General features: G+C 68.8%; 50 protein-coding genes and 1 tRNA gene (1 of these 51 cut by a window edge). 30 read left to right on the plus strand and 21 right to left on the minus strand.

Going from position 1 to position 57,025, the window contains the following annotated elements:
• Nucleotides 1-762 precede the first annotated feature (762 nt).
• The 3 genes from ACGFJ7_RS27745 (at nt 763) to ACGFJ7_RS27755 (ending at nt 4,785) form a co-directional block, all read left to right on the plus strand.
• Nucleotides 763-1,389: an RHS repeat-associated core domain-containing protein gene (locus tag ACGFJ7_RS27745; protein ID WP_392644573.1), complete on the plus strand. Its 627-nt coding sequence runs from the start codon at nt 763-765 to the stop codon at nt 1,387-1,389.
• A 511-nt stretch (nt 1,390-1,900) separates the two neighbouring features.
• The gene (locus tag ACGFJ7_RS27750; protein ID WP_392644575.1) at nt 1,901-2,332 is read left to right on the plus strand and encodes a hypothetical protein; all 432 of its coding nucleotides are present in this window, start codon (nt 1,901-1,903) and stop codon (nt 2,330-2,332) included.
• Between the two features lie 704 nt (nt 2,333-3,036).
• The gene (locus tag ACGFJ7_RS27755; protein ID WP_392644577.1) at nt 3,037-4,785 is read left to right on the plus strand and encodes a hypothetical protein; all 1,749 of its coding nucleotides are present in this window, start codon (nt 3,037-3,039) and stop codon (nt 4,783-4,785) included.
• A 384-nt stretch (nt 4,786-5,169) separates the two neighbouring features.
• Here ACGFJ7_RS27755 and ACGFJ7_RS27760 read toward each other — a convergent pair whose 3' ends face one another.
• On the minus strand, nt 5,170-6,786 hold the full coding sequence (locus tag ACGFJ7_RS27760) for a hypothetical protein (RefSeq protein ID WP_392644579.1): 1,617 nt from the start codon (nt 6,784-6,786) through the stop codon (nt 5,170-5,172).
• 356 nt (nt 6,787-7,142) lie between these two features.
• Here ACGFJ7_RS27760 and ACGFJ7_RS27765 point away from each other — a divergent pair, with 356 nt between their 5' ends.
• Together ACGFJ7_RS27765 and ACGFJ7_RS27770 are read left to right on the plus strand one after the other, a co-directional pair.
• On the plus strand, nt 7,143-7,457 hold the full coding sequence (locus ACGFJ7_RS27765; RefSeq protein ID WP_392644581.1) for a hypothetical protein: 315 nt from the start codon (nt 7,143-7,145) through the stop codon (nt 7,455-7,457).
• Nucleotides 7,450-8,376 carry a hypothetical protein gene (locus tag ACGFJ7_RS27770; RefSeq protein WP_392644583.1) on the plus strand — a complete coding sequence of 309 codons (927 nt, stop codon included), beginning with the start codon at nt 7,450-7,452 and terminating at the stop codon, nt 8,374-8,376. The genes ACGFJ7_RS27765 and ACGFJ7_RS27770 overlap by 8 nt, the downstream gene beginning before the upstream one ends.
• On the opposite strand, the gene ACGFJ7_RS27775 is transcribed toward ACGFJ7_RS27770, so the two are convergent.
• A complete protein-coding gene (locus tag ACGFJ7_RS27775) occupies nt 8,330-9,067 on the minus strand; it encodes a hypothetical protein (RefSeq protein WP_392644585.1) in 738 nt (245 codons plus the stop codon). The genes ACGFJ7_RS27770 and ACGFJ7_RS27775 overlap by 47 nt on opposite strands.
• Before the next feature lie 974 nt (nt 9,068-10,041).
• On the opposite strand from ACGFJ7_RS27775, the gene ACGFJ7_RS27780 reads away from it, so the two are divergent.
• Nucleotides 10,042-11,148 (plus strand): tyrosine-type recombinase/integrase, encoded by a 1,107-nt coding sequence (locus ACGFJ7_RS27780; RefSeq protein ID WP_392644587.1) that lies wholly within the window; start codon nt 10,042-10,044, stop codon nt 11,146-11,148.
• Between the two features lie 188 nt (nt 11,149-11,336).
• Here the strand turns inward: ACGFJ7_RS27780 and ACGFJ7_RS27785 are convergent.
• Nucleotides 11,337-11,421 (minus strand) — tRNA-Leu (locus tag ACGFJ7_RS27785).
• Nucleotides 11,422-11,702: 281 nt separating this feature from the next.
• Here ACGFJ7_RS27785 and ACGFJ7_RS27790 point away from each other — a divergent pair.
• The 7 genes from ACGFJ7_RS27790 to ACGFJ7_RS27820 all read left to right on the plus strand — a co-directional run bounded on the left by ACGFJ7_RS27790 (nt 11,703) and on the right by ACGFJ7_RS27820 (nt 23,304).
• On the plus strand, nt 11,703-12,878 hold the full coding sequence (locus tag ACGFJ7_RS27790; RefSeq protein ID WP_392644588.1) for a hypothetical protein: 1,176 nt from the start codon (nt 11,703-11,705) through the stop codon (nt 12,876-12,878).
• 109 nt (nt 12,879-12,987) lie between these two features.
• A complete protein-coding gene (locus ACGFJ7_RS27795; protein WP_392644847.1) occupies nt 12,988-15,630 on the plus strand; it encodes a fibronectin type III domain-containing protein in 2,643 nt (880 codons plus the stop codon).
• A gap of 10 nt (nt 15,631-15,640) precedes the next feature.
• Nucleotides 15,641-16,630 (plus strand): AAA family ATPase, encoded by a 990-nt coding sequence (locus ACGFJ7_RS27800; RefSeq protein WP_392644590.1) that lies wholly within the window; start codon nt 15,641-15,643, stop codon nt 16,628-16,630.
• A gap of 416 nt (nt 16,631-17,046) precedes the next feature.
• Nucleotides 17,047-18,201 carry a DUF58 domain-containing protein gene (locus ACGFJ7_RS27805; protein WP_392644592.1) on the plus strand — a complete coding sequence of 385 codons (1,155 nt, stop codon included), beginning with the start codon at nt 17,047-17,049 and terminating at the stop codon, nt 18,199-18,201.
• Between the two features lie 324 nt (nt 18,202-18,525).
• Nucleotides 18,526-20,703 carry a DUF3488 and transglutaminase-like domain-containing protein gene (locus ACGFJ7_RS27810; RefSeq protein ID WP_392644594.1) on the plus strand — a complete coding sequence of 726 codons (2,178 nt, stop codon included), beginning with the start codon at nt 18,526-18,528 and terminating at the stop codon, nt 20,701-20,703.
• A gap of 89 nt (nt 20,704-20,792) precedes the next feature.
• Nucleotides 20,793-22,058: a DUF1800 domain-containing protein gene (locus ACGFJ7_RS27815; RefSeq protein WP_360255470.1), complete on the plus strand. Its 1,266-nt coding sequence runs from the start codon at nt 20,793-20,795 to the stop codon at nt 22,056-22,058.
• Nucleotides 22,059-22,077: 19 nt separating this feature from the next.
• Nucleotides 22,078-23,304 (plus strand): DUF1501 domain-containing protein, encoded by a 1,227-nt coding sequence (locus ACGFJ7_RS27820; RefSeq protein WP_360255468.1) that lies wholly within the window; start codon nt 22,078-22,080, stop codon nt 23,302-23,304.
• Between the two features lie 6 nt (nt 23,305-23,310).
• Here the strand turns inward: ACGFJ7_RS27820 and ACGFJ7_RS27825 are convergent, their stop codons facing one another.
• Nucleotides 23,311-23,865 (minus strand): DM13 domain-containing protein, encoded by a 555-nt coding sequence (locus ACGFJ7_RS27825; RefSeq protein WP_392644596.1) that lies wholly within the window; start codon nt 23,863-23,865, stop codon nt 23,311-23,313.
• Between the two features lie 425 nt (nt 23,866-24,290).
• Between ACGFJ7_RS27825 and ACGFJ7_RS27830 the strand changes: the two genes are divergently transcribed.
• From ACGFJ7_RS27830 to ACGFJ7_RS27845, 4 genes are read left to right on the plus strand one after another with little or no spacing between them, the layout of a single operon-like run.
• Nucleotides 24,291-25,472, plus strand: coding sequence for a HesA/MoeB/ThiF family protein (locus ACGFJ7_RS27830; RefSeq protein ID WP_392644598.1), 1,182 nt, complete (start codon nt 24,291-24,293; stop codon nt 25,470-25,472).
• Between the two features lie 44 nt (nt 25,473-25,516).
• Nucleotides 25,517-27,310 carry an alpha/beta hydrolase family protein gene (locus ACGFJ7_RS27835; RefSeq protein ID WP_392644600.1) on the plus strand — a complete coding sequence of 598 codons (1,794 nt, stop codon included), beginning with the start codon at nt 25,517-25,519 and terminating at the stop codon, nt 27,308-27,310.
• Between the two features lie 28 nt (nt 27,311-27,338).
• Nucleotides 27,339-28,283 (plus strand): ABC transporter ATP-binding protein, encoded by a 945-nt coding sequence (locus ACGFJ7_RS27840; RefSeq protein ID WP_392644601.1) that lies wholly within the window; start codon nt 27,339-27,341, stop codon nt 28,281-28,283.
• Nucleotides 28,267-29,001 (plus strand): ABC transporter permease, encoded by a 735-nt coding sequence (locus ACGFJ7_RS27845; RefSeq protein ID WP_360255461.1) that lies wholly within the window; start codon nt 28,267-28,269, stop codon nt 28,999-29,001. Before ACGFJ7_RS27840 ends, ACGFJ7_RS27845 begins: the two co-directional genes overlap by 17 nt.
• On the opposite strand, the gene ACGFJ7_RS27850 is transcribed toward ACGFJ7_RS27845, so the two are convergent.
• Nucleotides 28,982-29,650, minus strand: a complete 669-nt coding sequence (locus ACGFJ7_RS27850) for an alpha/beta hydrolase (protein ID WP_360255523.1) — start codon at nt 29,648-29,650, stop codon at nt 28,982-28,984. The two genes, ACGFJ7_RS27845 and ACGFJ7_RS27850, sit on opposite strands and share 20 nt — an antisense overlap.
• Nucleotides 29,651-29,831: 181 nt before the next feature.
• Between ACGFJ7_RS27850 and ACGFJ7_RS27855 the strand changes: the two genes are divergently transcribed.
• Nucleotides 29,832-32,909 carry a BTAD domain-containing putative transcriptional regulator gene (locus ACGFJ7_RS27855; protein WP_360255459.1) on the plus strand — a complete coding sequence of 1,026 codons (3,078 nt, stop codon included), beginning with the start codon at nt 29,832-29,834 and terminating at the stop codon, nt 32,907-32,909.
• Here ACGFJ7_RS27855 and ACGFJ7_RS27860 read toward each other — a convergent pair.
• Together ACGFJ7_RS27860 and ACGFJ7_RS27865 are read right to left on the minus strand one after the other, a co-directional pair.
• Nucleotides 32,849-33,766, minus strand: a complete 918-nt coding sequence (locus ACGFJ7_RS27860; RefSeq protein WP_392644604.1) for a hypothetical protein — start codon at nt 33,764-33,766, stop codon at nt 32,849-32,851. The genes ACGFJ7_RS27855 and ACGFJ7_RS27860 overlap by 61 nt on opposite strands.
• Entirely contained in the window at nt 33,756-34,337 is a 582-nt protein-coding gene (locus ACGFJ7_RS27865) for a hypothetical protein (protein ID WP_392644849.1), read from the minus strand. Before ACGFJ7_RS27865 ends, ACGFJ7_RS27860 begins: the two co-directional genes overlap by 11 nt.
• 801 nt (nt 34,338-35,138) lie before the next feature.
• Here ACGFJ7_RS27865 and ACGFJ7_RS27870 point away from each other — a divergent pair.
• Complete coding sequence (locus ACGFJ7_RS27870; protein WP_392644605.1) at nt 35,139-35,879, plus strand: hypothetical protein; 741 nt, start codon at nt 35,139-35,141, stop codon at nt 35,877-35,879.
• Nucleotide 35,880: 1 nt separating this feature from the next.
• On the opposite strand, the gene ACGFJ7_RS27875 is transcribed toward ACGFJ7_RS27870, so the two are convergent.
• The 3 genes from ACGFJ7_RS27875 to ACGFJ7_RS27885 all read right to left on the minus strand — a co-directional run bounded on the left by ACGFJ7_RS27875 (nt 35,881) and on the right by ACGFJ7_RS27885 (nt 39,046).
• The gene (locus tag ACGFJ7_RS27875; RefSeq protein WP_392644607.1) at nt 35,881-36,999 is read right to left on the minus strand and encodes a hypothetical protein; all 1,119 of its coding nucleotides are present in this window, start codon (nt 36,997-36,999) and stop codon (nt 35,881-35,883) included.
• A 253-nt stretch (nt 37,000-37,252) separates the two neighbouring features.
• Nucleotides 37,253-37,939: an alpha/beta hydrolase gene (locus ACGFJ7_RS27880; RefSeq protein ID WP_392644609.1), complete on the minus strand. Its 687-nt coding sequence runs from the start codon at nt 37,937-37,939 to the stop codon at nt 37,253-37,255.
• Nucleotides 37,940-38,065: 126 nt separating this feature from the next.
• Nucleotides 38,066-39,046, minus strand: coding sequence for a YafY family protein (locus ACGFJ7_RS27885; protein ID WP_360255447.1), 981 nt, complete (start codon nt 39,044-39,046; stop codon nt 38,066-38,068).
• 61 nt (nt 39,047-39,107) lie between these two features.
• Between ACGFJ7_RS27885 and ACGFJ7_RS27890 the strand changes: the two genes are divergently transcribed.
• The 3 genes from ACGFJ7_RS27890 to ACGFJ7_RS27900 are packed head-to-tail and all read left to right on the plus strand — an operon-like array spanning nt 39,108 to nt 42,725.
• A complete protein-coding gene (locus tag ACGFJ7_RS27890; RefSeq protein WP_360255445.1) occupies nt 39,108-39,503 on the plus strand; it encodes a VOC family protein in 396 nt (131 codons plus the stop codon).
• A complete protein-coding gene (locus ACGFJ7_RS27895) occupies nt 39,500-40,684 on the plus strand; it encodes an SMI1/KNR4 family protein (RefSeq protein WP_392644612.1) in 1,185 nt (394 codons plus the stop codon). Before ACGFJ7_RS27890 ends, ACGFJ7_RS27895 begins: the two co-directional genes overlap by 4 nt.
• Before the next feature lie 52 nt (nt 40,685-40,736).
• Nucleotides 40,737-42,725 (plus strand): SpoIIE family protein phosphatase, encoded by a 1,989-nt coding sequence (locus ACGFJ7_RS27900; protein WP_392644614.1) that lies wholly within the window; start codon nt 40,737-40,739, stop codon nt 42,723-42,725.
• Between the two features lie 148 nt (nt 42,726-42,873).
• On the opposite strand, the gene ACGFJ7_RS27905 is transcribed toward ACGFJ7_RS27900, so the two are convergent.
• The 3 genes from ACGFJ7_RS27905 to ACGFJ7_RS27915 form a co-directional block, all read right to left on the minus strand.
• Entirely contained in the window at nt 42,874-43,386 is a 513-nt protein-coding gene (locus tag ACGFJ7_RS27905; RefSeq protein WP_360255439.1) for a GAF domain-containing protein, read from the minus strand.
• Nucleotides 43,376-43,675, minus strand: coding sequence for a hypothetical protein (locus tag ACGFJ7_RS27910; protein WP_360255437.1), 300 nt, complete (start codon nt 43,673-43,675; stop codon nt 43,376-43,378). The genes ACGFJ7_RS27905 and ACGFJ7_RS27910 overlap by 11 nt, the downstream gene beginning before the upstream one ends.
• 90 nt (nt 43,676-43,765) lie before the next feature.
• Entirely contained in the window at nt 43,766-44,644 is an 879-nt protein-coding gene (locus tag ACGFJ7_RS27915; RefSeq protein WP_392644616.1) for an oxidoreductase, read from the minus strand.
• 90 nt (nt 44,645-44,734) lie between these two features.
• Here ACGFJ7_RS27915 and ACGFJ7_RS27920 point away from each other — a divergent pair, with 90 nt between their 5' ends.
• The gene (locus ACGFJ7_RS27920; protein ID WP_360255431.1) at nt 44,735-45,307 is read left to right on the plus strand and encodes a helix-turn-helix domain-containing protein; all 573 of its coding nucleotides are present in this window, start codon (nt 44,735-44,737) and stop codon (nt 45,305-45,307) included.
• On the opposite strand, the gene ACGFJ7_RS27925 is transcribed toward ACGFJ7_RS27920, so the two are convergent.
• The 7 genes from ACGFJ7_RS27925 to ACGFJ7_RS27955 all read right to left on the minus strand — a co-directional run bounded on the left by ACGFJ7_RS27925 (nt 45,304) and on the right by ACGFJ7_RS27955 (nt 50,569).
• The gene (locus ACGFJ7_RS27925) at nt 45,304-46,329 is read right to left on the minus strand and encodes a methyltransferase (RefSeq protein WP_392644618.1); all 1,026 of its coding nucleotides are present in this window, start codon (nt 46,327-46,329) and stop codon (nt 45,304-45,306) included. The genes ACGFJ7_RS27920 and ACGFJ7_RS27925 overlap by 4 nt on opposite strands.
• Nucleotides 46,326-46,772, minus strand: coding sequence for an SRPBCC family protein (locus ACGFJ7_RS27930; RefSeq protein ID WP_360255427.1), 447 nt, complete (start codon nt 46,770-46,772; stop codon nt 46,326-46,328). The genes ACGFJ7_RS27925 and ACGFJ7_RS27930 overlap by 4 nt, the downstream gene beginning before the upstream one ends.
• A gap of 1 nt (nt 46,773) precedes the next feature.
• Nucleotides 46,774-47,028, minus strand: coding sequence for an acyl carrier protein (locus ACGFJ7_RS27935; protein WP_360255424.1), 255 nt, complete (start codon nt 47,026-47,028; stop codon nt 46,774-46,776).
• The gene (locus tag ACGFJ7_RS27940; protein WP_360255519.1) at nt 47,028-48,221 is read right to left on the minus strand and encodes a ketosynthase chain-length factor; all 1,194 of its coding nucleotides are present in this window, start codon (nt 48,219-48,221) and stop codon (nt 47,028-47,030) included. Before ACGFJ7_RS27940 ends, ACGFJ7_RS27935 begins: the two co-directional genes overlap by 1 nt.
• A gap of 29 nt (nt 48,222-48,250) precedes the next feature.
• Nucleotides 48,251-49,510 (minus strand): beta-ketoacyl-[acyl-carrier-protein] synthase family protein, encoded by a 1,260-nt coding sequence (locus tag ACGFJ7_RS27945; protein ID WP_360255422.1) that lies wholly within the window; start codon nt 49,508-49,510, stop codon nt 48,251-48,253.
• Nucleotides 49,507-49,935, minus strand: a complete 429-nt coding sequence (locus ACGFJ7_RS27950) for a cupin domain-containing protein (RefSeq protein ID WP_392644620.1) — start codon at nt 49,933-49,935, stop codon at nt 49,507-49,509. Before ACGFJ7_RS27950 ends, ACGFJ7_RS27945 begins: the two co-directional genes overlap by 4 nt.
• 103 nt (nt 49,936-50,038) lie before the next feature.
• On the minus strand, nt 50,039-50,569 hold the full coding sequence (locus ACGFJ7_RS27955; protein WP_360255418.1) for a PadR family transcriptional regulator: 531 nt from the start codon (nt 50,567-50,569) through the stop codon (nt 50,039-50,041).
• An 89-nt stretch (nt 50,570-50,658) separates the two neighbouring features.
• Here ACGFJ7_RS27955 and ACGFJ7_RS27960 point away from each other — a divergent pair, with 89 nt between their 5' ends.
• From ACGFJ7_RS27960 to ACGFJ7_RS27990, 7 genes are read left to right on the plus strand one after another with little or no spacing between them, the layout of a single operon-like run.
• Entirely contained in the window at nt 50,659-50,982 is a 324-nt protein-coding gene (locus tag ACGFJ7_RS27960) for a TcmI family type II polyketide cyclase (protein ID WP_360255416.1), read from the plus strand.
• Nucleotides 50,979-51,308 carry an antibiotic biosynthesis monooxygenase family protein gene (locus tag ACGFJ7_RS27965; RefSeq protein ID WP_392644622.1) on the plus strand — a complete coding sequence of 110 codons (330 nt, stop codon included), beginning with the start codon at nt 50,979-50,981 and terminating at the stop codon, nt 51,306-51,308. The genes ACGFJ7_RS27960 and ACGFJ7_RS27965 overlap by 4 nt, the downstream gene beginning before the upstream one ends.
• Nucleotides 51,305-52,216, plus strand: a complete 912-nt coding sequence (locus ACGFJ7_RS27970; RefSeq protein ID WP_360255411.1) for a thiamine pyrophosphate-dependent dehydrogenase E1 component subunit alpha — start codon at nt 51,305-51,307, stop codon at nt 52,214-52,216. The genes ACGFJ7_RS27965 and ACGFJ7_RS27970 overlap by 4 nt, the downstream gene beginning before the upstream one ends.
• The gene (locus tag ACGFJ7_RS27975; RefSeq protein WP_360255408.1) at nt 52,198-53,208 is read left to right on the plus strand and encodes a transketolase C-terminal domain-containing protein; all 1,011 of its coding nucleotides are present in this window, start codon (nt 52,198-52,200) and stop codon (nt 53,206-53,208) included. The genes ACGFJ7_RS27970 and ACGFJ7_RS27975 overlap by 19 nt, the downstream gene beginning before the upstream one ends.
• On the plus strand, nt 53,205-54,329 hold the full coding sequence (locus tag ACGFJ7_RS27980; protein WP_392644624.1) for a 2-oxo acid dehydrogenase subunit E2: 1,125 nt from the start codon (nt 53,205-53,207) through the stop codon (nt 54,327-54,329). The genes ACGFJ7_RS27975 and ACGFJ7_RS27980 overlap by 4 nt, the downstream gene beginning before the upstream one ends.
• On the plus strand, nt 54,322-54,723 hold the full coding sequence (locus ACGFJ7_RS27985; RefSeq protein ID WP_360255404.1) for a VOC family protein: 402 nt from the start codon (nt 54,322-54,324) through the stop codon (nt 54,721-54,723). Before ACGFJ7_RS27980 ends, ACGFJ7_RS27985 begins: the two co-directional genes overlap by 8 nt.
• 54 nt (nt 54,724-54,777) lie before the next feature.
• Entirely contained in the window at nt 54,778-56,559 is a 1,782-nt protein-coding gene (locus ACGFJ7_RS27990; RefSeq protein ID WP_360255402.1) for a multicopper oxidase family protein, read from the plus strand.
• 1 nt (nt 56,560) lies between these two features.
• Here the strand turns inward: ACGFJ7_RS27990 and ACGFJ7_RS27995 are convergent, their stop codons facing one another.
• Nucleotides 56,561-57,025 carry the 3' portion of an NmrA/HSCARG family protein gene (locus ACGFJ7_RS27995; RefSeq protein WP_360255399.1) on the minus strand. Its footprint extends 420 nt past the window's final position, so only the last 465 of its 885 coding nucleotides appear in the window; its start codon lies beyond the right edge, outside the window; the stop codon is at nt 56,561-56,563.

Here is a 57,025-nt window from a genome sequence, read left to right on the forward strand (position 1 = left end):
CCGGTTGACCCCTATCGACTACGAGACCATCATGACCCCACCGGCCAGTCAGGCCGCGTGACTTGATCTGTCACCTGCCGGTGCAGCAGACCCCACAGCTGACTGCACGCTCTATTCAGAATGGACAGGATCCGATCTGGGCGGCAATCTGCGCTACAGCGCCAGCAGCCTATCCACCACCGGATACGTCTATGACAGCGCGGGCCGGCTGACCTATGCCGCTCTGACCACCGCAACCGGCTGCACACTGCACAAGTACGCCTTCGATGACAACTCCAACCGCACCGCGATGACCACATACGGCCCGGTCGCTGGAGACTGTGCAGACGACAACGCCACCGCTACGCGTACGTGGACCTACGACACCGCCAACCGGTCGACGAACAGCGGATACACCTACGACGCGCTCGGCCGCGCCCTCACAGTCCCAAGCGCGGACACCACCAGCAACGCGGGCGACGCAAAAGTCACGTATGACGCAACGGACCTGGTTGACACCATCACTCAAGGCGGTAAAACCACCGACTACAACCTCGACGTCGCCGGAGATCGCATCCGGTCCTGGACTGAGACCGCAACTGGAGCTACTCCCCACATGACCCACTACAATTCCGATAGCGACAGCCCCAGCTGGACGCAAGAAAACAGCACCGACTACACGCGAACGGTGCTCGGAATTGGCGGCATTGCGGCCTCCTGCAGCAGTAAGACTGATTCAATCAGCTACCAATCACGAACCTCCATGGAGACGTCGTCGCCTCTATGCAGGACCCGGCATCAGGTTTCACTGGCACTTACATTTCGGACGAGTATGGGAACCCGGCAAGCGGGGCCAGTGCTTCAGCGCGTTACGGCTGGCTGGGCGATAAGCAGCGTGCAACTGACGCCCTCTCCGGTCTAGTGCTGATGGGTGCCCGACTGTACAACTCGGCTACGGGATCCTTCCTGCAGGCTGATCCGATAGCCGGGGCCTCCGCGAGCGGCTATGCCTACTGCGACGGGGATCCCGTCAATTGCACCGACCTCGACGGGCGCAAACCACGGAAATGCGGATTTTTCTGCAGCGTGGCGATCAGTACTGCCAAAACTGTTTTCGGGTTTGCTTGCAGAGGGATCGGACTTGCATATGCCGTATGTGGGGGCCTCGTCGCGGGAATCATTGACCTTGCCAAGTACACGTACCAGTACGCGGGAAGGGGATGGAACGTAAATGATGCCGCAACGGTATTCGTAAGAGCGTTTGCCATCCAATTCATCCAAAACCTCGGGCTTGCTGTGCTGGGCACCATTGGTGCCAAAGTCGCAAATGCGGTCGGGAAGCCACAGTTGGCAGCTACAATCAATACCAAGCTGAAAGGCATATGGAGTCTCGGAAAGCATCGCAAATGAAAACGGTAGTCATTCTCATCCTTGTCCGAGTAGCCTATATCTTTGCGTTCACCTACCTGGTGAGCCGGTTCATCACTCGCCTGAGCAATAGTCGGGCGCTGTGGACCGCTGCGGTATGCGCGGCTGCAGTTGCGCTGTATACCGGCTGGAAAGAATGGCGAATTAGGAAAAGGCGGAAATAGCTGCGCTTGACGTGTGCCTCCGGGTCGCCGACGCGGAGGCACACGTGCTGCTGACCTCGATTTGGTCATCGGCCATCCGTCGCGGGACCACGCCGCTCCGTCTGCGGATAGTTATCGCTGATTAAGGGTTACGGCACGCAGCGCATCTGCGTGTCGGTCAGGTAGAGGCCGACACGCGGAGGTTTCTTCAACCGTGTCATCAGCGTGACCAGCCAGCACGGCGGGTTTTACCTCCACGACCATCACCGGAAAATTACGGGAACCAGGCGAGCGGCGCCGCCGGCGGTGGAGGCAGAACGCACCTTCCCCTGCGGTACGCGGAGAGATGAATGAACACAAAGATGCAGGCGAAGCCAATACTGACCCGTGCGTTGGTCGTCGCGGTACTTGCCATTCTTGGATACATCCTTTCTTCTTCGTTCTGGGCCGTCCTCCTATGGGGGATAGCGATCATCGTCGCGGCCAATCCGATTGTTAACGCAGTGCTGCGGCGCACAAGCTCTAAGACGCGCGATGCGGATGAGCCACTGGTCGGTCCAAATGCCGTTCAAGGAGCGTCCAACGTAATTGTGACCGGGCGGGCTCGAGGATCGGCCGCCATCGTGCTATCGCAGGCGCTTGGAATCGAACGTAGCGAAGCGTTCATGCGACTCAAGGAAATGCCAGCAATCGCGGCGACAAGACTAACCGAAGATCAAGCGCAGGAACTAGTACGCCGACTTCAGCAGGCAAAGGTCGCGCCTCGCTACGAGTCAACCTAATGTCTGCGGCGATCCCGTCAACGGACGCGACCTTTCCGGAAAATGCTTCTGGGACCTCTGCATCGGCGAAAACATCGCTGCATACGCCATCGGAGCCGCCATCGTCGGCGGCATCGGCTACTATTCCTACAAAGCTGGGCCATCTGTCAAGCGCGCCGCTTCAGGTGGTGGTCACTGGATTGCTGACAAAGCGCGGCACATCTGGCACGCCCATAAAAAGAGGAAGCAGCCGCTAAACCAGCAAACCGGAAGCCCCACCGATCGGGTGCAAGTGAGTCAGATAGGAACCCTCATGAGGAGGCGGGTAGGCACGGTGGGCGGCGATACATTCCAGATAATTCAAACAAGAATCAGAACAGAGAGCGTGGCCAGAGTCGTGATAAATAGTAGTTGGCGGATAAAGGACGATTGTGCGGGACGGCGACGGTAGCCCGTAAGGGGCGGCACGGTCGTCTACGTCGGCGAGCCCTAAGAGATGTCGTCGTTACCTCGCCCGTACCCGCGTCCAAAGTCACCTTCTCCGGTCCCGAAGGGCTGGTCGTCGCCGGATGGATGGCGCATCCCGAGGCGCTCCTGATCGCTGTCCCGCCGGTGGCGTGACTCGCGTGCCGCAGTTCGGCTCGCTGTTTCTGAAAGAAACGGTGTTGCTGACGTTTGCAGTCATGCCTGATGACTGCAGTAATCCATGAGGAGAAGGTGTGTCGATGACACGTGCCGGCGTGCCCGTGCTGGACGGGGTGCGCATCGGACGGTGGACCGCCGCAGGGGTGCCGTGGTGGGTGCCGCGCGTGGTGTTGGTCGTCGGGTGGGTGGCGTCGTTCGTTGTGGCGGCGGTGGGGGATACGTCTTCCTGCACCGCGGCGGATCCGGGGGTGTGCGGGCCGGATACGACGTTCGCGGTGGCGCTCGTCGTTCTGTTCGCCACGCCGGTCCTGTTGTGGTGGATGCCCCTGGCGGGGTGCGGGGCCGGGGTGCTGTTCGCCGTGCTGGATCTGGTCTACGACGACGTGCCGGCGGCGAGGGTGGCCTTCGCTGTTCACGGGCTGCTCTGCCTAGGTGTGGCGGTCTGGCTGGTGGTAGCGCGGCGCCGGCAGGCGGCGGTCGTCGCGGAGGTGGCCGGGACGATCCGGCTCGACGCGGCGCTAACCGCGCGGCTGCGGGACGAACTTTCGGGGTGGGGCCTGGCCACGGTGGCCGCCGCCCTGCTGATTGCGGGCGGCGTCGGCGGACTCGCCTGGTACGGCCACCGGGACGCGCAGGTCGCGGCGCACGAGGCGGCGGCGCGCCGAGTGGCTGCGGTCGTGCGCAGCGCCGACGACGCGTCGGGTGTCGTCGTTGTGGACGTTCCCCAGCCGATGCGGGTCGACGTCATCGGCTCATATGAGGTGGGGCAGGTCGTTCCGGTCCTCATCGACGGCTCCTGGGTTCGCTTGGTCGCCGAGCCCGAGGACGTGACGGCCTGGCTCAGTGCCGGGCTCGGGGCGTTCGCCCTGGCCGGGCTGCTGTTGTTTCGCGAGCAGCGGGTACGGTCGGCGCGCCGGCGGCTGCTCGGCGGCCCGCTGAGCGCGGTAAAGATGACCGCCGAGCCGGACGACGGCGGCCGTGTCGTGCTGTACGACGGCATGGCGGTGGTCTCGGTGGTGGCCTCACCGATCGAGACGGACCGGCCGCACCTGACCGGTGAGGACGGGGAGTGGGACGAGGGGTGGTGGGCCGAGGAACCCGAGGACTTCGGCCGGCACTGGCGCGGCGACGGCCCACCGGATCGCAAGGCCGAACCGTGGACGGTGACGGTAGGCGGGGACCTGCGCGACGGCGGCTGGGTGCTACTGGTCACGGATACGGCGGTCCTGCTGCCCGAGGCACCGGTGCGTACGCCGCGGCGCCGCCGCCGTGCCGAAGTCGAAGCACCATTCGGGGAACCCATGCCGGCGGCGGACCCGGGTGAACTGCCCGCACTGCCGGTCGTCCTGCGGCCGCGCCCGCGCACCCGGGCGCTGGGCGCGTTGTTGCTCCTGGGATTCGCCGCCGGGCCGGCCGTGGTGCTGGCCGGCCTACCCGAAAACTGGTGGCAGACCGTCGTCTTCCTTTGGCTGGGCGGCACGCTGACCTACGACGGGTGGAGCCGGTTGACCGCGCGGATCGAGCTCACCCGCGGCGGGCTGGTAGTGCACGACCGAGCGCGCGTGCACTCCGTACCGTGGGAACGCTTTCACGGTGTTCGCCGTGACGACAAGGGACTCTGGCTGGCCTGGGATCCCGACATCACCCTTCAGGCCCGCGACGTGACCAATCACTGGGGTGCGGTGATGATGCGGCTGCACGAACGCGCCCTGGCCGCCGGCGACCCGGGCGGGCAGGTCACCGGCCGGATGAACGCCGGCCTAGCGGTCTGTCTCGCCTACACCGTTGTTGCCGTCGCGTCGGTCTGGTGGCAGTACTGGGCGTCGTGATTGGGCAACAAGCGAAGGCCGACCACGCGATGGGGGCAAGAACCCGTGCGGGAGACTGGCGAAGTATCTGGCCGAGCACGTCGCCGGATTCGGGGCGCCGACGATGCCGCGCAGGACCCCATTTCGGTGCCAACGGCGTGCATCGGATCGTTGCAAGCGTGGATGATCGAGACCTAGTCAGTGTCGACCGCGGTGGACGAGTACAGGTTTATGCGTTCAACGGAGATCAGCCACGGCGAGAGAGAGCTCAACGGCCGTCGAGCGATACAGAGCTGCGGCTTGAGAATCGAGCTCGCATGCGGCGATTGAACCGGGCCTTCGGAAGCGCCAAGCCGACGAAGGCCCGGAGACGACGTCCGTCTCCATAGACGTGATTTGGTGGTATCAATCGCCGGGTTCTTGGATCAGTTCCGGCCCGTCGATCCCCGGCAGCCCCCAGGGCGTCGGGATGAGCGGCTCGTCGTCCCTTCCTGGGCGGGCCGTCGGCAATATCGCGCGGAAGCGCTCGCGGTTCTCAGGCACGAACCGCACTTCCTGGCCTTCGCCTCGCCCGGCTTCGAGAGCGGCGAGGACCTCGTCCCGGTTCTCGATGTTGACACGAGTGTGGAAGAACATGAGCCGGCCGAGCGACAGCCGATTCTTGCCGATGACCATGTCGATGTCCGAGTCCACACGCAACGGCACGTCGCTCTTAGCCAGGATCTCTTTGAGAGAAGGGTCGTACCGCCCGTTCAGGGTCATCGTGAAGGCGCGCATGCCGCGGTAGACCACGCAGTGACCTTCGATCAGGAGACGGGCGGTGCGGATATCGATGCGATCGGCGGCCGATATGTTGGCCGGGATGGGGAAGAACGTGCGGCAATGCCGTTGCACCACATCAAGGTCTTCGGCCAAGAGCTCGATATCCGAAAGCGCCTCTGTCAGTTCGCCGTCGTGAGTCAGCGCGCCGGCGCGTTGCACGGTCATCAGATGTTCACCGACCTCCAGCTCGCAACCACGCAACTCGACGAGGTTGCGGTGAAACGCGATGGTTTGCAGAGCTTGTGTAGGCGTCCACCTGTGCGGTGAGAAGTCAGCTCGCAGGTCGATGCCGGTCTCGCCGACCAGCAGGCTGAGCATCGTGTCGTCCTGAAGGCGCAAATCTAACGAGTAGCCGCGTGAGCCGACACCGGCATGCACGATGCTCGCCCGATACGACGAGCGTCGGTTCCCCTCGTCGTCCAGCAAGTGAAACGTGGCCTCAGCGCCGATCCGGTCGGTGAGATCCACTGATCGCACGATCAGCTCGTACGGGGCCGGGGGAGGTGCCAACCAGTCCGGATTCGTAAAGGTGAGCCGGCGAGTGATCTCCGGCGGCAAGACCACCTCCTCGCTGGCGCCGAAACCCACGACCCGATCGAACATCTTCTTCACGCCAGCGTCCGCGGCGCCGAACGCCTGATCAAACGAGAAGCTGATCGGCGACTTCCGAACTGCCCGTTCATGCTTCGGCCGGACTGTATGAACGACCACGCCGTCACGCATCGCGGTGTCGACTCCCCAATCGAGATCGAGCGTGTCGGCAACCCCGGCCAGGGCGCGAGTTCGCTCGATGAGGTCGGACAAGCCGCCCAGCAGCAGCGCCTTCTCCTGCCCGAAGGCCTTCGCGTGATGCAGAAGCGAATCGCGCACGAAGTACTCGGTGAGGTCCAGAAAGCGGGAGAGGTGGCTGTCGAGCTGTTGCCGACCCATGATCCGAAGCTCCAGCTCCGGCCGGTCTTGGCCCATGTCCAGGACGAACTTCTCTTCTCCGAGAGTCGGGTTGGTAGGGATGACCAAGATCCATTCGGCTGGATCGTGCTGCATCGCGGCCGTGAATGAGTTTTTGATCTGCCGGCGGCGCTTGCTGTGGTCACTGCCGAACCCGTCACGGAAGTACTTGAGCTGAAAGATCCGAAGCCGGGTGCCCTGCCGGACCAGAACATCGACGCCGCCGTCACCGCAGCGGCCGTCGTAGGCCAAGACCTCAATGTCGAAGCCGCCGTATAGCCGGTCTATCAGCGCCTTGACGATGCGATCGAACTCAGGCTGGGTGAGGTGGTCCCAATCGACAGCGATGTTAGCCCCCGAAAATTTCTGATCAACGTGACGGCCGCGGTGCTGCCGACGCGCGCTTGCGAGGCTACAGCCAGCCACATTCGAGGCGCCCGGCCATCCCAGGGGGCGCCTCGACACTCGCTCCAGCGTTCGGAGTCGACCATGATCCGTCGCAATGGCACGCACACTTGGGAGAACTGGCTATCTGGCTGAGACGGTTATCGATTTACCCTCGATATGCTCCGCTTATGGGCCGGGGACCGCGCGACGGAGTTCGCCTCGTGAGGATCATCCTTGCGCTCGTGGGCCTCCAACTGTTCGAGAGCGACCGATTCCTGCCAGGCCATCGAGTTTCTCGGCCGCAACTCGTCTATTGCGCCAACGACGACTGGTGGGACTTCCTCTACACCATGCGGGACGACTTCTGCGGTTCGCATGGCGCGTCGGCGAGTTTGAGGGCAAGGCCAGGCACGGATGTCAGCGGCCCTTGTCGACGGTGTGGTCAGCCGATGACGCTGACCGCCTACAACCCGGATTTGCACGGGCGGGACCACCTGATCTGCCTCGAATGCAGAACGGAGCAGCCGCATGGCTGACCTGGTCGCTGTCGAAGACTTCACCTATCGCCAAAAGATCGTCAATCTGATACCTGCCATGCTGGCGATCGGGATCGTCGGGCTGCTGATCATCGCTGGAGCTCCGGACCAAGCGCCTGACCTGGACCGACTAACCCGCCGGATCGGGGACTATGGGTGGAACGGCGTGGCGGTGCTAACCCTCGGATCCGTGTTTCTGGCCCTACTGCTGGAACCGTTTGAGCTGGGAACCGTGCGCTTTCTGGAAGGCTATTGGAGCTCGACGGGATGGCTACACCGGGCTGCCGTTCTAGGCGTATGGCTTCAGGAGCGCAAGCGATCTCGGCTGCAATGGATCTTCCGAACCGCGACAGACGACGCCCGGCGCCAGGAAGTATCCGCAAAGCTGAGCGCTCTGCCGATGCAGCAGCCTTTGATGCCTACTCAACTCGGCAACACCCTGCGAGGCATGGAGGAACGCGCTGGCGCGCCTTACGAACTCGACGCCATCTATGCGTGGCCTAGACTCTACGAGGCGCTGCCAGAACAGACCCTGAAGAAGGTGGGGGAAGCCCGCAATCAGCTGGATGTGGCGGCCCGCCTGTGTCTTAGCCTAGCGACGTCGGCGGTGATCGCGACCGTGATCCTAGCTCCACACGGCTGGTGGTTACTCGCCCCGCTCGGACTCCTGCTGCTCGCTATAGCGGCCTATCGGGCCGCTATAGCGGCCGCGATGATCTATGGCGACACGATCTGCTCGGTTATCGACGTACACCGTTTGAAGCTCCTCCAAATGATGCGGTTGGAGATGCCACTCACCCTAGACAAGGAGAGAGAGATCAACAAGATCCTCGCGGAGTTGTGGGCACGGGAGTTTTCGGCGGCCGGCGACCTCAAATACTCGCGGACCGATTCTGACGTGGGACTGCACCACCGCTGATCGGTTGAGATCCGACACTGTGCAGCGTCACGCCAGATCCAATGATCAGGCTTTCGACGCGTAATACCGGCTTCGCCAAGTCAGTGTCCTCCCCGACCAGATTGCGGCTTCGGCCCAGCAAGCGCTGACTGTCCACATCAACACGCCAGCCATCGGGAACGAGCACATCAACCGCGCTGCCGAACGCGGTGATCTCCAGCCGCGCCCCCTTGAACCCATCTGGGGCAGGTAACTCGACGACACATCCACTGCCAACGGCGATTAGATGGGTAAGGGCGTTCTCATGCCTCGGCCACGCTATGCGGCGTGGCGAGGCGACGGAGATGATTCGTCGTACTGCTGGAAGAGTCTCCACCCGCTGCGGATTCTTGATGGCGTAAACGAGGATTCCTACCCCCGCTATCGCGGCGACCGCTGGCCAAACGTACTTGTCCACCGTCGCTGGAATCACGCCTGTTGTCCGGAAGACCAGGACAACGCCCAGGACAGTGGTGACGAGCGGGATGAGCAGCGCCGGCCGTGTACCGGCCAGGCGGATCAGGCCCGCGAGCCCAAGAGCGACCAGGGCGAGCGGCCACCACTTCGATGTCTGCTGCAGAACGTTTGCGGAGGGGAAAGCCCGTTCCGCTAGCAGCAATAAGCCCAGCGTCGCGAGCCCAGCCCCGATCCACAGTCTCAGATGCCCGTACACGAGTAAGAGTCAACCATCGATACAACGCAAACGTGAGGCGCGGCGCGCCGTTCCCAAATGTCCACCATGTGAGTCTGCGCGATTGCGTGCCATCCTGCCACGTCTAACAGTCGAGTTGGAGCACCAACTGGGAAGAGACAACGGCACCTGCCTCCGCCAGCGCCCCGGGCGACGCACGATGTCGGCATCGAGACAGCACGTTGATTCCGATGCATTGCCGGACGCCAGGGAGTTGACGGCGCTTGCCCGGCCGGCCCGTCGCGCTCGTTCCAAGGCCTCCCGGCGCTGAGTCGTATATGACTGCGCGAATCGTCTTCCACCTTGGATGTCATTGGTGGCTCCTCGGGACAACCCCAGACAACCAGAGACAACCTCGCAGGTGCTGGCGTCGAGCAGTTGCGTCAGGTTCGCTTGGGGTAGAGGCGCAGAGGGCTGGTTCGGTTAGGTCGGGCTCCTGGAATGCGCGTCCCGTCATCCAGCGAAGAGGTCGGCACCATGTCATACGCAGAGCCATACGTCGGCACGGCTATCCGGCGAACGGGTTCCGGGAATGCGCGGGGGAGTTCGCCGCTCCAAGTGCCGATGCCGGCCCTGCCCGAATCGCGCTACGTGGTTCCGGCTCACTACGCGGTGGCGGTCATCGACGGCCACGGCCGGATAGCCGCCAGCTCCTCACTGCGGACTCTAGGCTGGGTGCCCGGCACCGCCATCGCGTTCACCGTCGGCCCTGACCGGATGATCGCTGCATCCCGCGCCGCCCAAGCAAGAAAGCTGGAGAGCACCGCGCCCTGCCGGAACGCGACCCGACGAGGACACCTGAACCTGCCGTTGGCTACCCGCCGCCAGGCAGGCGTCGTCGGCGGCGATCACCTGCTACTGGCAGCCGACCCACGCGCCGGCGTACTCCACCTCTATCCACCCGGGGTACTGGCACGGCGCCTGAGCCCTTGCGCCATCTGCTCAGGTGACCAGTCATGACCTCGCCGACCGGCGGCGACGTCGACCCGGCGGCAGGCAACGTCGCCCTGGTCGCCGCGCTCATGGCGCAGCTCAACATCACCGCTGACCAGCTCCCGCACCACCCCGCACCGCGACCGGCCGGCAAATCTCTACCGACCTTCGACGACTACATCTCCCAGGTCGCGGCGGGAGTCAGCGCCGGAACCCGCCGCGTCTACGACACCTACTGGCGCCGTATCCGCGAGCACTGGGGACAACGCCGCCTCGACGAACCCACCGCCCTGGAGATCAGACAGTTCGCCGAACAGATCCGGGAAACCGCCCTTGTCCGCCGTAACCACCGCGGCGGGGCCGGCGCCGCCGAACACCTGATCTCCGCCTTCCGGTGCCTCTACCGCTACGCCGTCGCCGACCGGCTCATCGCGCCCGCCGACAACCCCGCCACCCGCGTCGACAAACCCCACCGCCAGCCCAGCCTGCGCCACGCTCTGCCCGACGCCGCCCTCGCCGCGATCGTCACCGTCGCCGGGCAAACCGGCAACGACCCCGACCTCGACCTGCTCATCCTGCGCCTGCACATCGAAACCGCCTGCCGCCGCGGCGGCGCCCTCGCCCTCCGGCGCCGCGACCTCGACACCGAACAATGCCTCATCCTGCTCCGCGAAAAAGGCCAGACCCAGCGCTGGCAACCGATCTCACCCACCCTCATGACCGCCCTCGTCACCCACCACCAGCAACGCGGCAACGGCCACCCCGACGAGCCACTGCTGCGCTACCGCAACGGGCGCCGCGTCGGCCGCCGCCGCTACGACCACCTCTGGCAGCGCATCGGCACCCACCTGCCCTGGGTCGCCGTCCAGCAGATCAGCGTCCACTGGCTACGCCACACCACCCTCACCTGGGTCGAACGCCACTTCTCCTACGCCATCGCCCGCGCCTACGCCGGCCACGCCGGCAGCAGCGACGCCGGCACCACCGCCACCTACGTCAAAGCCACCCTGCCCGAGCTCGCCCAAGCCCTCGCCGCCCTGACCGGCGAACCACATCCCCTCGCCCCAGCGGGCACCGAAGCGGCGATCATGACCGTCAAACCTTTGACCCCGGTGGTGGCGACCGACTAAGACGACTTGCTGTGGCGACGATCACGTGCCCGCCGTTGTGCCTGCCCAGCGACGAGAACCGCTGAAACAAGTAACGGCCGACCCGATGGGTCGGCCGTTACTCGTGTGGCTTTCAATATTTCCTGCATGGGCGACTGGCTATCATGTGCCCATGAACACCCATGCTGAGCATGGATGCTACGGATTTGTGTCCGGAGGGGGACTTGAACCCCCACGCCCGATAAAGGGCACTAGCACCTCAAGCTAGCGCGTCTGCCATTCCGCCACCCGGACTTGCATGTTTAGCTTACCGGTTGCCTGTGCCGACTTTGCAGTCGGTATCGGCGGCCCGGCGAGCCGCACAGGAGAGAACTGTACACGGTCCGTTGGGGAGGGGTTGGCAGGGGTGGGTGGGGGGACATTGCGGGGCATATGACCTGGTTGAACGGGGTGGCCTGGCGGTAAGGGGTCAGAACGGGCAGCATGGCTGCGTGTCTCAGGCCTCTCCTCTCGGTCCCGCTCGGCAGCGTGCGCAGCAGCTGGCGGGGGTGGGGGATCTTGCGGGGGCTCGGGCTGTGCTCGAGAAGGCTGTGGAGCTGGGGAGAGTCAACCTGGCCGAGGACGATCCGGATGTTCTGCTCACCGCGTATGAATTGGGGACGATTCTTCAGCGGGTCGATGATCCGATGGCGGCTCGGCGGGTGCTGGAGGAGACGTACGCGGCTGGGCTGTGGCGGCTTGGGGACTCTGACGCGCTGATGTTGCGGATCTCGCATGACATCGGGGTGGTTGCCGAGGAGCTGGGGAACCGGCATGAGGCTCGTAAAGCCTTCACCCGGGTCGCGGAGCTGGGGCCGGGGGTGCTCGGGGACGGGGATCCGGCGGTGGCTCGGGCGCGGAGCTATCTGGGTCCGGGGGCCGGCGAGCTGGCGGCGGGGGCTGATTTCGTATGGACGGAAGAGCCGGTCCCGGAGCAGCGGGTCTGGGGTGGGTCAGAGGTTGCTGATGTACGGGCCGCGCCCGCCGGGCCTCAGGCTCGGCCGCATGTGCCTGGTCAGGGGCGGGGGCCGCTGGATGAGCCGACGATCGTGCAGCCGATCGTCTCCTCGCCGGTCGCGGAGCCGCCGGCCGCGTATCGACAGGCCACTTATCCACAGGTTGCGCATCCTCCGGTCACAAGTCCCCTGCCCGCGTATCCACCAGGTGCAAGTGCGGCGCCGGGTGGTGCGTCCGAGGGGTATGCGGGTGAGTTCGGTGGTCCGTGGGTGCCTGCTCAGCGGCAGGGTGGCGGTGCTGTTGATGTTGCTTCTGGGGGCGGCTCACCGGCGTACGGGAAGAAAGGTCTTGGGATCTTCGCGGCCATCGCGGCGGTGCTGGCGGCGGTGATCGCGGTGGCGGCATTGGTGTTCGTGCTTGCCAATCGGACGGGTGATCCTGGTCGGGATCCGGATGTGCCAACTCTCGGGGGGCCGGCTCCGACCGATGTTCGGCTGCGGGACGGCGGGGCTTCGATCATCGTCTCGTGGACTGATCCGTCCGCCGGCTCGGTGTCCTTTATGGTCACCATGGGGCGTCCGGGGCAGGAGTTGAAGCCGGTTTCGACGCTGGGACCTGGGCAGACGTCCTTCGAGATGTCGGGGTTGAACGGGGAGCTGAATTACTGCTTCGCTGTTGTGGCGGTGTATCGGGACAACCAGTTCGCCACCTCGCCGCAGGCGTGTACGTCGCGGGCTACGGCTACTCCGCGATAGACACCGACCACTCTCCGAGAGCTTGATCACTGAGTGCTGCGGGACTTATCCACAATGGGTTACAGCCGCTCCGCGGATCCCCCTATGATGGCCAGCGTTCTTGACCGCCATGAATGCGCCGGCCGACGGGGAGGTAGCGGCAGTGACCAGCGAACAGCGACCCAGGCGACGGTGGCGACGCCGTGGCTACCTGGTCACGATGGGCACCGTGCTGGCCCTGGCCGGTGGTCTGGGGCTCACCGTGCTCGGGCTCGGGTCGGCCGATCAAGCCGTGGCCAGCTTCGACGCCGCGTCGTGGGTGTGGAGCCGGGCCAAGGGTGAGGTGGCGCGGGTCAACGGCGTGACGGCCAAGGTGGACACGCGGGTCGACGTGCCGCAGGCGCGCGGTCATCAGGTGCAGATCGTGCAGAACGATCGCTTCGTGATCCTGCGCGACGTCAACACCGGCGCTGTCGGGTCGATGGATCTGACCACGCTGGAGAAGTTCTGGGACGACTCGACCAGTTCGGGCATCGGGGTGCGCATCGCGCTGCACGAGGACTCGGTCTTCGTGATCGACACCGTGCAGGGGCGGGTGCAGCAGCTCGAGCCGAAGAACCTGGCGCCGATCGGTCCCGCGCTCCAGTTCCCGCCGGGCATCGCGGGCGGGGTGTTCGACGGCAAGGGCAAGCTGTGGATCGCCTCCCCGAGCGAGGGGACGGTCACGTCCATCGTGCCGGCGGCGAAGTCGTCGCAGGGCCCGGATCAGAGTGGGCCGCGGAAGGAACGGACCGAAGCGGTCGCGCCGGCGAGCCATGATCTTGTGCTGTCCACGCTCGACGACGGTGTCGCGGTGCTCAACCGGACGACGAACGGGCTGAGCACCATCCGCGACGGGAAGCCGCTGCCCAAGCCGGTGACGTTGCCGCTGGCCGGGCCGGGCGTGCTGGCGCCGCACACCGAGGGCAAGCAGGTGCCGGTGACCGTGCCGGGCGACCGGCATGTGTACGTAGTGGGCGACGACAAGCTGCGCGGCGACTTCGCGGTGCCGGGCGACGGCGAGGAGCTTCAGCCGGCGGTGGCCTGGGAGGGCTACTTCTACGTGGCGGACGCCGACGGGTCGGTGCACGTGTTCGACTCGGCCGGAGCGCGGCAGAAGGACATCAGGTTCGCCGACCCTGGTGGGCCGCTGGAGCTGGAGGTCCGCGAGGGCTACCTGTTCATCAACGCGCCGGGCTCGCAGGCGGCGCGGGTCGTCGACAACCAGCACACGGTTCGTACCGTCGACAAGTACGCCGACGACGTGCTCGGTGGGGATCCGCCGGAGACGCCGCCGCAGGCTCCGCCTCCGCCGCCGAAGCCGAAGAAGCCGGTGGTGACCAAGCCGGGCGCGCCGCGCAACGTGCGGGCGTCGGCGGGCAACGCCGAGGCGCGGGTGACCTGGCAGGCGGCGCGGGACAACGGGGCTTCGATCTTCAAGTACGTCGTGGTGGGCTCCGGGCGCACCTTCGAGGTCGGCGCCGATCAGCGGGCGCTGACCATTCCCGGACTGGTGAACGGGCAGACGTACACGTTCACGGTGAGCGCCGTCAACAAGAAGGGCGCCGGGCCGGCCCGTACGAGCAATGCCGTGAAACCGACCTCCGAGGTGCCGGACCCGCCGGCCGCGGTCACCGCCGAGGCCAAGCCGGACGGCTCGGTCGTGGTGAACTGGCCGGCGGCCAACGGGCAAGGTCTGGAGATCAAGCGCTACACGGTCACGGCGATCTCCGAGGGCGGCAGCGCGCCGATCGGCGACACCACCGAGCCGACGCTGACGATCAAGAGCGGACAGCTTGAGTACGGCAAGCAGTACGCGTTCTCGGTGGTGTCGGTGAACGAGCGCGGCGCCGGGTCGAAGGCGTCGCCGGTCAGTGGGAGCGTGGTGCCGTTCACCGCGCCCGGCAAGCCGGAAGGCGTCGACGCGGCGACCGTGGGGGACCAGGCCGGGTCGATCTCGGTGGCCTGGCAGCCCTCGGTGGACAACGGACGGACGATCACCAAGTACGTGGTCACGGCCGGCGGCAAGAGCACCGACGTCACGGCCGGCACGGCCACGACGCTGACCGGGTTCGAGTCGGGCGTCAACGTGGCGGTCGAGGTGCGGGCGGTGAACGAGGCGGGGGAGAGCGAACCGGGCACGGCCACCGCGCGGACGGTGGCGTCGCCCAAGGTCACGGTTACCGGGGTGAACGCGACCTTCAACGCGGCCACTGTGGCGTTCACCGTGGATCAGGGCGGCGGCACGGCGAGCTGCTCGGTCGCGGCCACCGGCGGGGCGACGGCCAAGGGCAGCTGCTCCAGCCTCAAGCTGACGGGTCTGAAGCCGAGTACCAGCTATACGTTCACGGTCACGGCGACGAACGCGGCGGGCACGGTTCAGGCGAAATCGGCCAAGAGCACGGCCAACCTGTTCGGAAAAGCGACCTGCAACAACGGTGAGAACGGCGACACCGCCACGTACTGCAACGAGGATCGCGCCGGGCGCAACGGCAACGAGATCTTCAGCGTGACGAAGCAGGACAACGACAAGCAGGTCGGGTGGGCCAAGCCGGGCACCAGGTTGCAGGCGTACTGCAAGAAGGCCGGCGAGGACGTGGACTCGTACATCTACAACAGCCATAAGAAGAGCACCTGGTGGATCCGGGTCAACTACGAAGGCAAGAACTACATCCCGTGGGCGTGGCTCAACCTCGACGGTGGGGACGACCTGAACGACCTGCCCAACTGCTGAGGTAGACACAGTGAGCGAACCCCTTCCGCCGCAGCACGTCCAGGGCTTCGCCCAGGTGGCGGCCGCGCTGGCCGAACGGATCGGCGCGGTCGTGCTGGGCAAACCCGACGTGGTCGAGCTGGCCCTGACCGCGCTGTTCGCCCAAGGACACGTCCTGCTCGAGGACGTGCCCGGGGTCGGCAAGACCACGCTGGCCCGGGCGCTGGCGGCGTCGGTGCAGGGGCAGTGGCGGCGCATCCAGTTCACGCCCGACCTGCTGCCGTCCGACGTGTCCGGGGTGACGATCTTCAACCAGGCCAGCCGGGGGTTCGAGTTCCATCCGGGGCCGGTGTTCGCCAACATCGTGATCGCGGACGAGATCAACCGGGCGTCGCCGAAGACGCAGTCGTCGCTGCTCGAGGTGATGGAGGAGCGGCGGGTCACGGTGGACGGCGTGCCGCATCCGGTGCCGCAGCCGTTCCTGGTGGTGGCTACGCAGAACCCGGTGGAGATGGACGGGACGTACCGGCTGCCGGAAGCGCAGCTCGACCGGTTCCTGGTGAAGCTGTCAGTGGGCTATCCGAGCGAAGAGGTCGAGGTGGAAGTGCTGCGCGGGGCGGCGTTGCGATCGCCCGACACGCTCGAGCCGGTCACCGACATGGCCACCATCGGCGAGATGGTGCGCATGGCGACGCATGTGCACATCGCGGAGCCGCTTTACACGTACGCGGTGAGACTGGCCGCCGCAACGCGCAACCACCCTCAAGTTCGCGTCGGGGTCAGCCCGCGTGGGGTGATCGCGCTGACCCGGGCGGCGTGCGCGTACGCGCTGATCCACGGGCGGGGATACGTACTGCCGGAAGATCTCAAGACGCTGCTCGGGCCGGTCTTCGCGCATCGCGTGCTGCTGTCGGCCGACGCGCAGCTGCGCGGGGTGACCGCGGCCGAGGTGCTCGACGACGCGGTCCGGTCGGTGCCGGTGCCGCTGCCGGACAGCAACCGCGTCGCGGCCGGGGCGTGACCAGCGCCCCCGCCGCCGGTGAGCCGCCGCTGCCGGTCGGCAGCGCTCCGCCGACCGGCGGCGGCCCCGCCGATCCCCCGGCTCAACGGGATGCCGTGCGAGAGGACGCCGCGCGAAAGGATGCCGCTCCTACCGCGGCCGACAGGTCAAACGAAGCCAGTCGCAGCGGCGGCCGCGGTACGGGCGGCGGCAGGGGCGGGCACGGCGCCGATGGCGGCGGCATTCTTGCGAGCGGCGGGAGTGGTGTCGGCGGCCGTGCGAGCGGCGGCAATGGCGCCGGTGGCCGTGCGAGCGGTGGCAGTGGCGGGAGTGGCGCCGGCGATAGTGCGAGCGGTGGCAGTGGTGGGAGCGGCGTCGGCGGTAGTGGGGGCAGCGGCCGTGTGAGCGGCGGTAGCGGGAGCGGTGCCGGTGATGCGGTGCTGCGGAGATGGCGCCGGACGGGGGTCACCGGGCGGGGTGCCGGGCTGGTGGTGGCGGGGGCGGGGCTGATCGCGGTCGGGTTCCGCTACGGGTATCCGGATCTGGCTCTTCTTGGGGCGGCGGCTGTGGTGGCGCTGGTCTGTGCCGTGGGGTTCGCGTTGTGGCGGCCTCGGCTCGGGGTGGAGCGGGTGGCCGATCCGGATCGGGTGGCTCGGGGTGAGCCGGCGCGGATGACGTTGACCGTGCGCAACACGAGCCGGATGCGGGCGGCGAACCTGGTCGCCAGCGACCGTTGTGGTGGTGGGGCTGTGCCGGTGCCGCTTCTGCGGCTGCGGCCGGGGCGGGACACCACCGTCGACTATGCGGTGCCTACCAGTCGGCGGGGGGTGGTGCCGGTCGGGCCGTTGCGGGTCACCCGGGGGGATCCGCTTGCGCTGGTGACACTTTCCCGGACGTACGGGGAAATCGCTCATGTCTGGGTCCATCCCCGGATTCATCTGCTGCGGGCGGTGCCGGCGGGGATGGCGCGCAGTTTGGACGGGCGCATCGACAAGGTGCCGCAGGGGACGATCACGTTCGACACGTTGCGTGAGTACGTCATCGGGGACGAGATGCGGCGGGTGCACTGGCGCAGCAGCGCCAAAGTGGGCCAGCTGATGGTGCGCGAGCAGCTGGACACGTCCGAGCCGACGATCGTGGTGTTGCTCGACGATCGGGCGGTGGCGCATCCGGAGGTGCGCGACGGGGTGGCCGAGTCGTTCGAGGCGGCGTGCGAGGCGGCGGCGTCGATCGTGGCGGCCGCGGTCCGGGAGGATCTGCCGGCCAGTCTGCATCTGGTGAGTGAGGTGGCGGCCGGGGCCTACCTGGATGTGCTGACCGAGGCGACGCTTCGCGCGGGCGATCTGGCGGCGACGCTGCGGCGGATGCGCTCCCGGCGGCTCGGGGACACGCTGATCTTTCTGACCGGTCCGGGTGGGCGCGGCGACCTCGGCGCGGTGAGTGGCTTGCGGGGTCCGTACGCCGTGGTGCTGGCCGGGCTCCTCGGCGACCGGGACGGCGCGCCCGTCTCCGCCGGCGACGGCCTGATCGTCATCGACGCGGCCGACGGCGCCGAGTTCGCGGCCGCCTGGGACGGAGTCCGCGGATGGTGAAGCACGGCATCCGCGAAAGCGCGCAAATCGGGCCAGGGGTCGAGGCGCGTCGGCGAGGACTGGCGGAGGTTCGGGGCGGGGCGGCGTGGCGCGGAGCGGCGGGGGCGCGGGGAGCGCTGCCGGGGTCACGGGGCGAGGCGCGGCGGCGAGGGCGGGCGGGGGCACTGCGTGAGGAGGCGCGGCGAGGAGCGGCGGCGGTATGGGGCTGGAGGTTGCGGCGAGGGCTGACGGGGACCCGGGGTGAGGCGGCGCGGCGAGGGCCGGCGGGGATCCGGGGTGAGGCGGCGCGGCGCGGGCCGGCGGGGGTGCGGGCGAGGCGCGGGCATGACTAGGTGGGTTCGGGCTGGGGTGGTGGCTCTGGCGCTGGCGGGGATGGTTGCTCTGTCCGGGGTGGTGTTGGGGCGGATCTTCGCGGGGGCGCTTCTGACTCAGCTGGTGGCGGGGGCGGCGGCCGGGTCGGTGGGGGTCGGGCTGGCGGCTCGGCGGCTGCCCAACTGGGTGGTGGCGCCGCTTTCGGCGGTGCTGCTGGCGGCGTACACCGTTCTCGCCTTGAAGATCTCGGCGGATCGGGCTGAGACGGCGGGGACGCTGACCGAGATTGCGCGCGACTCGCTCGTGAACGGGATTCCGCGGCTGCTCACGGCGCTGATTCCCGTGGAGGCCACGCCGGACACCGTGGTTGTGCCGGTGATCGCGGCCTGGCTGGCCGGACTGGCGGGGACCGAGATCGCGGTGCGGGCCGGGCGGGTGCTTCTGGGGCTGCTGCCGGCTACGGCGCTGTACGCGGGGGCGCTCTACGTGGTCGGGCCGAACGCGGACACGGCGCGCTGGACGACGCTTGTCTTCGCGGGGCTTGCCGTGGGTGCGCTGGCCGCCAGCGCCCGTGCCGTCGGCCAGCCCACCTTGGAGGCGGTCCAGGGCGTTCGGGTGCGGGCGAGCGCGGCGGCCGCCCTGGTGATCGTTCTCGGACTCATCGCGGCCGTCGGGCCGTGGATCGGCGGGCGGGTGGGTGCCACGCCGGTCGATCCGCGTCGCTATGTCGAGCCGCCACAGGTGGACAGCCTCGACGAGAGTCCGCTCAACCGGATCTCCGGGTGGGCTCTGCGGCCGCGCGATCCGCTGCTCAAGGTGTCACCCGCTGCCGGGGCCAAGGGCAAGGTCGTACGGCTGCGGTTGGCCGTGTTGCCCGACTATGACGGCGTGACGTGGCGGGTCGGCGCGACCTACCGCAATGCCGGGCGGGTGCTTCCGGTTCTGCAGCGGCCGCCCGACACCACTGTGGCCCGGGTGCGCCAGGACGTCACGATCGACGGGCTCGCGGGGCGGCTGCTGCCGGTCGTGCCGACGCCGACCGAGGTTGCGGGGGCGCGGGTCGCCTTCGACGCGGCGACCGGGACGCTGATCGGGCCCGACCGGCTCAGCCCCGGGTTGACGTATTCGGTCACGTCGGAGCTGCAGACGCCCGACCTCAACCTGTTACCCACGGCCGAGACGCCCTCGGGGGACGCGGTCGCGCGCTATCTGACCGTCGGGGCCGGCGTGCCCGACGAGATTCAGCGGCTGGCCGACGAGCTCGCCCAGGACAACGGGGCCGCGTACGACCGGGCCATGGCGATCCAGGAGTTCATCGCCGAGCACTATCGGCGGGTCGCCGACGCGCCGAGCGGACACGCGTACCCCAATCTCAAGTTCTTCCTCTTCGGGCCGCGTCAGCAGGGTGGGCAGGCCGGCACGTCGGAGCAGTTCGCGGCGTCGTTCGCGTTGCTCGCCCGGATCACCGGGCTGCCGAGCCGGGTGGTGGTCGGCTTCGACGCGCCGGCCGCGGGCGGCACGGTCAGCGCGGGCAATGCGATCGCCTGGCCGGAAGTGCTGTTCGATCGCCTGGGCTGGGTGGCGTTCGACCCGATGCCCAAGAGCAAGGACCCGCGGCCGGTCGAGGAGGACTTCCGGCCGAAGCCCGCCCCGCCGACGACACCGCCCGCCCCGCCGTCGGCGCCGTCCGAGACGCCGCCCAGCTCGGCCCCGCCGACCGTCATGGCGGCGCCGCCCGGCCCCGGCCCGTCGGCCGCGGTGGTCGCCGGGGGAGCCTCCGGCTCGGTGCTGCTCCTGCTGGCCGCCGCGGCCGGCGCGATCGTGCTGATGCGGCAGTCACTGCGCCGGCGGCGCCTGAGCGCCGGCACTCCGGACGACCGGATCACGGGCGCCTGGTCGGAGTTCACGGACGCGCTCCGCCTGGCCGGCCGCCCGGTGCCGCCACATCTGGCGGCGACGGAAGCCGCCGCGTACGCCGAAAGTGATGCCGGGCTGCCGCCGCTCGGCGACCTGGTTGCCGGCATCAACACGGTGGGCTTCGCCCCCGGATCAGCCGACGACGGTCAAGCGGCCCGGGCCGGCGGTCAGGCCGTCGCCTACGTCGACGCTCTGCGGGCACGCCGGTCCTGGTGGCGACGCCTCTGGTGGACCGTCCATCCCGGCCCGTTGCGCTGGAGCCGCCGGAGATGACGGCGATCCCGGGCCGGCCCCGGACGCGCTGACGAAAGCCAGATCGGGTCTTTACCGGACGCTTACAACGGCTGCCTAGCGTCGGCGCCATGAACGACCGTCGTCAGATGTCGCATCTGCTCCGCCGGCTGACGTTCGGCCCCACGGCGGCCGAAGTGGACGCGGCCATGCGGGCCGGGCTCGACGCCACGCTGGCGTCCCTGCTGCGCCCGGCCGCCGCCATGACCGCCGTCGGCCTGGGCGCCGACCCGGTGGCGAAACTGGCCACCGGGGCCACGCGTGAGCAGCGGCAGGAGGCCCGCAAGCAGCAGCGCGATCAGGTCGCGACAGCGGTCCGCTGGTGGCTGGGCCGGCTCGCCGGCGGCGGTGCGGCCGAGAAGCTGACGTTCTTCTGGCACGGGCACTGGGCCACCAGCGTCCGCAAGGTGCGCTCGGCCCAGCTGATGCTGGGCCAGCAGGCGACCCTGCGACGGTACGGCGCCGGGGACACCGGGCCGCTGGTCCGGGCGATGCTGCGCGATCCCGCCCTGATCGTCTGGCTGGACGGGCAGCGGAACACGCGTAAAGCCCCCAACGAGAATCTCGCCCGCGAAGTCATGGAGCTGTTCACGCTCGGCGTGGGGGCGTACTCGGAGGCGGACGTGAAGGCCGCGGCCCGGGTGCTGACCGGCTGGCAGGTCGACCGGGCCACCGGCGCCGCGCGCCTGACGGCGAAGCGGCACGACGACCGGCCCGTCACCCTGCTCGGCCGGACCGGGACGTTCGACCTCGACTCGTACGCCGATGCCCTGGTCCGCCACCCGGCGCACGTGCCGTATCTGGCCGGGAGGCTCTGGTCCCGCTACGCCTCGGACACCGCACCCGTGCCGTCCTCGGTCGCGGCCGCCGGGCGCAACACGACCGCGCTGCTCGAGGCGGTGTGCCGCGCCCCCGAGTTCCCGGCCACCGCCGGCACGCTGGTCAAACAGCCGGTCGAATGGCTGATCGGCGCGATACGGCAGCTCGGCCTGCGCGTCGGTGAGCTGGAGACCGCCGAACAGCAGCGCCTGATCGGCGTGCTGCGGGCGCTGGGCCAGGTGCCGATGTCGCCGCCGTCGGTGGGCGGCTGGCCGGCGGGCATGGCGTGGCTCACCACCTCGTCGGCCATGGCCCGGCTCAAGGCCGGTCAGCTGCTCGTCGCGCTGACCCCGGCGGCGGTGGAACGTCTCACCGGCACCGACCGCGTCGAGGCGCTGGCCTCGCTACTGGTCGTGGATGGCTGGTCCGACCGCACCCGGGCCGCGCTGAGCGGCGTCAAGGATCCGCGCCGGCTGCTCGCGCTGGGGCTGGCCAGCCCCGAGTACGCCGTCCACTGAGCGTCAGGAGAGCACGGACATGGACAGCATCACCCGGCGCCGGTTCCTCGTCGCCAGCGGTGTCACCGGCGGCGCCGCCATGGCCGCGGGGGCCACCGCCTTCGGACTGCGCGACCTCCTCGCCACCGCCGGCGACCGCGATCCGGGGGCCGGCACCCTCGTCCTGATCACGCTCTACGGCGGCAACGACGGGCTCAACACCGTCATCCCGTACGGGGATCCGGCCTACGCCGCGGCGCGGCCCGGCATGACGTACGAGCCGGAAGCCCTGTTGCCGCTCGAGGACGGCTTCGCCCTCAACCCCGGCCTGCGGGGCCTGCACCAGCTCTACCACGACGGCCGGCTGGCGGTGGTACGAGGCGTCGGCTACCCGAAGCCCAACCGCAGCCACTTCCAGTCGATGGACATCTGGCAGAGCGCGCAGCCCGGCCGTCCCGGCACCACCGGCTGGCTGGGCCGCTGGCTGGACACGGCGGGCGGTGACCCGCGCCTGGCCGTGTCGTTCGAGCCGGTGCTGCCCCCACTGCTGGCCGGCGCCACCTCGGCCGGCGCGACGGTGCCGGGTGGGGTGCTGTCCCTGCCGGGCGGCGTGGCCCCGTCCGTGGTGTCCGAACTCGGCCTTCCCGTGCCCGGCGAGTCGCCGGCTCAGGCCCGCGCCGCTTCCTGCTTCGCCGACCTGATGCGCGTACAGGACCTCATGAAACAGATTCGCGAGGGCACGGCCGAGGTGGACGCCGACGACGGTGACCCGCCGGCCACGGCCACCGGCGGCGCCGCCCCACCGCTGGACCAGCAGCTGGCGCTGGTCGCCCGGTCGGTCGAGGCCGGAGCGGCGACGCGCGTCTACTCGGTGTCGATGGGCGGGTTCGACCTGCACGCCGACGGCAAGGACGCGCAGCAGGCGCAGCTGGCCAAGCTCGACGAGCCCCTGGCCGCCTTCACACGGCGGATGGCCGGCAAGGGGGTCGTGGTCGCGGTCTACTCCGAGTTCGGCCGCCGGGTCCACGCCAACGCCTCCGACGGCACCGACCACGGCACCGCCTCCGACGTCTTCCTGCTCGGCGACGGCGTCCGCGGCGGCCTGCACGGCGAGCCGCCCAGCCTCACCGACCTCGACGACGGCGACCTGAAGTACACGGTGGACTTCCGCGATGTGTACGCCACCCTGCTGGACGGCGTGCTCGGCGCCGATTCGCAGCGCATCCTGGACGGCTGGACCGGGCACCTCACCGGCGTGTTGACCTGATCGCGTTCAGGCCAGGGCGGCCGCGCCGAACGACACGGAGAAGCGTTTGCACCAGATGCTGACGCTGCGGAAGTCGTTCGGGTCGACGGTGGCGGGCAGACGGTAGACCTGGTCGCCGTGATTGCCCTTGAGCCGTCCCAGTTCCGCGTAGGCGCCGTCGTCGAAGACGCGCCAGCCGTCCGCGCCCGTGCGTACCGCCCGGTCGGACAACCACACCCGCAGATCGGGCCCGTCGGAGGTGTCGAGGCCGATCAGCTCGAGTTGTTGGCGGCCGTCCGCGGTGCGCACCACCCGGGCGGTGCCGGTGGTGTCGTGCTCATGAGTGACGAAGGTGCCTTGCTTGAGCACCGTCGCCGCCGGTACGGGCACGGATGCGGACGCCGCGGTGGGCGGGGCGGCGGTGGGCGGGGCGGCGGAAGCCTCGACGGACAGCGTGTCGGTCACGGTCGTGTCGGTGAACAGCCGCCACGGCTGGAACCAGTACAGGGCCCCGGCACCGCCGATGCCGAACAGCGCTATGACGGTCCAGGTGAAGGGCTTCGAGAGCCGTCTGCGGATCACAGCTTCGAGTCAACCCCAGAACGGCCGTCCGGGCCAGGCCTCGGCGCTTACCGTTCTCTTACGGACCGGTACATCAGGCGTCTCCCGTGGTAGAGCCCTAATCAATTCGAGTTAGGGCCTTGGTAGCCCCGCTTGCGAAGCTTTTCTCACGACGGCAGGCACCGCATCTCACCGAGAAGAAATCGGAATCTGCCGCCTTCTTTCCGAGCGGGGGTGACAACAATGACGTACACCATCATCACGAACGACGAGCCGGACTTCGGCGTCAAGTGGGCCGTCTTCTGAGCCGTCTGGCGATGAAGAAAGCAGCACCAGCGATTTCGCGGTGTGGGGGCCGGCCCCCGGCTTCCGCATCGAAGACATGAAGTCGCAAATTTGAGGGCCCGGCATTCGCCGGGCCCTCAGTCATCCTTGAAGGAGATTTCATGGAGCCCATCGCCCTTGACGCGAAGCTTCGCGTCAAGCCGATTTATCCAGTCTATTCAGTCACCGATCGGCTGTTCAGAATCGGGGCGCAGCGTGGCATCACCGTCGACATCGACGATCCCCATGGTCAGATGCGAGCGCTCGTTGACCTGCTCGGCGGCGACCGGACCATCGCCGCCGTACTGGAGCAGATGCGGCAGAGATTCCCGCAGTTGACCGACGCCGACATGCTCGAGGCAATTCGGCAGCTCGCCGGCCGGGGCCTGCTCGAAGGCGCCGAACCGACTCCCTACGAAACCGATCCGAGCCTCACCCGATACCTCGGCAACGTGAACTATTTCAGTCACTACGCGACAATCGCCGAGTCTCGCGCGGCGGCTCAGGAGAAGCTCCGTGAGTCAAAGGTCGTGCTTTTCGGACTGGGCGGTGGAGGCTCGTACGCTCTCCCCTTGCTTGTCGCCGCCGGGTTCGGGGAGATTGTGGCCGTCGATTACGACCGTGTCGAGCTCTCCAACCTGAACCGTCAGCTTATGTACGCCGAACAGGACGTCGGCCAGTTCAAGGCCGATGTGGCGCAGCGGCGCATGCGTCAGGCCAACTCGACCGTCGCTGTCTCGACCATCACGAAGAAGATCGAGTCGGCGAGGGACGTGGCCGACATCGTCGGGGGCGCGGACATCGCCATCTGCGCGATCGATGAGCCGCCGTTCGTTGCCCAGCGGCGGGTGAACGCCGGCTGCGTCAGTCAGGGGGTGCCCTATGTTTGTGGCGGATCCTTCGTCAGCCGGGGACGTGTGTTCTCGGTCCACCCTGGGGAGTCCGGCTGCCTGGACTGCCTGCATATCTACTACGCGGGTAAGGATCCGCTGTTCGCGTCTCAGCTGTCCGCCATCCTGGATCAGGACACCGGCGATGTGACCATCGCCTTCGCTCCGCACATCGCCACAGTGGCCTCTTTCATGGTTGCCGAGGCCGTTCGGATGACGACCGGGCACTCTCCGGCGTTGTCGGTGGGCCGCCAGCTCGAACTCGAGTACGAGACCGGCAGTTGGGAGCATCTGTGGGAGTGGCCGCGGTACGGCGATGAATGTCCCACATGCGGGACGGGCGATCCCGGCGACATGTTCTCGATGTACGAAGACGTGACGGCGTCCCTGCGTGCCGCGACGGCCGGGCGGTGACTGCCCCGGCCGATCGGATAGCCGCTCTGTCTCAGGACGTTCTCATGCGGCGTCCGGATCGTGCTCACCTGAGGATCGCCTCGGACGGGCGAACGATCGCTTATCTGTCCCACGGTGGCGCTGAGGCGCTGAACCTGTGGGTCGGAGATGTCAGCGATCCATCGAAACGACGACAGGTTACGTCGTTCACGGACGATCGCATCGAGGATTTCCTCTTCTGCTGCGGCGGCCGGCATCTTCTGTACATGACGGATGGCGACGGCGACGAGATCTGGCGCTTGAATGTCGTGAACCCGCAGACCGGCGACGAACTGCGCTTCACCCTCGGAGAGGGCGTACGGGCGACGATCGTCGAGCACAACGCCCGGCACCCGGATCACACGGTTCTGTCGCTGTCGGGAAGCAACCCGCAGCTTCGCGGCCTGCATGTCGGTGATCTGCGATCCGGTCGCATCTGGAAGATCGATGGTCCGTCCGGATTCGCTCGATGGCTCGTCGACCGCGATCTCACTGTCCGTGGCGGCGTCCGCAGCCACGCCGACGGATCCGCGACGATCATGCATCGCCCGCACGCGACGGCGCCCATGGAGGTGATACTGGATCTCGAGCCGGATGATGCCACCTGTACCGACGTCATCGGATTCGACAGCACCGGCGGATGGCTCTACCTCTCCAGTTCGGTCGGCGCGGACCACGTTCGGCTGCTCGGATACGACGTCGCAGCGCGGCGGCTGCGCGTGCTCAGTGAGGAACCGGGCCGGGATGTCGCCGGTGTCTGGCTGGAACCACGCAGCTTCACACCGGACGTCGTCGTCTACAGCGGCAAGAGGCCGATCTACCGGGCCATGGGCAACGGCATCGCTGCGCATGTGGACACGCTGCTGCGCCAGGGCGACAACGTATCCGTCCAACGCTCCGATTCCGATCGATACTGGATCGTCTCCTACGACCGGCCGGAACATCCGATCCGCTACTTCAGCTACGACCGTCATGAGAAGTCTCTGCGGTACGTCGGCGCGCACAACGATGAGTTGGAAAGTGCGCGGATGTCGCCGATGCGGCCCTTCACCTTCGCCGCGCGCGACGGCTTGGAGCTGAATGGGTACGTGACGCTTCCGTCAGGAGCTGCGGGAACGGCCCAGCCCACTGTACTTCTGGTGCACGGCGGCCCGTGGAGCCGTGATGAGTGGCAATTCAATCCGGTCGTTCAATGGATCAGTTCTGTCCTCGGCTTCGCCTGCCTTCAGGTCAACTTCCGTGGATCCACCGGCGCCGGAAAGGCCTTCCGCAACCTCGGTAACAGGCAATGGGGTAAGGCGATGAACGATGATCTGCTCGACGGCGTGGCCTACGCGGTCGAGCAGGGTTGGGCCGATCCGAACCGTGTGGCGGTCATGGGCGCGTCGTACGGCGGCTATGCGGCTCTGATGGCGGTCGCGGCGCCGCAACAACCGTTTCGATGCGCCATCGCGCAGGCCGCGCCGACCGACCTCGTCGCCATGCTCGAGACGCTTCCTCCGCATTGGCACGGGGCCCGGTCGAACCTTCATCGCCGCATCGGGGACCCTGCGACCGATCGTGCCGAGCTCCATCGCATGTCACCGATCGCCCAGGCCGACCGCATCGAGGTGCCCGTCATGCTCGCCGACGGCGCTCAGGACCCGCGGATACCCGTGACGGCCACGCAGCGAATCGTGGATTCACTGTCCCGGCGGGGCATCGAGTGCCACCGGCTGGTCTTTCCCGACGACGGGCACATCTTCGCCCGGCGGGAGAACGTGGCGAGCTTCTACGCCGCGGCCGGTCAATTCCTCCGCACCCACCTAGCCGTTGGCTAGACACCTCTTCGACCGGCAGGGGATCCCAGTGCTGTTACGAACCGTCGAGCTCACCAAGACGTACCGCGGCGCGATCCGAGCCAACGACGCCATCACTCTCCGCGTGGCGGCGGGTGAGGTAGTTGGCCTGCTGGGTCACAACGGGGCCGGCAAGTCCACGCTGATCGGCCAGATCGTGGGGCTCATCCGGCCGACAAGTGGAGCGATCGAACTGGCCGGCCGCGATCCGGTCGCGGACCCGGCCTTCGCCAGGCAGGCGTGCTCGACACAACTGCAGGCCCAAGCTCCGCTGAGTGGTGTCACACCAGCCGAGGCCATCGAGATGATCGGACGCCTTCGAGGCGGGCGCCGCCCCGCCGTTCGCGCCCGGACGCGGCAGCTGCTTTCCGCCTTGGACATCGCGAGATGGTCCACGACCAACGCCGACGATCTGTCCGGTGGCGTGCGACGGCTCACCGCGTTCTGCATGGCAGTGGTCGTACCCGGTCAACTCGTACTGCTCGACGAGCCCACCAACGATGTCGATCCGATCCGGCGTCGGCTGCTGTGGGACCAGGTCAGATCCCTGGCGGACTCCGGACACGGCGTTCTTGTTGTGACACACAACGTCGCTGAGGCCGAGCGCGTCGTCGACCGTGCCGTGGTTCTCGACCAGGGACGAGTGGTTGCTCATGGCACGCCGGCCGAGCTTCGGGCCGGGATCTCGCACAGCCTGTGCCTGGAGGTCACCCCCTCGACCGGATCCGCACTTCAGATCGAAGAGTGGGCGAGCGTGACACCGTCCGATGCCGAGCACCGCATGACGCTGCGTCTTCTACCAGAGGATGCCGCCCGTGCGGCGGCATGGGCGCAGGCTCAGATGGCCGCCGGCGCGATCGAACAGTTCAGCATCAACCCGGTGAGTCTCGAGGACGTGTACGTCGGGCTGACCACGCAGACCGAGGAGGCAGGCGAGGATGCACTGGTTGCGTAGCTACACGCTGCTGATGAAATGGACGCTCATTCGGCTCAAGTACGTGGCGCCGCTGATGGTCGTAGTGCAAACATTCCTCGCGGTCGGCATCGTCGTCGGATTCGCCTTTCTGCTGCCTCAGGTGGACGCCAACTCGGCCCTGTATCTCTCCACCGGGGCCGCGACGCTGGGGCTGATCACAGTCGGTATGGTGCTGGCCCCTCAGGTCGTGGCCGATTCCAAGCGGGACGGGAGTTTCGAATACAGCCGTACTCTGCCGGTTCCGCGGCTGGCGCTGGTGGCGGCGGACGTCAGCATCTGGCTGCTCATCGCCTTGCCCGGCATCGCGTTGTCGCTCGTGGTGGCGGCCTTGCGCTTCGATCTCGCCTTGGACGTGAGTCCACTCGTCGTTCTCGCGCTGCTCCTGGTGACGGTTACCAGTATCTCCATCGGATATGCGTTCGCCTACGCGGTGCCGCCGACCGTGAGCAGCTTGATCTCCCAGGTGATCGTCTTCGTGGCCCTGATGTTCTCCCCGATCGACTTCCCCGCCGAGCGCCTGCCGGGTTGGCTTCAGGACCTGCACCTCTTCTTGCCGTTCCAGTACATGGCGCAGGCGACACGGGAGACGATGATGGCGTCACCGCACGGACTCAGCGTTACGCCTTTCCTGGTCCTCGGGCTGTGGTGCACAGCATGCCTTGCTGTGACGGTACGCATCATGTCCCGGCGGAAGTGACCGGCGGCGCCTGGACCCAATCGATGACCGTACGGTTGAACAGCTCGGGAAGATCCTGATTCCAGAGATGCTTTGCCTCCGGAATGATTCTGAGTTCGGCATTCGGAATTCCTGCGGCGGCCGTCCGCGATGCGACCAGGTTCAACCTGTCCTCGGCGCCACATGTCACTAGCGTCCGTGCTGTCACCAACCCGAGGTCGGATCGAAGGTCGGCTCGCCGCAACTGTCCCATCACCTGCAGCAGTTGCGGCTTCGTCACGCCGTCCTCCTCGAAGCTGCGTGTCGGCATCAGGCGCATCATCGCCGTCTGCAGGCCCGTGATCAGCCGGGGCGGGCGCACTTGCACGCCGGACAGCATCAGGCTGGCGATATCCCCGGGATAGCGAGCGGCCCAGCGCAGCGCGACCATGGCACCTGCCGACAGCCCACAGACGTGAACCGGCCGTTTGCGGGTAACGGCGTGGAGAGCGTCGGCCGCTGCGTCGAGTGAGAAAGGTCCGGGCGATCGGCCATATCCCGGAAGATCGGGCAGAAGAAGCTGGAATCGGCCACTGAGCGCCTCACGCTGTGGGCCCCACATCACGTGACTCTCGCCCGCCCCGTGAAGCAGTACCAAGAAGGGCCCCTTGCCCGGCCCGATCTCGTCCACGAACAAGGACACTTCCTACCCCTTCGATGAGCCGCCGAGGCGGTTCATGCGCTCGGCGCAGCGGAGCCAGTGCCATGGGGCTGCTGAGGTCGGCCGCCGTGGTATCGGCGACGGTTGATCGAAGCTAGCATGTTCGACAAGGGCGATGATCCAGTGGAGGCAGGAGCAATCGGGGAGAATCATGTTCACCGGAGTTCCATCGATCCGGGTGCTGGGTCCGTTGCGGCTTGAGGGTCGCTCCGGCTCGGTACGGATCGCCGGTCATCGCAAACTCACAATGCTGTCGATGTTGATCCTTGCGCCGGGGCGTCGCGTCACCAGCGGGCAGCTCACAGAAGCGCTCTGGGAGCGGCCGCCGAACTCAGCACGCCAGCAGATCCACAACACCGTACGGCTTCTGAGGCAGGACCTCGCGGCAATCCCGGACATCGACCTGGTCTTCGACGGCACCGGTTACATGGTCGACGCACCGACGAAGGCAGTAGACCTGTGGCGGTTCAACGCCATCGTGGAGGCCGCGGCCCGGCTGGCTCATACAGGCCAGACCGCCGAGGCGGTGCGGATGTACGCCGAGGCGGTCGCGCTTTGGCATGGTGACGCGTTCGAGGGGATGAACGCGGCGCCCGTGGCGCCGGCCCTGGGGGAACTGACTCTCCGGCATGTGAGCGCCTGGGAGGAGCTCGCCAAGCTGCGGCTGCGATCGGGTACTTCCGACTCGGATCTGTGCAACCAGCTCAGTGTGCTGGTTTCCCGGAATCCGCTGCGAGAATCGTCCCATCTGCTGCTGATGGAGGCGCTCGTCGCCGACGGCCGCCAAGCGGACGCGTTGATGGCCTACGAGGAGTGCCGCCGATATCTCGCGGCCGAGCTGGGCGTCGACCCGGGCGACGAACTCAAAGCCCTGCACCGAGCGATTCTCCGAGGACAGCCCACCTCGGACAGGGAGCCTTATCAAGACCGGCGGCCTGCGGTCTCCTCCGCGACAACCTCGCCGGACTCACTCCCCGCCTCGACCGGAAGTTTCATCGGCCGGGAAGCGCAGCTTCGCATCCTCAAACGCGTGTGCGCCGAATCCTCGGCCACCGCTTTGGCCATCTCGGCGCTCAGTGGAATGGGCGGCATCGGGAAAACCACACTCGCGGTACGCCTGGCGCATGACCTGAAGGCCGACTACCCGGACGGCCAATACTTCATCAACCTCAACGGCTTCACTCCCGGCCTGGAGCCGATAACCGCCCGGAGAGCGCTGTTGAACCTGCTGTCGCAGGCCGGTCTGCCCATCGAGTCGATCCCCAGAGACACCGATGCGGCATCGGCCACCTGGCGTGCTCAACTCGCGGGTAAGCGATGTCTGCTTCTCCTCGACAATGTCGCGTCCGCGGAGCAGGTTCGCCCCCTGTTGCCGGGTTCACCCGGCAACCTGGTCATCATGACGAGCCGGCTGCGGCTGGGAAACATCGACGGCTCGCATTCTCTTGCCCTCGATGTTCTCGACCCCGCGGAGGCCGTGACGCTGTTTCTGCGAATCAACGGCCGAGAGCGCTGCGATGACTTGGGCGAGGTCGAAAGGGTCGTGGACCTTTGCGGGCGTCTGCCGTTGGCCATCCGCATTGCCGCGGTTCGCTTCAAGGACAAACGAGGATGGACGCTCGCCGAGCTCGGACGCCGGCTGAGTGACCAGCGCTCACGAGAGCGTGTGCTCATCGCGGGCGACAGAAATGTGTTCGCTGCGCTCGAGGTGTCGTATCCGCATCTGACGGAGGCTCAGCAACGGCTGTTCCGTCTCCTGAGCGTGCATTTTGCGGCCGTGTTCGGTCCCACGTCGTGCGCCGCCTTGGTGGGTGACGAGGTCGGTTCTGTGGAGGACGACCTCAACGGTCTGTTCGACGCCAGTGTTCTCAGCCAGAACGAGTCCGGTTGCTACGAGATCCACGATCTGATGCGGGACGCGGCTCGCCGGCTCTCGGATCGGCACGACACCGACGAGGAGCGAACGTCGGCGACGGTACGCCTGATAGACCACTATCTTCAGCTGGCGGTGGCGACGCTGGGCCCGCTCGCCAAGGCGGAGTTCGCATATTTCGGAATAAGCCGCGACCCGGAGGCGTCGCGAGACGGAAAGGCCGATCTGGCCAAGGCCATCGAGGCGTACCCGGCTTTTGCGGCGGCCATCACGGCTGCTGAGAGGTTGGGGCTCCACGATCGTGTCTGGCGCTTGATCTGCGCCCTCCAACCACTGTTTTCCGCACGAAACTATGGCGGCGACGCCGCCAATCTGTTCCGGCTCGCGGTTCGTTCGGCGCAGGCGTGTGGCGATGAGATCGGGGAGGCGATCGCCAGCTCGGGACTAGCTGTAGCCAGTCGTGAACGGGCGGACACGCAAGAAGCCCTCCGGGCCTTCGGCCTTGCCATCGGCTTGTCGGAGAGGCTCGGGCGCAGCGACTGGCTGGCATTCCAGCTCTCCGACCTGGGCGTCATGCATCTCAACAGCGGTCAACTCGGACTCGCCGCCGAGGTCTTTGAGCGTGCCATCGCCCATGCCGAGCGTGCAGGCGATAAGGAATCCGCGCGCGGGACACTGGTAAACCTTGCGGTCGTTGCTCGGCAACTCGGAAATTTTGATGATTCATATCAGCATCTACGCCGAGCCGAGCAGATGTCAGGTGGGGGCGAACACGTCGAGCTGGTCATCGCACTCCATCTCGGCTACACGCTGGCCCTGACAGATCGCACCGAGGAGGCGCTGGAGTACTTCGGGAAGAGCCTCGGCTTGGCTGAGAACTTGAATCTCCCGGTCTTTCAGGCCGCCGCATCGTGCGGCGACTCGGGCGCGGCTCGGCGGAGTGGTGACCATGTCCGGGCGATACGCTCCGGGCGTGCGGCGTTGGCACTCACCAGGACCTACTCGTCGGTCGAGGTCGAGTGCGAGGCGCTTCTGGTGCTGGGCGAGGCATTTCTGGCGGCAGGGGAACCTGATCGTGCCGTCGAATTGCTGAACGAGGCGAGCCGCGCGGCCGAGACCGGAGGATTCATCAATTTGCTGGGACGTGCTGTCCTCGGCCTCGCGCACGTGGCTGTTCGCCGGGGAGATGACGAAGAAAGGGTAGAGATCCTGACTCGATCCGACCTGGCCGGCGTCACCGACGCCGTCGTCAGCGTCAGCATCGCCCGGCACCTGTCGAACGTGAGTACCTGCTTCTACTGTGCTTCTTCAGCCGACATCAGCTGGGATGCCGCAACACGAGAGCGCGTATCTTGACGAGATCCGGCGCACGCCACCAGAAGGCTGCCCAGCATAGCCAGGCTGAACGCGGGAAGACCCATGAGAACCCCGATTGACGAGTGCAGGGCCAGCCCGAGCATCAGGGCCAGCAATCGCATTCTTCGATTCCCGCAGATGCCGGCTGCGATGATCAATTCAGCAGCGACGACCCCTACTTCGATGAATGTCATGACGAGGTGGTTCTCGACCAGGGGAAGAAGAGGCGTCAGAATCATCGAGGGCATCCCGAAAGTGGGATCCAGGAGTACCGACTGGATCCACCCGCCCGTCCCCCATCCGGGCGTGACGACCTTAGTCAGCGACGCGACGATGTAGACAACGGCCAGCTGTATCCGAATAGTCAGAATTGCTGCCGCCGCGGCGCCGTCCTCTCGCCTCGCAGGCCGGGGGTGGGGCGCCGCGGCCCATGCCCATGATCGGTCGTCTGAGAGGCATATGGGTATCAGTAATGCGGTAACGATCGTGGCTACTCGTTCGCCGCCGGTGTTCACCGTGAAGGCGAGGGCGATACTCAAGGTCACCACAAAGTGAGGTATGCAGGTCAACCGAGCCTTGAATCCAAGCATGACTGCCGCCAGAGTGATCAGCGACAGGGCTCGGGCGAGCCCGGTCCCGCCCGTGACCGACATGTCGGCGCACCAGATCGACAGCCAGTTGGACGCGCATGGACCTGCCGGTCGCTCCGCTGCGGTGAATGCCACGTCATCGGTGATGAAGACCAGATTGCAGATCTGTGCGGCCGCCAGGACCGAGCGACCTGCCTGCACGTATCGATCGATCGGCGAGAGGCTTGTCGCCCAAGCGCGAAGGCGGGTCAACGGCTCAGCTTCCACAGATCACCTGTACTCGCGCGACTTCCAGCGCGCCCGACGGATCGGCGGGAAGCGCGAGATCGCGCCGAAACGCACGTTCGACCGAAGGGGACCTCAGCAGGATCATGTCGCCGCAGAGGGTCCGATGAGTGACGCTGTTCTCTACTTCGAACGTCTCCCGGGTTGATGCGCTTCGCACACACTCCAAGCCATGCGATCGGCAGGTGGTCCATGCCTGCGCGGGGACCGACCGGGCAAGATAGCCCCGTTCGATCAGTTGCGACATCCAAAGTCTGCGAAACCCTCCGGCGTCGCCCACACTTTCGGCGCGTGCCGTGAGGTTCACCGTGGACGCGCCACCGGTGTTCCGGTACGCGCGAATTATCGGCGCGTCACGATAACGTGAGAAGAACGACCATTCCTGTGGCCAGGTGCGCTGGATGACGGTGGCCCGATCCCGAACGTCGCCTCGTGTTGAGCTTACGATTACTTGGCTGGTCACGGACAGCGCCAGCGCGCCACAGAGAATTCCTGTCCACAACTGGAACGCTTTCCACTTCGGTGTGTCGGCGTGCGGCCTCTCGTGTCCCATGCTCAACGGGAGAAGGTCGGGCTCTGGATGAACACGGGATCGGGTGCCTCACTGGCGAAAGAAATGCTTGAAAATGCGCTGGCCGCAACTGTGGCAAGAACGGCGATCGCTAGACCTGTGAGTAGTCTTCGCATCTGTGTTTCGGACCCTTCCGATGGTTCGACGGCTCGAGCACGTACAGGTTCCCGGCCAGCGCTACCACCTCACTACCATCCGTAACCTCAATAGATTGGGGCCCGTACCACGCCTGCCACGGCGCCAAGCGGCTCGTCTTCAACGCGGCTTCGTTGACCGCTGGGCCCGTCGCCGGCGTGGTGGTGGGGACAGGGCCGGCCGGATCGGCCGACCGCATCCGCAACCATCCCCGCCTTCAGGCCCGTCACGAGAGCGCGGTGCGTGGCCTCACCGACGGCGCGAGCTCGCCGCTGTCGACATCCACGGCCACGCGCATGGTGGCAGCGCCGGGCCGGCGACCTGCTGCAGACCCTCGCTACCGAGGGCGGCTGGTTCTGGACGACGGTCAGCGGTGAGTTCGAGGTGCTGCAAGAGCCGATCATGGCCGGTGTCGAGGTGCTGGTCGTCGCCCGAACTCGTCCGCCCGCTCGGCGAGCACTTCGAACGGCTCCAATGCGAAGTGCTCGGACCGTAGGCCAGAACGCGGCCGCGCTGACCTGCGCGAGGTCGACGTATTGCGTTCTCCTGGCTTCATGCCAACCTTTCCCGGATCCCGTTGCGGGCCGGTCGCCGCCGCAAAGATCGACATCGGCAGAGCAAGCGAAGAACCAACCACGGGAGTACGTCATGTCTGGTACCGATCTCCTCCGCGCCGGCGTCCTGGCCGCGGCGGCCGCAGGTCTTCTTCTGACCTCGGCCTGCGCGGCCGACAACGCCGCGGCGCCCGGCCCCACGCCGTCCGCGTCCGGTGCCGCGCCGGCGTCGAGCCCGGTTGATCTGACCGGCGACGAGACGGCCCTGCCGAACCCCACCTCTGCCGCCCCTGTCCCTTCGTCCTCCACCTCCGCGCGGCCGACCGCGTCGAGTCCGGCCGGTGGCGGCGTGTTCAGCGGCACCCGGCAGGTCCTGCTGCTGCCCAAGAACAGCGAGGCCACGGTCGGGGTGGTCACCGGCGACAAGCTCGGCTTGACCGATTCGTTCGGCGATAAAGCCCTCTTCGTGATCGTCCCGGCCGGCGGCGACAGGTATTCGATCAAGACCGCTAAGCTGCGCGTCGGTGGCGAGCCGCTGTGTCTGTCGGCCAAGGTGGGCTCCGGTGGCGCGCCGGCCCTGATCCACCTCGTGGGCTGCGACGCGGCTGCGGCGAGCCAGAAGTTCCGGTTTCGGCAGACCGGCGAGTCGAACGGCAAGCCGACCTACACGATCTACACCGGCGCCGACACGTTCATCGTGCAGGACCCGACCGGTGAGATCGCCGGCCTCGGCACCGGCGTGATCGCGGCGACCATCGGCGAGGGCACGGCCGACATCGACACCCCGTTCGTCCTCGCCGACAAGGGCAAGGCCTCGCTGCCCGCCCTCGACTGATCTAGCGGTAGTCCTGAAGGATCTGCAGCGCGTAGGCGGTCGCGTTCTGGCAGTTCTCGATGCCGGTCGAGGCCTGCGTCAACAGCGCTGCCAGGTCCGGATAGGCCAGGCTGCCCTCGATGACCGAAAGCCGATCGCGCTGCCGGCCGAGCTCACCCTCGCATTCCGCGAGCTCTTCCTGGCATCGCCGGAGCTGTTCGCCGACGAACGCCAGAGAATCGTGCGGGAAATGGGCGCCGTCGGCCAGGATCGCGAACTCGCCGATGGCCTGGAGCGACTGGGCCAGTTCGTCGCTCGAGGCCATGAGTTGCACTCGCACCCGGTTGCGCACCTCCTCGCCCGGCGTGCCCCGTAACGAGCTGACGAATTCCTGGCCCGCGTTTTGCAGCGCGTCCAGCGCACCCCGGCAGAAGGCCCGGGCCTCCTCGATGTAGGCCCCTTTCCGGGCGGCCTCCATGCGAAGGTCGAAGGCCCAGTTGACCGGCGCCTCCGTCTGATCCTGTTCTCTTTGGAACCCGGCGTAGAGCAGCTCGATCTGGGCCCGCTCCAGATCGGCGCGCAGATTCTCGGCCTCCAGGTGCGCCTTTCGCACCTGCTCGATGCCGTCGTCGACCTTGCGCCGGAGGAGTTCGACGTGCCGTTCGAAGGAGCGGATCTTGCCTTGGACGACGCTGAAATCCCGCGCCGAGCGGTCATTGCGCGCCTGCTCCAGCCGTAGGGCGGTGGCCAATCCGTCCCGCTCGCCCTCCACCTGGCGGAGATCGGCGCGCAGTTTCTCCTCCTGAGTCTTGAGCGCTTCGAATCGGGCCGTCGCCTCGGTCAGCTTGGCCGCCAGGTGCTCGACGTCGTCGCGCGTGCCGGTGTATCCGGAATCGGAGTGCTTCGTGACGATGTCGACCCGTCGCTGCTCCCACTCCTCGATCTCTTCACCGGTCAGTCCACAGGCCTGGAGCAGACCCGCGAGAATGGCTTTGCCGGGCAGCCGGGCCTGTTTGCCGAGGATGATGTCGGACAGCGTCGACTGCGGAATGTTCGAGCTCTTGGAAATCTGTATCTGAGTCTTTCCGGACGCGACCACGGTCTGGCGAAGGTCGCGCAGAAAGATCTTTCCGTCTTCCACGCTCGGGCGGCCTTCCGTTCCGTGGGGTCGAGATCGAACCGCCATGCTACATCGACACGAAGATCATGATTCGGCGCCGTCCGGTCCGTACCGGCCTCATCCGATGTCTACCGTGGATCTTGCCGGACGTTCGGTGGCCGACAATCGTTCGTTGGTATGTTCATCGAAATCGTGAAGGAAATGACCGATCTGCTGAATGCGGCCGCCGGACTCGTCTCGGCCACGGCCCTGTTGCTCTCGGCTTGGCGTGCGATCAGCCGGGACCGTTGAGGCCGGGACCGTTGAGGAAGGCCACTGTGTCCGCCGGCACGGTTCGGGCGGCTGGGGTTCGCAACTTGAACTGATACTCGTGGCCGAGGCCGGCGCCGGGCCAACAGCGGGACGTCACGGCGACCCCGTGCGCCCGCAGCGCCGATTCCAGCTCCTGAGCCTGCGGCTGGAAAGGGTCGGCGTCGCCGACGGTCAAATACACCGGTGGGTACGCGGTTGTCACCTGCCGGGTCGTCGACAGCTCGTCGATGCGCGGAAATCGCGTCCAATCGCACTCACCGGTGTAGGACCACAAGAAAGTGCGCAGGGCCGGAAACCCGGTCGATCCCACGGTAGCCATGTCATAAAGGCCGCAGAACAAAAGGACCAGTCGGGCCGCCAGCGCCGGATTAGTCGGCACCGCCGAACACCGCGGCAGGGCCCCACCGAACCGGGAGGCGTTCGCCGTCAGGTAGGACAGGGCAGCGGTGCCCTGCTCGACCGGCACGGGGTAGCGGCGGCCGGGCGCCAGCGAGTATTCGAGGCTGGCCACCACGAACCCGCGGTCGGCGAGCACGGTGTCGTAGTCGGCGACCTGCCGCCGCGATCCGGAGACGTACCCGCCGCCGTGCACCCACAGCACGGCGGGCCGCGGCGCCGCGGCCGTCACCGGCCGGTAGACGTCGAGCATTGGGCCAACCGCGACGATTTCGGGCAGGGCGTCCAACCGGGGTGGGTGCCACCGACACCGGTTACCTGTGGCGGATGGCGCGCCCGCCGCCCGGCCGCCCGGGCGGCCGGAACGAACAGAATGCGCTTACCGCGTCGATCGGTCGTCGGGCTGAGCCGCGACGACGTACCGGTCGGCCAGGGCCCGCAGGAAGTCGCGTAGCTCCGGCGGTTCCAGCACGGTGAACGGCGCCTCGAACTTGCTCAGGTAGGTCACCAGGTCGTGCAGCGAGTCCGCGCCGGTCGCCAGTTCGCACTCGTCGGCGCCGAGAGGCGTGATCCGGCCTGACGTCGGCGTGCTGCGTTCGGCGATCACGGCGGCCGGCGCGGCGAACCGGATCCGCACCCGGTAGCGGAACGGGGCGGCCGTCACCCCCCGGAGCACGTGCGCGGCAGCGTCGCCGCCCGGCGGCTCCCGCGGGACGAACCGGGGGGCCGGAGAATCCTGGGGGAGCGGCGTGATCCGGTCGGCGCGGAACGTCCGCCAGTCGCCGCGGTCGGTGTCCCAGGCCAGCAGGTACCAGCGGCGGCCCGTGTAGACCAGGGTGTGCGGCTCCACGTCGCGCACGCTGCCCTCACCGCCGTGCGCCGAGTAGGCGAACCGCAGTCGCTCGTGGCCGTGGGCGGCCGACGCGACGCGGGTCAGCGTGTCCAGGTCAACGGTCGGGCCGCCGCCGGCCGCCGACACTGTCGCTGACCGCAGCGCGTCGACCCGCGGTCGCAGCCGGCCGGGTAGCGTCCGCTCGAGCTTGGTCAGCGCCCGCAGCGAGGCGTCCTCGATCCCGGCTACGCTGCCGGCCGCCGCCGCCCGGAGCCCGACCGCCACCGCGACCGCTTCGTCGTCGTCGAGGACCAGCGGCGGCAGCGCGCTGCCGGGACCGAGCCGATACCCGCCGCCCGGGCCGGTGGCGGAATCGATCTGGTATCCCAACTGCCGCAGCCGGTCGACGTCACTGCGCACTGTGCGGGTCGTCACCTCGAGGCGGGCGGCCAGCTCGGGGCCCGCCCACTCGCGCCGCTGCTGCATCAGGGACAGCAGCCGCAGCAGCCGTACGGACGTCTCCAGCATTGTCCGATTCTAAGTCGATTGAGGAAGCTCTCCTTCCGCAACAGCCCGTAGCGTCGCCGGTATGACTCTTCGCGGCATGGCCACTGTCAACTATTTCGCCGCCGACTGGGCGGCCGCCCGGGACTGGTACACGCAGGTCATCGGCGCCGAGCCGTACTTCCTGCGGGACGGCTACGCCGAGTGGCGCGTCGGCGACCATCAAGCCGAACTCGGGCTGATCGACGCGCGTTTCCGGCCGCCGGGCACCCCGACCGGGCCGGTCGGTTCGGTTCTCTACTGGCACGTCGACGACCTCGACGCCGAGCTGGCCCACCTGGTCGAGCTCGGCGCCACGGTGAACGAGCCGGCGCGGCACCGCGGCGGCGGGTTCGTCACCGCCACCGTCGTGGACCCGTTCGGCAACCTGTTCGGCATCATGGACAACCCGCACTACCTCGAACTGGTGGAGGGCAAGTGACCGATGATCCCGCTGCGGCTCTGTCCGGCGACGAGAGGCGCGCGGCCGCCGAGGCCGGGATCGCGGTCTACGCCGGCCGGCTCATCCTGGACGCGCGGCCGCCGGTCACCGACGCGGTTCTGGCCGCGGTCGCCGAGCACTGTGCCGGGCCGCTGCCCGCGCCGCTGGCCGACCTGTGGCGGATCTCGTTCGGGGGCAGCCTCCACTACGACCTGCGGGCCGAGTTCGGTGAGAACGAGGTCGCGCTGTCACTGCGGGAGTTGTTCTACCCGGACAGCGACGACTACCAGGACCTGTGGGGCTGGATCGAGCACGAGCGGGAGCTGATCGGCGGCGCCCGGCTGTCCTACCTGCCGTTCGGCGGTTTCGAATATCTGGACCGCGTCTACGTGGGCACCGCCGACGGGCCGGGGCACGGGACGGTGGTGTGGTGGCAGCAGGGGCTGCCGGCCGGGTGGGAGCTGATCGAGGGCGACCGGGCCGCGCCGCTCGCCGCCGACCTGCCGGCGCTGTTCGACCGGCTGGTGCTGGAACGCGACCCGTGGGAGAGCGACGACGGCGGCACGGAGCTGCGCGAGGCGGTCGAGGAGCTGGGTCAAAGCGATGACCCGCGGGCGCGGGCGGCCGCGGACAAGCTGCGCCGCCTCGTACAGCAAACGGTCCTTGATTGGCGAAGTGCGCTGCGGGACGGCACCATCGCCGGGCAGCGTCGGCTGCGGCGTCTCGCCCTGGACCGCGCCGCCGCCGGTGACGACCTCGGCCTGATGCGGGAGCTGGTGGCCCGCGGCTGCGATCCGGCCGAGCCCGTCCGCAACGGTCTGACGCCGATCGACATCGCCCTGGCCGGCCGGGGGCTCGCCGTCGCGACGTGGCTGCTGGAGCGGCAGGTGCCCGTCGGCAACACCCTGCGGGTCGGTGCGCACGCCGTGGACCTCGGACTGGCCGGGGAACTGCTCCGCCGTGGCGCGACGGTCGACGCGTCGGCGGTGGCGGCGGCGGCGAAGAATCCGGACGTGGCGGTGGTGGAACTGCTGGCACGGGCCTTGCCGCCGGAAAGCGACCGGCCGCAGTGGCTCATCCGCCGGCTCCGCGAAAGCGCGGCGGTGGCAGGCGAGGGGCAGCGATCAACGGTGCTGAACCGGATCGCCGACGCGCTGACGGCCGCGCCGCCGGCCGCGTGAATCCACCCATCGGAGGTGTCCAGGCGCGGAGCACGCTGCGATGATGGCTGCCATGCGGGATGCGCAGTTACTGGCGATGCTGGACACCGACCCGCAGGGGTGGGCGTTGGCTCGTTCGGTGCGTGACGACGGCGGCATCGTGGACTTCACCCTCGTCTACATCAACGAGGCCGGCTGCCGTCTGGTCGGCCGTCCCCGGGAGGAGATGGTCGGGCGCCGCTATCGGCAGCTGTGGCCGGAGACGGTGAACGACGGGACCCTGCAGCTGTACTGCACGGTGGTGGAGACGGGTGAGCCGGCGACCCGGACGGTGTACTACGACCGGTCGTCGGTCGCCGGGCATTTCGACATGCGGGTCGGCCCGTACGACGACGGCTTCATCGTCCGTTTCGTCGACCTGCGCCAGGTGACGGTGTCGCCGCGATCGGCGGCCGGCGCCCGGCTCTACGACATGCTGGACGCCGCCTTCGACGGCTTCACCGTGCTGCGGCCGGTCCGCGACGCCGACGGCGCGACCGTCGACTTCATCTGCGACTACGTCAACCAGCTCGGCGCCAAGCTGACCGGGCGGTCGATCGAGGACACCATCGGGCGCCCGCTGAGCGCCATCGCCCCGCAGAGTTTCAGCGACGGAATGTTCGAGCGCTACCGCACGGTGGCCGACACCGGCGAAAGCTGGCGGCAGGAGCTGACCTATCCGGCCATCGGACAGGTGTGGGAGGTCAACATCGGCCGGGACGGCGCCGGCTCGGTCGCGGTGTCCTTCCGGGAGATCACCGAACACATCGACCGCCAGCGGGAGCTGACCGCCAGCGTCACGCGGGCCGAAGCCTCGACCCGCCGGGCCCGCGCCCTGGAAAGCGTCACCACCGCGCTGGTCGCCGCCAGCACCACAGCGCAGGTATACGACGTCATCGGCTCCGTCCTGCAGCCCTCGGCCGGAGGCGCCGGCCTGGCCCTGCTCCTGCGGGAGGACAACCGCCTGCACCTGCGCTACCACTCCGGCTACGAAGACGACGTCGTCGCCCACCTGCGCGACCTTCCCCTGGATCATCCGTATCCGGCCACCGAGGTCACCCGTACCGGCCAGGCACGCTTTCTCGCCTCCCTCGCCGAATTCCAGCAGTCACAGTCCGCGGCGGCCGCCCCGGTTCCGCCGGGCGGCCGGCACGCGTGGGCCTTCCTGCCGCTCGCCGTCGCCGGCGACGTGCTGGGCACCCTGGTGGTCGGCTACCACGACCCGCGCGACTTCGACGGCGACACCCGGTCCACCCTCACCGCACTGGCCGCCATCAGCGCCCAGGCCCTGCAACGGGCCCTGCTGTTCGAGACCAGCCTGTCCATCGCCACCGAGCTGCAACACGCCCTCCTGCCGGCGCGGCTGCCCACTGTGCCGGGCCTGCGCAGCGCGGCGCGCTACCTGCCGTGGACCCGCGGCGCCGAGGTCGGCGGCGACTGGTACGACCTCACCCGGCTCCGCGACGGTGTGGTCGGCGTCGTGGTGGGCGATGTCGCCGGCCACAACACCGCGGCGGCGGCCGTGATGGGACAGGTCCGCGATGCCATGCGCGCGTACGCCCTCGAAGGCCACCCGCCGGCGGAAGTCATGCGCCTGACCAACGACATGGTCCGCCGCATGTGCCTGGACACCATCGCCACCTGCTGCTACCTGGAACTCGACATCACCACCGGCCGAGGCGCCGGCGTGCTCGCGGGCCACCCGCCACCCCTGGTCCGCGACGGCGACACCGTCCACCCGCTCCCGCTGCCCGCCGCCCCGCCCCTGGGCGCCCTGGAATCACCGAGTTACAGCGACACCTCCTTCGGCTACCCGCCGGCGGCGACCCTGCTGCTCTACACCGACGGCCTGGTCGAAGACCGCCGGCATCCGATCGACCTCGGCCTGGGCGAACTGTGCGCCGCGCTGCGCACCGCTCCGGCCAGCGACCCCGGCGACGTACTCGACCACATCTTGGCCAGCGACGTCGGCCCCCGCACCCGCCGCGACGACATCGCCCTGCTCTGCCTGGTGAACGCTTGAGCTCCCTCTGACGTCGGCCGCGGGGTCGCCGGAGGTGGGCCGCGTTTGTCAGCGTCCGCGCCCGGCAAGGCCGTCATCCTCGCCGAGATCGACGCCTACCTCGACAAGGCGCGGCGATGAGCCACGACGCGTGGCACCTGCGGTGCTGTCACTCGTCCTGGTGCCGGCGGAACTGTTGCAGCACCGCCGTGACCTCCTGCGCGCTTTCCCGCAGTTGCTCGATCTCCGCTTCCGTGTATGCGTGCTCGGCCAGGCCGACAACGCAGTGGGTGCCCACCACCTCATCGTCGATCACCAACGGCACTCCCGCGTAACTGCGTGCCCCGTCGACCACGACGAGAGGATTCGTGCCGTGCCGGGGATGACCGGCCAGATCGGGGTAGTTGTGCGCCCGGCCGGAGGTGATCACCTCGGTGCAGAACGACCACTCGGCCGGGGTGCCCCCGACCTCCCTGATCCACGGCGGCAGCCCGAAGGAGCCGGCGTAGAACTGGGTGATGTCCGACTGCAGCGTCACCATGCTGACCGGGGCGCCGAGCCGGTGGGCCGTCCGCTCGGCGAGACGGTCGAGCTGTTGCCGCAACCCCGGGTCGTCGAAGTCGATGTCGGCCACGACCTCCAGCCGGCGGCGCTGGGCGAGGGGGGCGTCGTCACTCGGCATGGGCCCGCGCCAGTTGGTCGTAAGCCGCGATGCGGACTTGCAGGCCGCGCGCACACAGCCGGATCAGCGGTTCCGCTGTCGTCATGACCGCGAGGACCCGGTCGAGCGCCGCGGCCGAGGTCTCGGCACCGGTCAGTCCGGCGGCGAACAGCAGGGTTCGCCAGATGTCTTCCGAGTGCGGCCCGTACATCCCGTGCAAGGCGCGATGCGCTTCTTCCAAGGTCGGACGCGCCAATCGGTAGGGGCCCGTCTCAGGCGAGCCGGGCGGCGTGCCGGTGGGGGCAGTCATGGACTTCATCGTCTCCGGCTACAGGTCGGCGTGTGATGGGCACCCACCTTCACGGTAGGCGCGTCCTCGAGAAGTGGGAGTGCGAATGCCCTATGACGCCTGACCGGTGGCCGGGGCGAGCGGAAACCGTACGCCGGTCAGCTTCTCGGACACCGACCACAGGCGCGCCGCCAGTTGCTCGTCGCGGGCGGTCGCGGAGCGGTTGATCAGTTCCGGCTCGCCGATCATGTGGGCGAAACGGCTCGGGCCGGTGAAGCTGTCGCCGGGCAGGTCGGCGGTGGCGGCGTAGAGGACGGGCAGCGCACCCTGCTCCGGGCTCTGCCCCAGGGTGCGGACGATGAACCGGCTGATCGGGCCGGCCTCGGTGTAGATCTCGGTGCGCACCAGGCCGGGGTGCGCCGCCATGGCCCGCACCGGTGAGCCGGTCGCGTCCAGGCGGCGTTGCAGTTCCGCGGTGAACAGCAGGTTCGCCAGCTTGGACCGGTTGTAGGCGGGGGACTGCTGGTAGGGGCGGCGCTCGTCGTTCGGGTCGTCCAGGTCGAGGCGGCCCATGCGCTCGGCCTGTGACGACAGGTTCACCACCCGGCCGGTGACCTGGGGCAGCAGCAGGTTGGTCAGGGCGAACGGCCCGAGATGGTTGGTGCCGAACTGCGATTCGAACCCGTCGGCGGTGCGGCGCAGCTCCCGCGCGGTGATGCCGGCGTTGTTGATCAGCAGGTCGATCGGAGCGGACCAGGCGTCGGCGAACGCCCGTACGGACGACAGGTCGGCCAGGTCGAGCCGGCGCACCTCGGTGCTGCCGGTGATGGTGCGGGCGGCCGCGTCGCCCTTGCCGGTGTCGCGGACGGCGAGCACGACCCGGGCCCCGGCGGCGGCCAGCGCGCGGGACGTGGCCAGGCCGACGCCGGAGTTGGCGCCGGTGACGATCGCGGTCCGGCCGGTGAGATCGGGGAGGGTGAATGCGGCCATGGGTGGGGCTCCGTTCAGCACGTGATTGCACTCGGTGGCATCACCGTACAGCGATGATGCCACCGAGTGCAATCACGTAGGCTGTGACCCATGGCGAGATGGGAACCCGGGACGTTCGAACGCCTGCGAACGGCGGCGCTGACCCTCTTCGACGAGCAGGGCTTCGAGAAGACGACGGTCGCCCAGATCGCCGAGCGGGCCGGGATGAACCGGCGGACCTTCTTCCACCACTTCGCCGACAAGCGGGAGGTGGTCTTCGCCGGCCAGGAGCAGTCCGAGGACCTGATCGCCGCCGAGATCCGCCGCCAGAGCGCCGGAACGGACCCGCTGCACGCCGCCGTGGCCGGGCTGCGGGCCGTCTCCGACCAGATCTACGAGCAGTTCCGCGACGGCTCGGTCCTGCTCGGCCGGGTCATCGCCGCCAGCCCGGAGCTCCAGGAACGCGAGCTGGTCAAACGGTCAACCCTGGCCGATCGGATCGCCGCCGCGCTGCGCGAGCGCGGTACGGCCGAGGCGGCCGCGACCGTGGCTGCCTGGACCGCCGTGGCGATCTTCTTCGTCGCTCGCAACCAGTGGAACCAGCCGGGCAACCAGCGCACCCTGGCCGACCTCATCGCCACGACGCTGCGGGACTTCCTGGGCGCCGCCCGGTTCGCACCCTAGGAAAGGGGGCGGCACTCCAGAACGGTCCATCGGCCGACCGGGGGAGTGGTCACCAGTTCGAGACCGGCGCCGGCGAACAGGCTCCGCCACGCGGCCAGCGTCCGCTCCCGGCCGCCGAAGACCAGCATCATGTCGATGTCGAGGAACTTGGCGTGGTCCCACTCGTTGGGCTCGCCCATCACCTGTTCCAGGACGAACAGGCGGGCGTCGGCGCGGTCGGCCATCGCGGTGCGGACGCGGCGCAGGAGGGCCGCCGCCCGGTCGTCCGGCCAGTTGTGGAGGATCCCGCGGAGCACGTACGCGTCCGCTTCCGGCAGGGGATCGGCGAAGAAGTCACCGGCGGCCAGGGTGACCCGGTCGGTCACCCCGTGCTTGTCGAGGACGGGGGCGGCCGCCTCGAGCACCGGGCCGCGTTCGAACAGCACGCCGCGGGCGTCGGGGCGGCGTTTCAGGGCCTCGGCCAGGAAATGACCCTGGCCGCCGCCGATGTCGGCGATCGTGGCGAACCGCTCGGGCCGCATCGCGTCCAGGTGGGACGGGGTGAGCCGCAGGTTCATCTGGGTCATGGTGCCGTCGAAGAAGGCCTCCTGGTCCGGATGGGCGGCCAGATGGTCCCAGAGCGGCCGGCCGAACTCGTGGTCGAACGCCCGTCCGCCGCCGGTCGCGGTGTGCAGGATCGAGGCGTACGACCGCCAGATCGTCGGCGCCGCGCTGTAGAGCACCAGGGCCCGGATGCTGTCGCGGGTGTCCGAGCGCAGGCCGTCGGCCAGCGGGGTCAGCGCGAACCGGTCGTCGCTCTCCGCCTGGAAGATGCCGACGCCGGAGGCGGCCACCAGCAGGCGGCGCAGCGCGTCCGGGTCGGCGCCGGAGGCGGCCGCGAGCTCGGTCACCGGGCGCGGGCCGGCGGCGAGGTGGTCGGCCACGCCGAGCGCGCACAGGGCGTGCACGATGCCGGCCAGCCGTACCCCGCCGGCGAGCAGGAGCAGGCGCTGGTTGTGCAGGTCCTGGGGGCCGGTGGTCACGCCGCCTCCTCGAGGATCGTCCTGATCCGCTCCTGCTGCACCTTGGTGTTGCGGTTCAGGTACTCGGTCATGCCGGCGTCGTCGGTGTGCGCGCCCGGTTTCATCTCGAAGTCCTGGATCCAGCGCATGCGTACGCCCTCGGGCTCCTGGTGGAATTCCCACCGCAGGTTCATGTACGTGAAGGGGCCGGTCTCCACCCGGAAGGCCCGCACCGACCGGGTCTGCGGGTCGGGCGTGCGCTCCGACACCCAGCTCCACACCCGTCCCTGCTCGTCGGGGTGCATCACCAGCCGGAACCGGATCGTGTCGCCGTCCTTGGCCAGGATGGTCGTCTCGGCGTACTCGCTGAACAGCGACGGCCAGGACTCGACGTCGTTGGTGCGGTCCCAGACCAGGTCCATCGGCGCCTTGATGAGGATGCTGTTGTCGGTGTGCCCGCTCATGTCACGCCCCCTTCAGCCGCGCGTTGACGTATTCCACGGCGGTGCGGGGCGTCTTCATCTCCACCACCGCGTCGTCCGGGATGGTGATCTTGAGCTGCCGCCCGATCCGCGTCGACGCCTCGATCAGCGCCAGCGAGTCGTAGCCGAGCTCGTAGAAGGGCAGGTCGAGCACCTCGTCGTTCCAGGCGCCGGTCTCCGGCGCGCCGGCGGCGTCCTCCAGCACAGCGCCCAGGTCTTCCAGGGTGAACGTGGTCATCATCGGTCCTTTCCGGGGTGTGACAGCACGGCCGCGGCGGTGAATCCGCCGTAGCCGCGGGCGAGTACGAGAACGGTGCTGATCGCCGCCGGCCGGGGCGCGCCGGTGACCAGGTCGATGTCCAGCCGCGGGTCGACCCGGACCCCGGCCGCGGCCGGGATGACCTGGTCGCGCAGGCAGAGCAGCGCGGTCACCAGGTCGAGCACGGCCCCACCGGCGTACAGGCGGCCGGTCAGGGCCTTGGGCGCGGCCACCGGCACCGGGCGCCGGAACACCTCGCGGATGGCCGACGCCTCGGCCCGGTCCAGCTCCGGCGTCCCCACGGCGTCGGCGAAGACCACGTCGACGTCGCCGGGGCCGAGGCCGGCGTCGTCGAGCGCGCGCCGGGCGACGCGGGCCAGGACGGGCGGCCGCCCGGAGCCCGGTGGCGGATCGAAGCCACAGGCGTAGCCGGTCAGCGCGCCGTAGATCCGGGCGCCGCGGGTGGTGGCCGAGTCGTACGGCTCCATGACGAGCATCGCCCCGCCCTCGCCGGGCAGGAAGCCGTTGGCGTCGGCGTCGAAGGGCAGGTAGGCCCGCGACGGGTCGGTGCGGGTGCTGAGCAACCCGGTGCGCAGCTGGGTGATGAAACCCCACGGGCACAGCGACGCGTCGGTGCCGCCGGTCAGCACGACGCGGGCGCCGTTGCGCAGCACCCGCCGCGCCTGCCCGGCCGCGTCGAGTCCGCCGGCCTGCTCGGTGGCGACCACCCCGCAGTTGCCCTTGAACCCGTGCCGGATCGACACCTGGCCGGTGTTGGCCGCGTAGAACCACGCGATCGACTGGTACGCGCCGACGTAGTCGGACCCGCGCGACCACAGATTCTCCAGCTCCCGCTGGCCGAACTCGAAGCCGCCGGAGGAGTTGGCGGTCACCACGGCACGCTCGAACTCGGGCACTGTCGACAGGTCGAGCGCCGAGTCGTTCAGCGCCCCCTCGGCGGCGGCCAGCGCGAACTGCGTCATCCGGTCGGTCTGCGGTACGAGCCGCGGCGGCACCAGCACGGTCTCGTCGAAGCCGCGGACCTCGCCGGCCAGCCGGACCGGGTAGCCGGAGGCGTCGAAGCGTTCGATCGGGCCGATGGCCGGGGTGCCGGCCAGGGTGGCGGCCCAGTGCTCCTCGACACCGATGCCGGTCGGCGCGACGACGTCCATGCCGGTGACGACGGCGGTGCCGGCGGCGATCACGAGTCCACCCGGGCCAGGACGGCCGCGCTCTGGAACCCGCCGAACCCGCTGCCCACGCAGAGCACCCCGTCCACCTGATGGTCGCGGGCGGTCAGCGGGACGTAGTCGAGGTCGAGCTCGGGGTCGGGCACGTGCAGGTTGGCGGTGGGCGGCACGACGTTGTGCTCGATGGCCAGCGCGCACGCGACCAGTTCCAGGGATCCGATGGCGCCGAGCGAATGGCCGATCATCGACTTGATCGAGCTGACCGGTACGTCGTACGCCCGCGCCCCGAGGGACCGCTTGAACGCGTTGGTCTCGTGGACGTCGTTCTGCTTGGTGCCCGAACCGTGCGCGTTGATGTAGTCGATGTCGCCCGGGTCGAGCCGGGCCTGGTTCATCGCCACCCGGATCGCCTCGGCCATCTCGGTGCCGTCGGGGCGCAGGCCGGTCATGTGGGTGGCGTTGGCCCGCCCGGCGAAGCCACGCAGCTCGGCGTAGATGTGCGCGCCGCGGGCCCGGGCCGCCTCCAGCTCCTCCAGAACCATTACCGCGCAGCCCTCACCCAGGACGAAGCCGGCGCGCCGCTTGTCGAAGGGTCGCGAGGCGTGCTCGGGGTCGTCGTTCTCCGGGGAGGTGGCCCGGATGGCGTCGAAGCAGGCGACCGAGATGGGGGAGATGGGCGCGTCGGTGGCGCCGGCGACGACAACGTCGGCCGAGCCCTCGAGGATGAGTTCGCGGGCGTGGCCGATCGCGTCGAGGCCCGACGTGCAGCCGGTCGAGGTGACCGAGACCGGGCCCTCGGCGCCGGCGTCCCAGGCCACCTCGGCGGCCAGCGTGCTGGGCACGTGGTAGCCGTAGATGTGCGGCACGGCGTAGTCGTGGTCGACCGTCCACTTGCGACCGGCGTCGCTGACCACGACGTACTCGCTCTCCAGGCCCATCGTGCAGCCGCAGGCGCTGCCGATGCTCACCCCGACGCGCCCGGGATCGCCGGCGGTCAGGTCGACCCCGGCGTCGGCCACGGCCTCCCGCGCGGCGACCACGGCCATCTGCGCGGTACGGTCCATCCGGCGTACCTGCTGCGGGGTGAGCCCCTCGCGGGCCGGGTCGAAGTCGGCCTCGGCGGCCATCCGGGAGCGGAACGGCGACGGGTCGAAGAACGAGATGGGCCGGGTCGCCGAGCGGCCGGCCGTGAGCAGCTGCCAGAACGCCTTGACGCCGGGATCGCCCGGTGCGACGGCGCCGAGCCCGGTGATCACCACCCGCCGGCTCATCGCGGGCCTCCGACGCGCGGCAACTCGCCGGCCGGGTTCGGCACCGGTTCGGTGTCGACGTGTCCCAGGTCGGGGCGAGGCGCCAGCGGCGACACGTGGAAGACGGCCAGGGCCTCGTCGCCGCCCGGGTTGACGAACCGGTGCCGCTGACCGCGCCGCACCATGAGCGCCTCGTCGGCCGCCAGCCGGATCTTCTCGCCGTCCACGGTCAGCTCGAGAACGCCGCGGACCAGATAGAGGAACTTGTCGGAGTACGGGTGGTACTGCTCGGCGACGTACTCGCCGGGGGCCAGGGTCAGCGTCCCGCCGAATCCGTCCGTCGCGTCGACTGTGCGCGGGCTGAGCAGGACGCGGATCTCGCCGCCCTGCCGGGTTGTCGGCGCCACGTCGCGGGCCGCGATCTTTCGTGCGGCGGCTGTCGCCATCGATGGTCTCCTGTCATGGGACGGGGGACGGCCGGCGAGCCCGGCCTTCCCCGACGCTGACAGTTGTGGCTAGAGCCCCGATCGACGCGAGCTGGAGGACGGTTCACTCGCCGAGGGCGGCCAGCAGCTCCTCGTGCCATTTGAGCTCGGCCTCGAGCCGCAGCTCGGTGTGCCGGAAGGACAGGACCTCCAGACCGCGGATGTACGGCTCGGCCGCCGCGTGCAGGCTCTTCCACGACTCGATGGTGGCCCGGACCGTCCGCAGGCGGTCCTCCACCATGGCCCGCAGCAGCTCGGCCGGCATGTCGAAGGTCGACTGGAGCGCGAGGTCGACCGGATCCGGCGTCAGCCGGCACTCGCGCAGCGCCTCGTCGCGCTGGGCCTCGAACTCGCGCCGCCCGATGTCGGTGAGCGCGTACACGGTGCGGGCCGGGCGGTTGCCCGCCTGCTCGGTCCGCACGGCCTCGATGACCTGGTCGTTCTCCATGCGGTGCAGGGCGCCGTACAGGGACCCGGCCTTGATGTCGGTCCACAGGTCGGTGCGGTCGACCTGGGCCGCGAGGCGGATCTGGTGGCCGTACATCGGTCCGCCCTTGGCCAGGGCGCTGAGGATGAAGAGGCGAGTGCTGTTCACCGCAACAGTGAAGCACTAGTCGCTCTTTACCCAGGCTCGAGAGCCGCCTGTCAGCGTCATGGCGAGGCGAAACCCGAGGAGGTCCCCCCGTGCGTTATCAGGCTTTGATGGTCCGCCGCTTCGACCCGGCCGACGCGGACGCCGTCGCCGGCGTCTTCGCCGACCACGACGCGACCGGGCTGCCGGCCCGGCTCGGCGTCGCGCAGCGGACGCTGTTCCACTACCAGGGGCTCTACTTCCACCTGGTGCAGTCGGACGTCGACTTCCTTCCGCGGCTCTACGACGCCCGCAACGACGCCCTCATCCAGGACATCGACGCCAAGTTGCGGGGCCTGCTGCGGCCGTACCGGGAGAACGAGCCGGCCATGGCGCAGTCGCAGGCGACCTCGTTCTACCAGTGGCACGCGTCATGACGGCCGAGGGCGGATACCGGGTGCTCATCCGGATGGAGATCGAGCCGGGCGCGGGGCCGCGCTTCGAGCAGGCGTGGCGCGAGATGTCGGCGATCGCGCAGGGGCACCCGGCCAGCCGGGGCCAGTCGCTGTCGCGGGTGGCCGACGAGCCGGACGTGTACTACATCGTCACCGACTGGGCCGACGAGGCCGGCTTCGCCGACTTCGCGGCCAGCGACGGGCACGCCGTGGGTGGCCGCAAGCTCAAGGAGCTCCGCCGCGGCGGATCCCGCACGGCGATGTCGGTGGTGCAGCGGGTCCCCGGTCAGGTGCCGAGCGCGCCGTGACGACTCCGACGCTCGACGACGACCTGGATTCGCTGCTGCTCATCCGGCACTTCGAGCAGCGCCTGCTCGACCTGTTCGCGGCCGGCGAGCTCAACGGCACCACGCACACCTGCCTGGGCCAGGAGCACGTGCCCGTCGCACTGAGCGCGCTGCTGGCCGAGGGCGACTTCGTGCTCAGCAACCACCGCGGCCACGGCCACTACCTGGCCCGCTACGACGACCCGGCCGGGCTGCTGGCCGAGATCATGGGCCGGCGGGGCGGCGTCTGCGACGGTGTCGGCGGCAGCCAGCACCTGTTCCGCGACGGCTACCTGTCCACCGGCGTGCAGGGCGAGAGCCTGCCGGTCGGTGTCGGCATCGCGCTGAGCCTGCGCCGGAGCCGGCCGGGCTCGGTGGTGGTGGCCTACATCGGCGACGGGACGTGGGGCGAGGGCGCCGTCTACGAGGCGCTGAACATGGCCGCGCTGTGGCGGGCCCCGCTGATCGTCGCGGTCGAGCACAACGGCATCGCGCAGACCACGCCGACCGAGGCCCACCTGGCCGGCACCATCGGCGGCCGCTGCGCCGGGTTCGGCATCCGGCACCGGCTGATCGAGGGCAACGACGTGGCGGCGATCCGGGCCACCCTCGCGCCCGCGGTGTCCCTGGTGCGCGCCGGCGGCGAGCCGCTGGTGATCGAGTTCCGGGCGCACCGGCTCGGCCCGCACAGCAAGGGCGACGACACGCGCACCGAACAGCAGCTCGAGGCGGCCCGCCGGGCCGACTGGTATCCGCGCCTGGCCGCGGCGGCGCCGGAGTCCTTCGCCGCGGCGGACCGGCGCCAGCGCGACCGGGTGGCGGCGGTGGTCGACGACGTCCGGGCGCGACCGGTATCGGAATGGAGGCGGCAGTGGCCGGCGAACGAGTAGTCGAGGCACTCAACCGGGGGCTGCACGACCTGCTGGGCCGGGACCCGGGCACCGTGCTGCTGGGCGAGGACGTGCTGGATCCGTACGGCGGCGCGTTCCGCGCCACCAAGGGCCTGTCCACCCGGTTCCCCGATCAGGTGCTGTCCACGCCGATCAGCGAGAACGGCATCGTCGGGGTGGCCAACGGCCTGGCCCTGACCGGCCGGCGCGTGCTCGTCGAGATGATGTTCGGCGACTTCCTGCTGCTGGCCTTCGACCAGATCGTCAACTTCGCCGCCAAGTCGGTGTCGATGTACGGCCGCCGGGTGCCCCTGCGCACGGTCGTGCGCTGCCCGGTCGGCGGCGGCCGCGGCTACGGGCCGACGCACAGCCAGAATCCGCAGAAACACCTGATCGGCGTCCCGCACCTGGCCCTGGCCGAGATGTCGGCCTTCCACGATCCCCGGCACGTGCTGGCCGACCTGCTCGACCGCGGTGAGCCGGCGGTGTTCTTCGAGGACAAGATCCTCTACACCCAGCCGGTCCGCGGCGAGGGCCGGATCGACCGGCTCTGGGTGGCCGAGCTGCCGGCCGGCCCGCTGGGCCCGGCCGTGCTGACCACCGACCGGCCCGACACGCTCGACTGCCTGATCGTCTGCCCGGGTGGCGTGGCCGGCCGGGCCATGCGGGCGGGCGCCGAGCTGCTGCTGCGGCACGAACTGGAGACCCAGATCATCGTGCCCTCCCGGTTGTGGCCGTTCGACACCAAAGCGGTGCTGGACGCGGCCGGCCGGGCCGCTGTGGTGTGCGTCGTCGAGGACGGGCCGGCCGGCGGCGGCTGGGGGACGGCCGTGGCCCACGAGCTGCACACCGCTCTGTGGGGCCAGCTGAGCCGGCCGGTGGTGACGGTGGCCGCCGAGCCCGAGGTCATCCCGACCGCGCCGCACCTGGAGGAGACCGTCCGGGTCGGCCCGGAGAAGATCGTGGCCGCGGTACGGGAGGCGGTCCGATGACCGACATCGTCGTCCCGAAGGTCAACACCAACGACGAGTCGTACGTCCTGACCGACTGGCTCTTCGCCGACGGGCAGGAGGTGCCGGCGGACGCGGCGGTGGCCGTGCTGGAGACCTCCAAGGCCACCCACGAGCTCGTCGCCGAGCAGGGTGGCGTCCTGCACCGCCTGGTCGCCGAGAACGCCGAGTGCAAGCAGAACGACGTCATCGGGCGGCTGTTCGCCTCGGCCGCCGAGCGCGACGCCTTCCTGGCCACCGAACGGACCGCTCCCGAGGCCGCCGGGCCACCGGCCGACGGCCTCATCACGGACGCGGCGCGCGAGGAGGCCGGGCGGCACGGCATTGCCGAGTCCGAACTGCTGGCGCTGGGTGGCGTGGTCCGCGTGGGCGACGTCCGGCGCCTGGTCGCCGAGCGGGACGGCACGGCCGACCGGGTACGCCCGCTGAGCCGCCACGAACAGGCGGTGGCCGCGGTGGTCTCCGAGGCACACGCGACAGTGCCGGCCGCCTTCACCGCCGTCAAGGTGTCCGCCGACCGGCTGCGCGACGTGCCGCCGGCCCGTCCGGCCGAGGCGGTCATCAAGGCGATCCGGCAGGCGTACGACGAATTCCCGCTCTTCTTCGGCCGGCTGCGCGAGGGGCGGGAGGTGGTGCTGCCGGACCGGATCGACATCGGCGTCACCATCGACGCCGGGCACGGGCTGTATCTGGCCACCGTGCCCGACCCGGCCGGGCTCTCGCTGTCCCAGGTCGCCGAGACGCTGGACCGGCACCACCGGTCGGCCCTGACCGGATCGTTCCTCCAGGCGGACCTCGACGGCAGCTGCATCGGGTTGTCGGTGAACACGTACACCGATGTCGCCCTGGTCGTGCCGTTGATCTTCCCGCCGCACGTGGCCATGGTCTCGATCGGCGGCCCGCAGCGCGAGCTGACCCTGGACCGCGACGGCCGGCCGGTCACCCGCACCGTCTTCACCCTGGGCGTCGCCTACGACCACCGGGTGCTGGGCGGCCGGGACGCCGTCCGCTTCCTCAAGCATCTCAAGGCGAGCGTGGAGAACCGCGACCGCTTGCAGCAATGGACCACCACGCCGAACGCCAAGGAGGCCACCGATGACTGAATCGACCCCGCCCAGCCCGCAGTACGACGGCATCTTCACCCCCTGGCTCGCGGTCACCGACATGGACCGCTCGATCGAGTGGTACCAGCGGGTGCTCGGCTTCGAGATCGAGTTCCGGGCCGACGACAAGGTCGGCTGGTGCGAGTTCGTCACGCCCACCAAGGACGTCTACCTGGGGCTCTACCGGATGCCGGGAGTGGCACCGGGCGGCGGGGCGATGCCCACTTTCGGGGTGCGCGACCTGGCCGCCGAGCGGGCCCGCCTGACCGAGATGGGTGTCCGCATCCAAGGCCCCGACCAGGTCATTCCCGACCTGATCTCGTTCCTGACCTTCCTCGACCCGGACGGGAACGCGCTGATGTTCTGCCAGGTTCTGCACGAACCGCGCCACTGACGCCCGGCGTATACTCATACACGACTAATCGCGTACGAGTAAGGATGCCGGTTCATGGGTGATCGTTACGGCTGGGCCCACCTCGTCTGGCGGGCTTTCGAGATCGCCTGTGTCGTCGGGGCCCATCTGGTCCTGCTGGGCCGGCTCGCACGTCGTGCCTGGTCCGCCGCCCGCGAGCGACTGCGCCGGCGGCGGACCCCGGGCGGCGCCGACCACAGCGAGGTGAATGTCGTCGTGTTCGAACCCACTTTCGGCGAGAAGGCCGCCCGGCTGGTCAGCCGGCGGCACGCGCTCAGCGTCGGCGTGCTGGCCGTGACCGCGGGCGCCGTGGTCCTGACGAACAAAGGCTGTGCCGACACGCCCAGCTCCGGCAGGCCCAGCTCCGGCACGCCCACGTCGGACGCGCACGGCCGGCGCGGCGCCGGCCCGAGCGAGTGGGTGCCGCCGCGCAACCCGCCGAAGGCGAGCCCGCCGGTCGCGCATTTCACGCTGCCCTTCGTGGTCCCGCCGGTGCAGCGGCCGGTTCGCGACGACGCCGGCGGCACGTACTACGCCATGACCCAGCGCGAGGCCTCGATCGAGATCATCCCCGGCTTGCGGACCCCGATCATGGGGTACGAGGGGGTCTTCCCGGGCCCGACGATCATGGCCCGGTCCGGGCGGCCGACGATTGTCGACCACACCAACCGGCTCGCCGTGCCGGTCGCCGTCCACCTGCACGGGGGCAAGAACCCGCCCGGGGAGGACGGTCACCCGACCGACCTGATGGCGCCCGGCACCTCGCGCCGGTACACGTATCCGACCGATCAGCGCGGCGCCACGCTGTGGTACCACGACCACCGTCTCGACTTCACCGGCCCGCAGGTCTACCGGGGCCTCGCCGGGTTCCACATCATCCGCGACGCGGTCGAGGACTCGCTGCCGCTGCCGGCCGGCGCCAAGGACGTGCCGCTGCTGGTCACCGACCGGCTCTTCGAAGCCGACGGCGCGATGTACTACCCGAGCTCCGACCCGACGTTGCGGACCCCCGGGCTCTACCCGTGGGCCATGAACGGGCAGTACGGCGACACCGCCCTGGTCAACGGCGTGCCCTGGCCGCGCATGGAGGTCAGCGCGACGAAATACCGCTTCCGCGTCCTCAACGCCTCCAACGCCCGCCACTGGGACATCACGCTCGACCCGCCCCCGCCGTCGGGCGACCCGTTCGTCCAGGTCGGCAGCGACGGCGGGCTGCTCTCCTCGCCGGTGGCGCTGCGCAACATCGTGATGTCGCCGGCCGAGCGGTTCGATGTGGTCATCGACTTCGGCCTCTACCCGGTCGGCACCCGCGTCGTCCTGCGCAACAACGACCGCACGGTTCCGCAGATCACCGAGCTGATGTGCTTCGACGTGGTGCGGCGGGAGACCGAGACGGCCACCGTCCCGTCCCGGCTCGCCCCGCCGCTCGACCTGCCCGATCCCGCCGACGCGGTGGGGATCCGTCACTTCGACTTCACCCGCCGCGCCGACGGCATGTGGGGCATCAACGGCGCCATGTTCGACGACCGGCAGAGCCTGGCCGCGCCGGCCCTGGGCAGCACGGAGATCTGGGAGTTCACCAGCGACGTGGCCCATCCGGTGCACCTGCACCTGGTGCATTTCCGGGTTCTGTCGCGGTCACGGCCGCAGAGCCCCGAGCCGTGGGACGGCGGCTGGAAGGACACCGTCCGGGTCCGGCCGGGCGAGACCGTGCGGATCGTCAGCCGGTTCGAGGGGTGGCGTGGCAAGTACGTCTTCCACTGTCACAACCTCGAGCACGAGGACATGATGATGATGGCCAACTTCACCGTGCAGTGACTCACCAGGCCGGTTGCCGGCTCATCACCTCGTCCCAGTCCTGCCGGCCGGCCCACTGCTCGAAGGTGTGCCAGCCGACCTCGGGGAACTCGGCGTGCAGGGCGGCCGCGTCTGTGTCGAAGCCGCCGTTCTCGAACCAGATGAACATCTTGGCGACGTCGTCACCGCCGTAGCGGCGCAGCTCCTCGACCGTGTTGCGGGTGTAGGCGATCGGGCGCTGGACGTGCTTGGTGAGCAGCTCGGCCAGCGCCGGGCCGGTGGTGACGTCGGAGACCAGGTCGACGCGGCGCCCCGCGAAGCGGCCCGGGTCGGCCAGCACCAGCGAGACGAAGCCGGCGATGTCCTCCGGGTCCACGTACTGCAGGGTGCGGTCGGGGCTCAGGGGCATCACCAGCTTGCCCTCGCGCAGCCCGGCCACGGTCTGCGCGCTGCTGACGACCTCCATGAAGACGGCCGGCGCGACGAT

The sequence above is a fragment of the Actinoplanes sp. NPDC048988 genome (assembly GCF_043197815.1).
Classification (GTDB): Bacteria; Actinomycetota; Actinomycetes; order Mycobacteriales; family Micromonosporaceae; genus Actinoplanes.

Coding starts and splice junctions, on each gene's coding strand:
- ACGFJ7_RS27745 (WP_392644573.1), top strand. CDS start 763: ATGCAGGACCCGGCATCAGGTTTCACTGGCACTTACATTTCGGACGAG.
- ACGFJ7_RS27750 (WP_392644575.1), top strand. CDS start 1,901: ATGAACACAAAGATGCAGGCGAAGCCAATACTGACCCGTGCGTTGGTC.
- ACGFJ7_RS27755 (WP_392644577.1), top strand. CDS start 3,037: ATGACACGTGCCGGCGTGCCCGTGCTGGACGGGGTGCGCATCGGACGG.
- ACGFJ7_RS27770 (WP_392644583.1), top strand. CDS start 7,450: ATGGCTGACCTGGTCGCTGTCGAAGACTTCACCTATCGCCAAAAGATC.
- ACGFJ7_RS27780 (WP_392644587.1), top strand. CDS start 10,042: ATGACCTCGCCGACCGGCGGCGACGTCGACCCGGCGGCAGGCAACGTC.
- ACGFJ7_RS27795 (WP_392644847.1), top strand. CDS start 12,988: ATGAATGCGCCGGCCGACGGGGAGGTAGCGGCAGTGACCAGCGAACAG.
- ACGFJ7_RS27810 (WP_392644594.1), top strand. CDS start 18,526: ATGACTAGGTGGGTTCGGGCTGGGGTGGTGGCTCTGGCGCTGGCGGGG.
- ACGFJ7_RS27815 (WP_360255470.1), top strand. CDS start 20,793: ATGAACGACCGTCGTCAGATGTCGCATCTGCTCCGCCGGCTGACGTTC.
- ACGFJ7_RS27820 (WP_360255468.1), top strand. CDS start 22,078: ATGGACAGCATCACCCGGCGCCGGTTCCTCGTCGCCAGCGGTGTCACC.
- ACGFJ7_RS27830 (WP_392644598.1), top strand. CDS start 24,291: ATGGAGCCCATCGCCCTTGACGCGAAGCTTCGCGTCAAGCCGATTTAT.
- ACGFJ7_RS27835 (WP_392644600.1), top strand. CDS start 25,517: ATGCGGCGTCCGGATCGTGCTCACCTGAGGATCGCCTCGGACGGGCGA.
- ACGFJ7_RS27845 (WP_360255461.1), top strand. CDS start 28,267: ATGCACTGGTTGCGTAGCTACACGCTGCTGATGAAATGGACGCTCATT.
- ACGFJ7_RS27855 (WP_360255459.1), top strand. CDS start 29,832: ATGTTCACCGGAGTTCCATCGATCCGGGTGCTGGGTCCGTTGCGGCTT.
- ACGFJ7_RS27865 (WP_392644849.1), bottom strand. CDS start 34,337: ATGGGACACGAGAGGCCGCACGCCGACACACCGAAGTGGAAAGCGTTC.
- ACGFJ7_RS27870 (WP_392644605.1), top strand. CDS start 35,139: ATGTCTGGTACCGATCTCCTCCGCGCCGGCGTCCTGGCCGCGGCGGCC.
- ACGFJ7_RS27880 (WP_392644609.1), bottom strand. CDS start 37,939: ATGCTCGACGTCTACCGGCCGGTGACGGCCGCGGCGCCGCGGCCCGCC.
- ACGFJ7_RS27885 (WP_360255447.1), bottom strand. CDS start 39,046: ATGCTGGAGACGTCCGTACGGCTGCTGCGGCTGCTGTCCCTGATGCAG.
- ACGFJ7_RS27890 (WP_360255445.1), top strand. CDS start 39,108: ATGACTCTTCGCGGCATGGCCACTGTCAACTATTTCGCCGCCGACTGG.
- ACGFJ7_RS27900 (WP_392644614.1), top strand. CDS start 40,737: ATGCGGGATGCGCAGTTACTGGCGATGCTGGACACCGACCCGCAGGGG.
- ACGFJ7_RS27905 (WP_360255439.1), bottom strand. CDS start 43,386: ATGCCGAGTGACGACGCCCCCCTCGCCCAGCGCCGCCGGCTGGAGGTC.
- ACGFJ7_RS27910 (WP_360255437.1), bottom strand. CDS start 43,675: ATGACTGCCCCCACCGGCACGCCGCCCGGCTCGCCTGAGACGGGCCCC.
- ACGFJ7_RS27915 (WP_392644616.1), bottom strand. CDS start 44,644: ATGGCCGCATTCACCCTCCCCGATCTCACCGGCCGGACCGCGATCGTC.
- ACGFJ7_RS27920 (WP_360255431.1), top strand. CDS start 44,735: ATGGCGAGATGGGAACCCGGGACGTTCGAACGCCTGCGAACGGCGGCG.
- ACGFJ7_RS27930 (WP_360255427.1), bottom strand. CDS start 46,772: ATGAGCGGGCACACCGACAACAGCATCCTCATCAAGGCGCCGATGGAC.
- ACGFJ7_RS27935 (WP_360255424.1), bottom strand. CDS start 47,028: ATGACCACGTTCACCCTGGAAGACCTGGGCGCTGTGCTGGAGGACGCC.
- ACGFJ7_RS27940 (WP_360255519.1), bottom strand. CDS start 48,221: ATGGACGTCGTCGCGCCGACCGGCATCGGTGTCGAGGAGCACTGGGCC.
- ACGFJ7_RS27945 (WP_360255422.1), bottom strand. CDS start 49,510: ATGAGCCGGCGGGTGGTGATCACCGGGCTCGGCGCCGTCGCACCGGGC.
- ACGFJ7_RS27950 (WP_392644620.1), bottom strand. CDS start 49,935: ATGGCGACAGCCGCCGCACGAAAGATCGCGGCCCGCGACGTGGCGCCG.
- ACGFJ7_RS27965 (WP_392644622.1), top strand. CDS start 50,979: ATGACGGCCGAGGGCGGATACCGGGTGCTCATCCGGATGGAGATCGAG.
- ACGFJ7_RS27980 (WP_392644624.1), top strand. CDS start 53,205: ATGACCGACATCGTCGTCCCGAAGGTCAACACCAACGACGAGTCGTAC.
- ACGFJ7_RS27985 (WP_360255404.1), top strand. CDS start 54,322: ATGACTGAATCGACCCCGCCCAGCCCGCAGTACGACGGCATCTTCACC.
- ACGFJ7_RS27990 (WP_360255402.1), top strand. CDS start 54,778: ATGGGTGATCGTTACGGCTGGGCCCACCTCGTCTGGCGGGCTTTCGAG.